Consider the following 57,671-nt stretch of genomic DNA (forward strand, 5'->3'; position numbering starts at 1 on the left):
CTCCGCCGCGTCACGAGCGTGTCGGGTTCGATTTCGTCACAGATAAAAACAAACAGGTGACGCATGACCGTTGTAAATACGCTGAACTCCTGGTGCCTGCGCTGGGGTTTGATCGGTGCCGCTTAACGCCTTTCCCAAGCAGCAACGTCTACTGAACATCATCAAACCTTGCGTGAGACCCTTTTCATGAGTGGACAAAACTCGCATTCGGGCGAGCTGAAACGCGGCCTGAAAAATCGCCACATTCAATTGATCGCCCTCGGTGGCGCGATTGGTACCGGTTTGTTCCTCGGCTCGGCCGGGGTACTGAAATCCGCCGGCCCGTCGATGATCCTCGGCTACGCCATCTGCGGCTTCATCGCCTTCATGATCATGCGCCAACTGGGCGAAATGATCGTCGAAGATCCGGTGGCCGGCTCCTTCAGCCATTTCGCGCACAAGTACTGGGGCGGTTTTGCCGGCTTCCTGTCGGGATGGAACTGCTGGATCCTGTACATTCTGGTAGGCATGTCGGAGCTGACGGCGGTCGGCAAATATATCCACTACTGGGCACCGGACATCCCGACCTGGGTCTCCGCGGCTGCGTTCTTTGTGCTGATCAACGCCATCAACCTGGCCAACGTCAAAGTCTTTGGCGAGGCCGAGTTCTGGTTCGCGATCATCAAGGTCGTGGCGATCGTCGGCATGATTGCCCTGGGCAGCTACCTGCTGGTCAGCGGCAATGGCGGCCCGCAAGCGGCGGTCAGTAACCTGTGGTCCCACGGGGGCTTCTTCCCGAACGGTATCAGCGGCCTGGTGATGGCCATGGCGTTCATCATGTTTTCCTTCGGTGGCCTGGAAATGCTCGGTTTCACTGCTGCCGAAGCCGACAAGCCGAAAACTGTGATCCCGAAAGCGATTAACCAGGTGATCTACCGGATCCTGATTTTCTACATCGGCGCGCTGGTCATCCTGCTGTCGCTGACACCTTGGGATAGCCTGCTGACCACGTTGAACGCGTCCGGTGATTCCTACAGCGGTAGCCCATTCGTGCAAGTGTTCTCTATGCTGGGCAGCAACACCGCCGCGCACATCCTCAACTTCGTGGTCCTGACCGCGGCGCTGTCGGTGTACAACAGCGGCACCTACTGCAACAGCCGCATGCTATTGGGCATGGCCGAGCAGGGCGATGCACCGAAGGCTTTGGCGAAGATCGACAAGCGCGGCGTGCCGGTGCGTTCGATCCTGGCTTCGGCTGCCGTGACGCTGATTGCGGTGCTGCTGAACTACCTGATCCCGCAGAACGCGCTGGAACTGTTGATGTCGCTGGTGGTGGCCACCCTGGTGATCAACTGGGCGATGATCAGCTACTCGCACTTCAAGTTCCGTCAGCACATGAACAAGACCAAACAAACGCCGCTGTTCAAGGCCTTGTGGTATCCGTACGGCAACTACATCTGCCTGGCGTTCGTGTTGTTCATTCTCGGTGTGATGTTGTTGATTCCGGGGATCCAGACATCGGTGTACGCGATTCCGGTGTGGGTCGTATTCATGTGGGTCTGCTACGGCATCAAGAACAAGCGCCGTGATGCCGGTGCTGCTGTGGTGGGTTCCGTCACCCGATAGGAATATCGGCTGGCCGGCTAAAGAAAATGCCCGTGTCGCGAGATACGGGCATTTTTTATGATCTTTGGTGCGCACATCTGATCTGTAGGAGCCGGCTTGCTGGCGAAGGCGGTGTGTCCGGCGAGGTCGATGTTGGATGTGCAGGCCTCTTCGCAGGAAAGCCGGCTCCTACAGGTTCACGTTGGCAAAAAAATGCCCCGACAAGTCGGGGCATTCTTTGTTGTGGCGTTCGGCTTACATGTTCGGGTAAGTCGGGCCGCCGGCACCTTCCGGGGTGACCCAGGTGATGTTCTGCGCAGGATCCTTGATGTCGCAGGTCTTGCAGTGAACACAGTTCTGGGCGTTGATCTGGAAGCGTTTCTCGCCGTCTTCCTTGGTCACCACTTCATACACGCCGGCCGGGCAGTAGCGCTGGGCAGGTTCGTCGTACAGCGGCAGGTTCTTGGTGATCGGGATGCTCGCATCAGCCAGCTTCAGGTGGCACGGCTGCTCTTCTTCGTGGTTGGTACCGGAGATGAACACCGAGCTCAATTTGTCGAAGCTGATCTTGCCGTCCGGTTTCGGGTAGTCGATCTTCTTGCAGTCGGCCGCCAGTTTCAGGCAAGCGTAATCTGGCTTGGTGTCGTGCAGGGTGAACGGCAGTTTGCCGCCGAAGATGTTCTGGTCCAGCCAGTTGAAACCACCGCCGATGATGGCGCCGAACTTGTGGATCGCCGGGCCGAAGTTACGGCTGGCGAACAGTTCGTCGTAGAGCCAGCTCTTCTTGAACGCGTCCACGTAGGTGGTCAGTTCTGCAGTGCCGTCCAGGTCGGCGAACAGCGCGTCAGCCACGGACTCGGCAGCGAGCATGCCGGACTTCATCGCGGTATGGCTGCCTTTGATCTTGGCGAAGTTCAGGGTGCCGAGGTCGCAGCCGATCAGCGCGCCGCCCTTGAACACCATTTTCGGCAGCGAGTTCAGGCCGCCCTTGCAGATGGCGCGGGCGCCATAGCTGATGCGCTTGCCGCCTTCGAGGTACTGCTTGAGCACCGGGTGGTGCTTGAGGCGCTGGAACTCGTCGAACGGCGACAGGAAGGTGTTGCTGTAGGACAGGTCGACGATCAGGCCGACGACGACCTGGTTGTTTTCCAGGTGATAGAGGAACGAGCCGCCGGTGTTCTCGGTGCCCATGATGTCCATCGGCCAGCCGGCGGTATGTACCACCAGGCCTGGCTGGTGTTTGGCCGGGTCAACTTCCCAGATTTCTTTCAGGCCGATGCCGTAATGCTGGGCGTCGGCATCGCTGTCGAGGTTGAAGCGCTTGATCAGTTGCTTGCCGATGTGGCCACGGCAACCTTCGGCGAACAGCGTGTACTTGCCACGCAGTTCCATACCCGGGGTGTACAGGCCTTCCTTCGGATGACCTTCGCGATCAACGCCCAGATCACCGGTGATGATCCCGCGGACCACACCATTTTCGTCGAACAGCGCTTCCTGGGCGGCGAAGCCCGGGTAGATTTCCACGCCCAGGTTCTCGGCCTGCTGGGCCAGCCAGCGGCACAGGTTGCCCAGGGAGATGATGTAGTTGCCTTCGTTGTGCATGGTCTTGGGCACAAAGAAGTCTGGAACTTTTTGCGCGCTTTCGGCGTTTTTCAGCACGAAAATGTCATCGCGGGTGACCGGCGTGTTCAGCGGTGCGCCGAGTTCTTTCCAGTTCGGGAACAATTCGTTCAGGGCCCGAGGCTCGAACACCGCACCGGACAGGATGTGAGCACCGACTTCGGAGCCTTTTTCAACCACGCAGACGCTGATTTCCTTACCGGCTTCGGCGGCCTTCTGCTTCAATCGGCAGGCGGCGGAAAGACCAGCGGGGCCGGCACCGACGATGACCACGTCGAATTCCATGTATTCGCGTTCCACAGGTTATCTCCTACTCAAGGCTCAACAGTTTTTTTTCTAATTGGAAGTTTGGTGTCGCATCCATGAATCCCTGCACAATGCGGGAAGAGGACAATCGATGAACCACCTTTCTCTCTGGGTGGCGCATTATATCTACACCACTCCTAGCGTCCAATACAAACGTTTGTTTGAATTGCCGCAAAGCCAGAGAAATCAAAGTCACGCGGGTTATGAACGGCTATTTTGCCGTATTGACCGGAATAGGTGTTCCGGTCAAGATACGGGCGGTTTTGCGCTCGCCGTAGGCTGACTGTTGGTTTCAAGAGCACCTCTAAAGACAGGGCGATGGCAGTACAAGGTGACGCGCCATTTGGGTTTGCGCGCAGTTTACACGCCGCGATATTGAATGACTCGTCGGTCACCACTGACGAACGGTCATGAACATCGTGAGCGATGGTCACTTGACACGAATGCCGGCGTTTTTAGAGGTGCCCTTGCGCCCCATGAGCATCAACCGCCAGGTTCGCCTAGGCGACTTTCTTTTCACCGGAGAGTAACGAGGAATCCATGAAGGTTCTTGTAGCTGTCAAACGCGTTGTGGATTACAACGTCAAGGTCCGCGTCAAGGCGGACAATTCCGGCGTCGATCTTGCCAACGTCAAGATGTCGATGAACCCGTTCTGCGAAATCGCAGTGGAAGAAGCCGTACGTCTGAAAGAGAAAGGCGTTGCGACTGAAATCGTCGTCGTCTCCGTCGGCCCGTCCACCGCTCAAGAGCAACTGCGCACCGCGCTGGCTCTGGGTGCCGACCGCGCCATCCTCGTCGAATCCGCCGAAGATCTGACTTCCCTGGCCGTTGCCAAGCTGTTGAAAGCTGTTGTCGACAAGGAACAGCCTCAGCTGGTGATCCTTGGCAAACAAGCCATCGACAGCGACAACAACCAGACTGGCCAGATGCTCGCTGCATTGAGCGGCTATGGTCAGGGCACATTCGCCTCCAAAGTCGAAATCAGCGGCGACAGCGTGGCTGTCACCCGTGAAATCGACGGCGGCGCGCAGACCGTTTCCCTGAAACTGCCAGCCATCGTCACCACCGACCTGCGTTTGAACGAGCCGCGCTACGCGTCCCTGCCAAACATCATGAAAGCCAAGAAGAAGCCTCTCGAAGTGCTGACTCCGGACGCTTTGGGCGTTTCCACCGCCTCCACCAACAAGACCGTGAAAGTCGAAGCGCCTGCTGCACGCAGCGCGGGTATCAAGGTCAAGTCGGTGGCTGAACTGGTCGAGAAACTGAAAAACGAAGCGAAGGTAATCTAAATGACTATCTTGGTTATTGCTGAACACGACAACAAAGTGCTGGCCCCGGCCACGCTGAACACCGTTGCTGCCGCTGCCAAAATCGGCGGCGACATCCACGTGCTGGTTGCAGGTCAGGGCGCTGGCGCCGTGGCTGAAGCGGCAGCGAAAATCGCGGGCGTGAGCAAAGTCCTGAACGCTGATAATGCTGCTTACGCGCATCAGCTGCCGGAAAACGTTGCGCCATTGGTTGCCGAGCTGGGCAAGGGTTACAGCCACATCCTGGCTGCCGCCACTTCCAACGGCAAAAACATCCTGCCGCGCGTTGCCGCTGCACTGGACGTTGACCAGATCTCCGAGATCATCTCGGTCGAAAGCGCTGACACTTTCAAGCGTCCGATCTACGCCGGTAACGCCATCGCTACCGTTCAGTCGAACGCTGCGGTCAAGGTGATCACCGTGCGTGCCACCGGTTTCGACCCGGTAGCTGCTGAAGGTGGTTCGGCTTCGGTTGAATCCGTTGCTGCTGCTCACGATGCTGCAATCTCCAGCTTCGTCGGCGAAGAGCTGGCCAAGTCCGATCGTCCGGAACTGACCGCTGCCAAGATCGTCGTTTCCGGCGGCCGCGGCATGCAGAACGGCGACAACTTCAAACACCTGTACGCCCTGGCCGACAAGCTGGGCGCTGCCGTCGGTGCTTCCCGCGCCGCGGTCGACGCAGGTTTCGTACCCAACGACATGCAGGTCGGTCAGACCGGCAAGATCGTTGCTCCTCAGCTGTACATCGCGGTCGGTATCTCCGGCGCGATCCAGCACCTGGCCGGCATGAAAGACTCCAAAGTGATCGTAGCGATCAACAAGGACGAAGAAGCGCCGATCTTCCAGGTGGCCGATTACGGCCTGGTGGCGGACCTGTTCGAAGCCATCCCTGAGCTGGAGAAGCTGGTCTAATCCGGCTGCTTCACTTATAAAGAGCCCGACCTTTTGGTCGGGCTTTTTTTTGCCCTTTCTGTAGGAGCCGGCTTGCTGGCGATGGCGATCTCAATCACGCCATCGCCGTCAAGCCGGCTCCTACAGGGGGAGATCTAACCAGGTTTGAGTGGAGCGTAATGCCATGGACCCGCGTCGAATGTGTGGCTGGTCATTGCTGCTGAGTTTGACAATGTTGCCGGTATTGTCGAATGCGGCCGGCAAATGCGAGCGCCTGGTGGTCACCGGCAGCCCGGATGCGCCACCCTACCTGTGGCAAGACCCGCAGAACCCCAGGCACCTGATTGGCGCCAGTGCCGATCTGTTGCAGCAAGTGGCGCAAGAGTTGGGCATCAAGGTTGAACTGCTTTACGCCGGCAAACGCTCCCAGGCTCTGGATGAAGTGCGCAGTGGTCGCATGGACATGTTGGCCGATGCACCGTTGACGGTCGGCGAGCTGGAGTCTCTGGACTACATCCATCCACCTTTGCTGGAAAACGATTATCTGGTCTGGACCCGCAAGGATTCGCCGCTGGTCTACAACGACGTGCAGGACCTGCACGGTCATACCGGCGCGTTGTCGGAAAAATCTCGATTGACCTCTGCATTTGGTACTTACGCCGAGCAGCACCTGAACCTTGTCCGTACACCCAACTTGACTGAGGCCTTTCAGAAGTTGCTGCTCAGTGAGGTGGAATTCGTCCTGGCCGGGCGCTATTCCGGCATGGCAATGGCGCAGACACTTGGCATGGCCAACGACCTGATCGCCCGCGCGCAACCGGTCGACAAACCGGGACTGTATCTGGCGGTTTCCCATAACTCGGCCTGCAACGATCCGTGGTTGCGCGGACAGTTGGCCAAAAAGATGACAGAATTGCCCGCGTCCGGACTGACCGAGGCCGTGCTGCAGCGCAATATCGAGCGTTGGAACGCGCAGCAGAAACAATCTGTCAGTACCCCAAAACAGTAGGGATTTTTAGTGAGTATTCGACCTCTTTTCGCTGCCCTGGCCGTTCTGGCTCTGGCGGGTTGTGCAGCCGATCCGGCGCCGAATGAACAAATGCGCCTGACCGCACAGGCACTCGAACAGGCCAAGGCCGTTGGCGCCACGGCCGATGAAGTGCCGGAAATGAAACTGGCCGAAGACAAGTACAATCGCGCCAAGGGCAGCATGGCCGATCAATCCTACAAAAATGCGCGCATGCGCTCCGAGCAGGCCGAGCTTGACGCGCGCCTGGCCGAGGCTCGGGTCCTGACCCTCAAGAGCGAGGAGCAGTTGAACGTACTCAATACCCGCATCACCCGCCTGCGCAAGCAATTGGGGGATACCCAATGAGCCTCGGGTCCAAGATGTTCGGCGGTTTTATCCTGGCAGGTTGCGCGAGTCTTTACGGCTGCGCCGGTCAGCACAGCGAGGCGGTGTTGCAGCAGGCTGGTGCTGACTTCCAGAAGGTCAAGGAAGATGCCAACGTATTGCGAATCGCGCCCAAGGATGTGATTCGCGCCGGTGAGTCCCTGGCGCGCGCCGACCGGTTATCCAGCTATTGGGGCAGCGGTTCGGATGTCGCGCATTACGCCTACCTGAGTCAACGCTACAGCGAAATCGCCCGCGAGCACACCAATCAGGTGCTCAACGAAGAGCGCGCCGCGAAGCTGGAACTGGAGCGTCAACGCCTGCAACTGGCCTTGCGCGAATCCAAGCTGGTCAACGTACAGCAGCAGGGGAAATGGCTCGAAGAACAGATTGTGGCGCTGGCCACCACCCAGACCGATCGGGGCCTGGTGATGACCCTGGGTGATGTGCTGTTCGACACCGGAGAGGCGGAGCTAAATAACTCGGCCAACCGTGTGGTGTTGAAGATTGTGCAGTTCCTGCAGCTCAACCCCAAGCGCGTGGTGCGCATCGAAGGTTATGCCGACAGTACTGGCGGCAAGCAGGAAAACCTCAAGCTGTCCCGTGACCGTGCGCAATCGGTGGCGGATGTGCTGATGGACCTGGGTATCGAAGACAAGCGTATTCAGGTCGAAGGTTATGGCGATGAGTACCCGGTGGACGCCAACGCTTCCGAGCGGGGGCGTGCACAGAACCGTCGGGTGGAAATTGTGTTCTCCGACGAAAAAGGCCAGCTCGGCGCCGCCCGCTGATAACGGCTTCCCATTGAAACCTCAATCTCTGTAGGAGCCGGCTTGCTGGCGATCACATCACCGCGGTGTTTCAGAGGAGCCGAAGTGATGCCATCGCCAGCAAGCCGGCTCCTACAAGCCCGGCCTGCCAGTCAGTGCCGGGTTTTTTTGTGCCTGCCAAACAGTCGAGCTTTCCGATAAAAGCAGTACAGATTTTGCTGACACTGCACTGTACGGTCGACTATTGTGGCAACTGTCCCCGTACACTTCTAAACTGTTCCGGTATCGTTTCCTACAAGAATAAAATGCCTGTGAAATCGAGTGCTGCGTCATGACCAATCTCTTGCTCTACCAACGTATTGCTCAGCAACTGGCTGAAGACATCCGCCGCGGTGTGTATCAACCTGGAGAGCGCGTGCCTTCGGTACGCAAGATGAGCTCGCAGCTCAATGTCAGCCATGCCACCGTGTTACAGGCCTATGCCAACCTCGAAGACCAGGGGTTGATCCGTGCCCGGCCGCAGTCGGGTTATTACGTGCACCAGACGCCGGCCCTGACCGCACCGACGCCGGACATTGCCCGGGTCGAGCGTCCAGGCCTGGTCACCCGCAGCAGCATCATCCAGCAGGTACTGGTCGAATCCCGCCGCGAAGGTGTGTTCCCGTTGGGCGCCGCGGTGCCGAGCGTCGACTATCTGCCGGTACGGGCGCTGCATCAGCAACTGGCCAAGGTCACCCGTTTCCATAGTCCCCGTGCATTCAGCTACATGTTCAGCCCCGGTTTCGAGCCGCTGCGCCGACAAGTGGCCATCCGCATGCGCGATGCCGGGGTGGTGGTCGACCCGTCGGAAGTGGTGATCACCCACGGCTGCGTCGATGCCTTGCAAATGTCCTTGCGAGTGCTGACCCGGCCGGGCGATCTCATCGCTGCCGAATCGCCGACCTACTACGGTTTGTTGCAACTGGCGGATCTGCTGGGGCTCAAGGTCATCGAGATCCCCAGCGATCCCTCCACCGGCATGAGCCTCGAAGCCCTGCAACTGGCCGCCAACCAATGGTCGATCAAGGCGCTGGTGCTGACCACGCGCCTGAGCAATCCGTTGGGCGGCACCATGCCCGAAGAGCGGCAGAAACAATTGTTGCGCCTGGCATCGGATTTCGACATTCAGGTGGTCGAGGACGACATCTACGGCGAACTGATGTTCGAGCAGGGGCGCACCAAGGCGCTCAAGGCCTACGACCGGCTGGATCGGGTGATCTATTGCTCGAGCTTCTCCAAAACCCTGTCGCCCGGTGTGCGGATCGGCTGGATGATTGCCGGCAAGTATCAACAGGAAATTCAGCGCTTGCAGACCTTCAGCACCCATTCGGCCTGCAGCGTCACGCAGATGGGCATTGCCGCTTATCTGGAGAATGGCGGTTACGACCGGCATTTGCGTTATATCCGTCAGGAATACCGCAAGAACCTCAGTGCCTTCCAATTGGCAGTGCAGCAGTATTTCCCGGAAGGCACGCAAATGACGCGGCCGACCGGCGGTTTCATTTTGTGGGTGAGCCTGCCGGGGCGAGTCAATACCCAGGAGCTGCACGTGCGTGCGTTGCAGCAGGGCATCAGTATTGCGCCGGGGCTGATTTTCAGTAACACCGAGCAGTTCAATCACTGTATTCGACTGAACTGTGGCATTCCCTGGAATCGGGAAGCCGAACGCGCATTGATGACCTTGGGCATGCTGGCCACTCAACTCTGCCAGGAGATGGCCGGCGGCTTTTGATCGGGCGGGCGGGTTATTGCTGCCCGTGCTTGTCATGGCGTCTGCAACAGGCGAGCATATGGCCCCTCTGTCGTTTGCGCGATGTGCGCCGTTGGATCCATGAAACCGATTTTTACTGCCGCCTGGTTGTTGATCTGTCTGTTAGTCAGCGCTCAGCCGGTATCCGTTATGGCCGCTTCCGATCAGGAGAAGCCGGCGGCAAACACACCTTCAAAGAAAAATACGCCCATCCAGAAAACTGCACCGGTCAAAAAGAAAGCGGCTGCGGAAAAAAAACGCCCACCGATCGTCTCCAAGTCGAAACCGGCCAGTGAAGTGGTGAAGACCCAACTCCCTCCCGCCGACCTTGATTTGAGCCTGCCCAAGGACATGGTCGATGAGTTGAAACCGATCGGCACCGTGCCATTACCCAAGCGCGAACCGGTGTTGCCGCAAATGTTCGGTGACAAGAGCAGTCAGTTCCAGCTCAACGGTCGCTTGATCAGCAACGAAATGCAGTTGCAAATGCGCAACGAAGAGCGCCGTGAAGTCGAAGGCGCAGCGTTGGAATTCGAATTCAAGCGGTAAATCCAGACAGTTCGTAACCCGCCGGGTAGACGCTTTGTCGGAGACTGCCCGGTCACACCCCTTTGCGTGGAAAAACCCGCGGCCCGGTAATTTAAAACAACTGTTTTAGCGGTTACTCTGTGCCCCGTCCGTTTACACATTGCCCGTCGCGAGGAGCTCGTCGTCATGAAATGCCGTGAAGGCTGTGGCGCCTGTTGTATTGCCCCATCCATCAGTTCACCCATTCCCGGTATGCCCAACGGCAAAGCCGCCGGGGAACGTTGCCTGCAACTGTCTGCCGAGAATCTGTGCAATATTTTCGGTCAACCGGAGCGTCCGGCGGTGTGCTCGGCCTTTGAAGCTGATCCCGAGGTGTGCGGGAGCAGTAGTGAAGAAGCGATCCGGCTACTGGGCTGGTGGGAGCAGATGACCGCCGCGTGATGTGTCAACGAACGGAACTTCAACAATAAGGAATAAGACTATGGGTTCGCTGCATCGTATGGCTGTTCTGTGTGGGTTGTCGGCTGTATTGGCCACTTCGTTCGCCCAGGCCGAAGACTGGAAAGTCGCTAAAAACGAAGACGGCATCAAGGTGTCCCTGAGTGAAGTGGCCGGTTCCGATTACAAGGCTTATCAGGGTGTCACCCTGATGAAAACCACCGTGGCCAAACTGCGCGCATTGCAGGAAGACGCGGCTGGCGCCTGTGCCTGGATTCACGAGTGCAAAACCCAGAAGTTGCTCAAGCACGAAGGCGATCAGAGCTGGACCTACACCCAATTCAATACACCATGGCCGGTCACCCCGCGCGATTCGGTGCTGCATGTCACCACCATCGAAGGCGCCGACGGCAGCCTGACCCGCAAGCTCGAAGGCGTGCCCAAGTACCTCCCTGAAGAAAAAGGCTTTGTGCGGGTTGCCAAGGTCGACGGCTTTTGGAAGTTCGTTCCCAAGGGCGATCAGGTTGAAGTGACCTATCAGGTACACACCGAGCCGGGCGGCAGCGTGCCGTCGATGGTTGCTAATAAATTCGTGGTCGATGCGCCGTTCGATACCTTGAAAAACCTCAAGGCTCGCGCTGAGAAATAAGTGCGATATCGATTTGCCCTCTGTAGGAGCGAGCCTGCTCGCGATGGACGTCAACGATAACGCGCGCGGTCTGAATGATCGCGTTGTTCGGGCGTTTTTCGCGAGCAGGCTCGCTCCCACAGGTATGAAGTGGCCGCACGCCCCCCTGTAATCCAACACCCCATCAAAGCCTTTATTGTGTTTCCAGATATGCGTTGCACAAAATTTTCACAAAGGCTCCAAGACAATTCGCGCGCGCCGGCATGACCTGTCAGTAATCAATGGCAATGCCGCGATCGATCGTGCACCATTTGCGCACCGCGCAAACCCCGGGGCCAAGTAGTGGCCAACAGAGGGCAGGGCGCAGCTGAATTTTTGAAACTTCAACTTCCAATGGGTCCTAAAACGACATGGCAATTCCGGACGCCCTGAATCAGCAGCGAGCTTCTAGTCGCCTGCTGCAACCGACCGTCAAATCGCATCTGGCCTACACGTTGTTGTGCGCGCTGGTCATGATGGTGATGTTTTCCGCGCTGCGCCTCGCGCTGCTGGTCTACAACCGCGAAATGATCCTCAACACACCGGCCTCGACCTTTGTCGAAGCGTTTGCCAACGGCCTGCGTTTCGACCTGCGTCTGGTGGTGTACCTGAGCGTTCCGTTACTGCTGGCGCTGTTCAGCGCGCGGGCCATGGCGGCGCGCGGGTTCTTCCGTTTTTGGCTGACGGTGGCCTCCAGCATCGCGCTGTTCCTGGGCCTGATGGAGATGGACTTCTACCGTGAATTCCACCAGCGCCTGAACGGCCTGGTCTTCCAGTATGTGAAGGAAGACCCGAAAACCGTGATGAGCATGCTCTGGTACGGTTTCCCTGTGGTCCGCTACCTGCTGGCCTGGGCCGTCGGCACCTGGATCCTCAGCCTGGCATTCAAGGGCGCCGACCGTGCCACCCGTCCCCGTGGCCCCTTCAGTGGCGGCAGCATCAGCACACGCCAGGTCGCTCCCTGGTATGTACGCATCATGGTGTTCGCGGTTTGCCTGCTGATCTGCGTGGTCGCGGCCCGTGGCACCTTGCGTCAAGGCCCGCCAATGCGTTGGGGGGACGCCTACACCACCGATTCCAACTTTGCCAACCAGTTGGGCCTCAACGGCACGCTTTCCCTGGCGGCGGCGGCGAAGGACCGGATGTCCCAGGATCGCGACAACATCTGGAAAGCCACGTTGCCACAACCGATGGCGCAGCAGACCGTGCGTGACATGCTGCTGATGAAAGACGACAAACTGGTGGATGGCGAGACCGCCGCGGTGCGTCGCGACTACACGCCACCGGCCGACAAGACCCTGCCGATCAAGAACGTCGTTGTGATCCTGATGGAAAGCATGGCCGGTCACTCGGTGGGCGCACTGGGCGCACCGGGTAATATCACGCCATACATGGACAAACTGGCGAAGGAAGGCCTGCTGTTTGACCGCTTCTTCTCCAACGGTACCCATACCCATCAGGGCATGTTCGCCACCATGGCGTGCTTCCCGAACCTGCCGGGTTTTGAATACCTGATGCAGACCCCGGAAGGCAGCCACAAACTGTCCGGCCTGCCGCAGTTGCTCAGCGCCCGCAAATACGACGACGTATACGTCTACAACGGTGACTTCGCCTGGGACAATCAGTCGGGTTTCTTCAGCAACCAGGGCATGACCAACTTCATCGGGCGTAACGACTTCGTCAACCCGGTGTTCTCGGATCCGACCTGGGGCGTGTCCGACCAGGACATGTTCAACCGTGGCCTGGAAGAGCTGAAAGCCCGCGACGGCAAAGATAAGAAACCGTTCTATGCCTTGCTGCAAACCCTGTCCAACCACACTCCGTACGCCTTGCCGACGCCATTGCCGGTCGAGCGCGTGACCGATCGCGGCAGCCTGAACGAACATTTGACCGCCATGCGATACGCCGACTGGGCGCTGGGTCAGTTCTTCGAACAGGCTCGCAAGGAGCCGTACTTCAAGGAAACCCTGTTTGTCGTTGTCGGCGACCACGGTTTTGGCAACGAGCGTCAAATCACCGAAATGGACCTGGGTCGTTTCAATGTGCCGATGCTGATGATCGCACCGGGCATCCAGGAAAAGTTTGGCAAGCTGGATCACACCGTCGGTACTCAAGTCGACATCGTGCCGACCATCATGGGCCGGATCGGCGGGGAAGTGCGCCATCAGTGCTGGGGCCGCGACCTGCTGAACCTGCCTGAAGGCGATACCGGTTTTGGCGTGATCAAGCCATCGGGGAGCGAGCAGACCACGGCCATCGTGACGGCTGACCAGATTCTGGTGCTGCCGAAGGACAAGGACATGGCGCCGAAGATGTACCAGTACGAACTGGGCGCCAACCCGCACGCCGAAGTGATACCGGATGCACCGCGTACCGCCGAGATGAAAACCAAGCTGGAAGCGTTCCTGCAAACGGCGACCAAGAGCCTGCTGGATAACACCGCCGGTGTTGTCGATGGCAAGCCGGATTAAGTAGCAACGCAATAAAAAGAGGCCCCTTCAAAAGGGCCTCTTTTTTTTGCCGGTCAGTTCTTCATATCTTGCCGAGTAACAACAGGATCAGTATCACCACCAACACCACACCGATGATACCGGACGGGCCATAACCCCAACTTCTGGAGTGCGGGAAGACCGGCAGACCACCGATCAGTAACAGGATCAGAATGATGAGTAGAATTGTGCCCATGTCTATTTCCTTGCTGTAAGAGTTCAGGAATGACCTAGTCGTTAATGGTCAGCGGGAATGCAATTAATTCGAGCTGCTTAAAAAATCCGACTGTTGCGCATCGAAGAAAATTCCAAGTTTTTTTATGTTTTTCGAGCAATGGACTATTTCGTCTCCACTGGCGTTAGTTGTGGGCGACGCGTCCAGGGTTTGCTCGGGCCATTCAGCAATCTGATGGAGCGTGGGTCGGCCGGTATCCTTCGCTACACTCGACGCATCTTCCCCGGAACAACAAGGCTGTTTGCTATGCAAAATCGCATGATGATCACTGGTGCGGGCTCTGGCCTGGGTCGCGAAATCGCGCTGCGCTGGGCGCGCGAAGGCTGGCAGCTGGCCTTGTCCGACGTCAGCGAGCCCGGCCTGCAGGAAACCCTGAAGCAGGTGCGCGAAGCTGGCGGTGACGGTTTCATCCAGCGTTGCGACGTGCGCGATTACAGCCAGCTGACCGCCTTCGCACAGGCTTGCGAAGTGAAACTCGGCGGCATCGATGTGATCGTCAACAATGCGGGCGTGGCCTCCGGCGGGTTCTTCAATGAACTGTCCCTGGAAGACTGGGACTGGCAGATCGCGATCAACCTGATGGGGGTGGTCAAGGGTTGCAAGGCCTTCCTGCCGCTCCTGGAAAAGAGCAAAGGCAAGATCATCAACATCGCGTCGATGGCTGCGTTGATGCAAGGCCCGGCCATGAGCAACTACAACGTGGCCAAGGCCGGCGTGGTGGCGTTGTCCGAAAGCCTGCTGATCGAACTGGCGCACCAGGAAGTCGGCGTGCATGTGGTTTGCCCGTCATTCTTCCAGACTAACCTGCTGGATTCATTCCGTGGCCCGACCCCGGCCATGAAGGCCCAGGTCGGCAAGTTGCTGGAAAGTTCGCCCATCAGTGCTGCCGACATCGCCGACTACATCTACCGTCAGGTCGCCGCTGGCGAGTTCATGATCCTGCCTCACGAACAGGGCCGCATGGCCTGGGCGCTCAAGCAGAAGAACCCGCAACTGCTGTACAACGAAATGACGCTGATGGCCGACAAAATGCGCGCCAAGGCCAAACAAACCACAGGCTGAACTTGCCCGCAGGCCGCAGCCTCGTCAGGATGGCCGCCATCGGTCATCCTCGCGAGACAGTTACATGCTCAATTACCTGTGGTTTTTTCTTGCCGCGTTGTTTGAAATCGCCGGTTGCTTCGCGTTCTGGATGTGGCTGCGCCAGGGTAAAAGTTTCTGGTGGGTACTCCCGGCGTTGCTCAGCCTGACCCTGTTCGCCCTGTTGTTGACCCGCATCGAAGCCACCTACGCCGGTCGCGCCTATGCCGCTTACGGCGGTATCTACATCATTGCTTCGATTGGCTGGCTGGCGGTGGTCGAGCGGATCCGTCCGCTGGGCTCGGACTGGATCGGTGTGGCGCTGTGTGTGATCGGAGCGAGCGTCATCCTGTTCGGCCCGCGCTTTTCCGCCTCCTGACGTATCACGCCTTCAACCCAACGACCTGTCAGACGTTTCCGTCAGGGGAGTGGGCCGGCGGCTGTCAGTTCGGTCTGGATTACCGCCGCTGCCTTGTAGGCCAGTCCTGCGCCGGGCATCTTCAAGGTCCGGTAACCCTGAAGGACGAAGGCCATGCTTGTACTCAGTCGCGTTGTAGGCGAATTGATTTCCATCGGTGACACCATTTCCATACGTGTCGTGGCCGTCAACGGGAACACCGTACGTTTCGGCGTCGAGGCGCCGCGCAGTGTCAATGTGCACCGGTCCGAGATCCACGAGCGGATCCAGCGCAAGGAGCCCCGAAAGAAAAAATCAGTCGAATAGATGCTTGGGCACATCGTGCTTGAGCATCAACTGGCATTGCTCGCTTTCCGGGTCGAAGACGATCAATGCCTGGCCCTTGGTCAAAGCCTGGCGCACACGCAGGACACGGGTTTCCAGCGGCGTGTCATCGCCGTTGTCAGTGCCGTCGCGCGTGACGAAATCTTCGATCAGGCGGGTCAGGGTGTCGACTTCAAGTTGGTCGTGGGGAATCAGCATAGGCACCTCGGGTAAACAATGACGGGATGCTACGGCGAATGGGAGGACGCCGCTAGCCTCCAGGCTTTGTGTCGTTTGATCCGGCCCCTTCGCGAGCAGGCTCGCTCCCACAGTGAACCGCGTACTCCTGTGGGAGCGAGCCTGCTCGCGAGGGCGTCAGACCAGACGCTAAAAATCCCGGATCAGCTATCGGATCGCTGCCCCACCAGACTGTCCACCGAAGGCACCCGCGTATCGCTCTCCATCTGCGTGTCATGTTCGAGCTGATGACTGAACCGGTCCAGCGAGCCCTTGGCCGGTTGCGCATCGCTGGCGAACACCGGCGGGCTGAGGATGTAGGCACCGAGCAGGCGGCTGAGGGCGGCCAGGCTGTCGATATGGGTACGTTCGTAGCCATGAGTGGCATCGCAGCCGAAGGCGAGGAGGGCGGTGCGGATGTCGTGGCCGGCCGTCACCGCCGAATGGGCGTCGCTGAAGTAGTAGCGGAACAGGTCGCGGCGTACCGGCAACTCGTTATCGCTGGCCAGGCGCAGCAGGTGTCGTGACAGGTGATAGTCATAGGGGCCACCGGAGTCCTGCATTGCGATACTCACGGCGTGTTCGCTGGAGTGCTGGCCGGGTGCGACGGGTGCGATGTCGATGCCGACGAATTCGCTGACATCCCATGGCAACGCCGCCGCAGCGCCGCTGCCGGTTTCCTCGGTGATGGTGAACAGCGGGTGACAGTCGATCAGCAGTTCTTCGCCGCTGTCGACGATGGCTTTCAGCGCCGCCAGCAGCGCCGCGACACCGGCCTTGTCGTCGAGGTGACGGGCGCTGATATGGCCGCTTTCGGTGAACTCCGGCAAGGGATCGAAGGCCACGAAGTCACCGACGCTGATTCCCAGGGAATCGCAATCGGCACGCGTCGCGCAGTAAGCGTCCAGGCGCAATTCGACGTGGTCCCAACTGATCGGCATTTCATCCACGGCAGTGTTGAACGCGTGCCCGGACGCCATCAGCGGCAACACGCTGCCACGGATCACGCCATTGTCGGTGAACAGGCTCACCCGGCTGCCCTCGGCAAAACGGCTGGACCAGCAGCCGACCGGTGCGAGGGTCAGGCGGCCGTTGTCCTTGATCGCACGCACGGCCGCGCCGATGGTATCCAGGTGTGCCGACACGGCGCGGTCGGGGCTGTTTTTCTTGCCCTTGAGGGTGGCGCGGATGGTGCCGCGACGGGTCATCTCGAACGCAATGTCCAACTCTTCAAGGCGTTCGGCGACATAGCGCACGATGGTATCGGTGAACCCGGTGGGGCTGGGAATGGCGAGCATTTCCAGCAGGACTTTTTGCAGGTAGGCCAGGTCCGGTTCGGGAATTTTGCGGGTCATGGAAACTCCTGATGAGTTGAGGCCATCGATGGTTTCGATGAAGTGAGATCTCTGTTGCCCGTCAAGCCGTCTTCGCGAGCAGGCTCGCTCCCACAGGGGGGCGCGGTTAACTGTGGGAGCGAGCCTGCTCGCGAAGGCAATGGCATGGGCAATACATCAATGTCAGGAAACCGACTGACTGTGCGGAAACAACAAATCCACAAACCGTTCCGCCGTCGGTTGCGGCTCATGGTTGGCCAGTCCGGCGCGTTCGTTGGCTTCGATAAACACGTACTGCGGTTGATCGGCGGCGCAGACCAACAAGTCGAGGCCGACCATGGGAATATCCAGCGCCCGCGCCGCTCGCACGGCGGCATCAAGCAAGGTCGGGTGGAGGATCGCGGTGACATCCTCCAGCACCCCGCCGGTATGCAGATTCGCCGTACGCCGGACGAACAGATGCTCGCCGGCCGGCAGAATGCTGCTGTAGTCGTAGCCGGCTGCATGCAAGGTGCGTTGGGTTTCCGGGTCCAGCGGGATTTTGCTTTCGCCGCCTGTGGCCGCCTGTCGTCGACGACTCTGGGCTTCGATCAGCGCGCCGATGGAGTGTTGACCATCACCCACCACTTCAGCCGGTCGGCGAATTGCAGCGGCCACCACTTCAAAACCAATCACCAGAATCCGCAGGTCGAGGCCCTCGTGGAAACTTTCCAGCAGCACGCGACTGTCGAATCGGCGGGCAGCGTCAATGGCTTGCTGGACGTCTTCGATGGTCTGTAAATCCACCGCCACGCCGTCTCCCTGTTCACCGTCCAGCGGCTTGACCACCACCCTGTGGTGCTCGTCGAGAAACGCCAGGTTGTCATCGGCGTTGCCTGCCAATTGCTGCGCGGGCAGGTTCAATCCCGCACCCTTGAGCACTTTGTGGGTCAGGCTCTTGTCCTGGCACAGCGTCATGCTGATAGCGCTGGTCAGGTCGCTGAGGGACTCGCGGCAGCGCACCCGGCGTCCACCATGGCTGAGGGTGAACATCCCGGCATCGGCGTCATCCACTTGCACATCGATGCCGCGCCGGTGTGCTTCCTCGACGATGATCCGTGCGTACGGGTTGAAGGCGGCTTCGGGGCCGGGGCCGAGAAACAAGGATTGATTGATGCCGTTCTTGCGCTTGATGGCGAAGGTCGAGAGGTTGCGAAAACCGAGCTTGGCGTACAGGTTCTTCGCCTGACGGTTGTCATGCAGCACGGACAGGTCGAGGTAACTCAGCCCGCGGCTCATGAAGTGTTCGATCAAATGCCGCACCAGCACTTCACCGACCCCTGGCCGCGAACAGTGTGGATCGACCGCCAGGCACCACAGGCTGCTGCCGTTTTCCGGATCGTTGAAGGCCTTGTGATGATTGAGGCCCATGACACTGCCGATCACCGCGCCGCTGTCCTCGTCTTCGGCCAGCCAGTACACCGGACCACCCAAGTGGCGCGACGTAAGCAAAGTGGTGTCGATCGGCAACATGCCGCGTGCGTGGTATAGCTGATTGATCGCGCTCCAGTCGGCGTCGCTCTGGGCACGACGGATACGAAACCCGCGAAACACCCGGGTGGCCTGGCGGTAATCGCTGAACCACAGGCGCAAGGTATCGGACGGGTCGAGGAACAGCTGGGTCGGCTCCAGCCCCAGCACCTGTTGGGGGGCGGCGACGTACAACGCAATGTCGCGTTCACCGGGCTGCTCGTTGAGCAGCTCCCGGGCGAGGCTGGCTGCATCGGCAAAGGTGTGACCGATCAACAACCGGCCCCAGCCGCAATGCACCGCGATGGGGGCCGCGCCCAGTTCGCTGCCGTCTTCGGCCAGGCGCGCCTGCAAACGTTCGTAAGAGGGCGCCTGACCGCGCAACAGGCGTTGGTTGATTGCAGTGGAGTGGGGTTTCATCGCTCAGATTCCTTGTTCGCTGAGCCACAGGTTCAGCGCCGCCAGTTGCCACAGTTTGGAACCGCGCAACGGGGTCAATTGGCCTTGCGGGTCGGTCAGCAGGCGGTCGAGCATCGCCGGGTTGAACAGGCCGCGATCCTGACTCGGATCGAGCAGCAGTTCACGCACCCAGTTCAGCGTATCGCCCTGCAAATGCTTGAGACCCGGCACCGGGAAGTAGCCTTTTTTGCGGTCGATCACCTCGCTCGGAATCACCAGCCGTGCCGCCTCCTTGAGCACCTGCTTGCCACCGTCCGGCAGCTTGTACTTGCCCGGTACCCGGGCCGACAGCTCCACCAGGCGGTAGTCGAGAAACGGTGTGCGCGCTTCCAGGCCCCAGGCCATGGTCATGTTGTCGACGCGTTTGACGGGGTCGTCCACCAGCATCACCGTGCTGTCCAGGCGCAGGGCTTTGTCTACCGCGGCGTCGGCCCCCGGTTGTGCGAAATGTTCTTTGACGAAGTCACCGGCGGCGTCGTTCGCTGTCAGCCATTTCGGTTGCACGGTGGCGGCGTAGTCCTCGTAGCTGCGGTCGAAAAAAGCCTCGCGATAAGCCGCGTATGGATCGTCGGCGCCGTCGACCTGCGGATACCAGTGGTAGCCGGCAAACAATTCGTCGGCACCCTGACCGCTCTGCACCACTTTGCAGTGCCTGGCCACTTCCCGCGATAGCAGGTAGAAGGCGATGCAGTCATGGCTGACCATCGGCTCGCTCATCGCGCGGAACGCGGCGGGCAGTTGTTCGATGATCTCTTTTTCGTCGATGCGCAGTTGGTGATGCTGCGTACCGTAGTGTCGGGCGATCAGGTCCGAGTATTGAAACTCGTCGCCGCGTTCGCCGCCGGCATCCTGAAACCCAATGGAAAAGGTCGAGAGATTGTCCACGCCGACTTCGCGCAACAGGCCGACGAGCATGCTCGAGTCGACACCGCCGGACAGCAGCACGCCGACGTCTACCGCCGCCCGCTGACGAATCGCCACCGCGTCACGGGTACTGTCGAGCACCCGGTCGCGCCAGTCTTCGAGGGTCAGGTTCATCTCGTCGGCGTGTGGTCCGTAGGGCAGGGTCCACCAGGTTTTCTGCTCGGTGGTGCCATCCGCTTCAATGCGCATCCAGGTGGCCGGCGCCAGTTTTTCGATACCCGCCAGCAAGGTACGTGGCGCGGGGACCACGGCGTGGAAGTTCAAGTAGTGATTGAGCGCGACCGGATCGAGGATCGGGTTGATGTCGCCGCCCTTGAGCAATGCCGGCAGCGACGAGGCGAAGCGCAGGCGCTGGCCGGTGCGCGACAGATACAGCGGCTTCACGCCGAGGCGGTCGCGAGCAATGAACAGACGTTTGGCATCGCGATCCCAGATGGCGAACGCGAACATGCCATTGAGCTTGGGCAGCAGCGCTTCACCCCAGGCGTGAAAGCCCTTGAGCAGCACTTCGGTATCACCGCCGGAATAGAAGGCATACCCCAGGCTTTCCAGCTCGGTGCGAAGTTCGGGGAAGTTGTAGATTGCGCCGTTGAAGGCCAGGGAAAGTCCCAGTTGATGGTCGATCATCGGCTGCGCCGAGCGGTTCGACAGGTCCATGATTTTCAGGCGTCGATGGCCCAGGGCAATCGGCCCCTGGCTGTGAAAACCCCAGGCGTCAGGACCGCGTGGCGCCAGGTGATGGGTGATTCGCTCAATGGCTGCAAGGTCTGCAGGTTGATCGTCAAAACGTAACTCGCCAGCTAATCCGCACATAATTTCCTTACCGGTTTTTCCGTTGGGGAGGGCAATCGATACCGCGCCAAATCAGCGGGTACTCAGAAACTGACCCGCCTCGGTAGTGGGAGTTTTAGACCGATCGGTTATAAGCAGGCGTTGTCGGACAGGCACAGGCGCGCAGGGCAGTGGCGGTAATTTATGATGTGATGCATGGGAATAGTTGCTTGGATGGGCTCCGATTCGACCCGGTATTGGAATTATCAATCGGCGGCCGAGCTTCATAAACTGAACGGCCCTCAACGCAATAAGGACATTGCTCATGGAGTCCACAACACCCAAGGCTGCCCCTGCGGCGGTACCAATGACACCCGGACAACGTTTGGAAGCGTTGTTGGAACACACAGGCGATCTGGACAAGGCCGAGGTGCTGCAAGCGTCCATTCCGGAATGGCTGGCGAATGCGGATCTGAACGGGGTGCAGGCGCTGAAATCCGCGTTTGAGCAGTCTTTCTGGCTCAAGCCAGGGCCAGGACGGCGCTCGAAAAGCTCAAGCCGCTGGACGAGTTCTGCAAGGAGCAACTGACCGCTTTCCTCAACGGGACTGTTCCCTATCGGCTACTTGAACAACGCAGGCACTCTCTCACGCAGCTTGCTCCACGCGGCCATGGAAAACTTCACTTCCGGGGAAGCGAAGATCGGTGGGATGGCGGCGGGATCAGTGATACGAATCGATGCCAAGTCTCAATCAGACACTGTGATTACCCCTGAAAAATTCGCGACGCTCTGTCGCGAACTCGACCTGGGTGCCCGTTATCAGCGCCATATCGACGAGGCCCTGGCGTTGCCGGCCAAACCGGTAAAAGGCGCACCTGTCGATGATCGAGCTTCCGCCGCTGACATCCGGCGTTTGAAGGTGCTGGACATGCAAGTCGCCCTTCACATGGCCTACCTGAAAAAGCACATCACCCAGGCTGCCTGCACGATGCTGCTGAGCGCAATCGAACAGGACGCCCCTGCGCTGCAGAAGCATCTGCTGAACTATCGACTTACATCAGTGGCCGCACGTTCTGGAGCGAATTCTTGCGACAGCACCATGGCAAACAGTTCAACGACCTGACTGCGCCTTTTCACGTGCGGATGGAGACAGCCGCTGAAAACGACCCGACGTTTGGCGTGGACTACCTAACAGAAGTGGGCAGTATTGCAGCCGAACAAAACAGGACTGAGAACGCCTTGTTGAAGCGTCTGACCGAGGCAGCCATGCAGGCTGACGCGTCGAAGACCTGCTTTGCGCTGGATTGAACGTCTCAGGCCTTGCCTCGAATCAAGCGGCGCAAGGCAAAGCGGTTCGGATGACAGGCCTCTGCCACGGTCCTGGGCAATGGCAGCGGTTCGTTATCCAGCCACGCAGCGATCAATTCGCCTGACAACGGCGCGGTGATCAGTCCTCTGGAACCATGGCCGCTGTTGACGTACAAGCCGTCCAGCCATGGGCAAGGGATGTCCGGGGTTTGCCGGGCATCCTTGCTCAAGACGCTGTAGGCGTCGACGAATGCCGAGCTGTCGGCCAAGGGGCCGACAATCGGCAAGTAATCCGGGCTGGTGCAGCGAAACGCTGCGCGACCTTCAAGTGCTTCAGGCTGCAAGGTGTCCGCGCCGAGCCGGGCGACCAGATCCAGCGAGATTTCTTCGAGCATCTGCAAGTTGCCGGCATGCTCGGCCGCTGTAGGTGTCAGGTCGTCATTGTTGAAATCGAAACTGGCACCCAGCGTATGTTCACCCAATCGTGCCGGAGCAACATAACCTTCGGCGCAGACCACGGTACTCAGGCTTTGGCTTTCATGTGTCTGGTGCAAACGAGTGATCTGCCCGCGAATGCGTTTGAGCGGCAACTCGCTGCTGTACGGGAAGCGCTTGATCTCGGCAGCACCGGCCAATACCACCACAGGAGCATCGGCCAGTAACCTGTCGCCATCCCACGCTTGCCACCGCCCGTCCAAACGGCGCAGTTCCAGCACTTCGTGATGCGTCTGCAACTGAATGTTCGATTGCGCCGCCTGCCATTGGCACAAGGCAGGCGGATTTACCCAACCGCCTTCGGGGTAAAACAGGCCACCTGATGGCAGCGCGATACCGGCGCGAGCCTCGGCCTGCGATTGATCGAGCCTGTGCAGCAAGCCTTCGGGAAAGGCTGCCGCCAATTGCGCCTGACGTTCGGCTTCCTTTTCGTTGAACGCCAGTTGCAAGACACCGCAATCGTCCCAATCCACGCCCCGTTGCAACTGCTCGAGCAAGCGTCGGGTGTAACCGAATCCACTGACAATCAGTTGCGACAACGCCGTGCCATGGGCCGATAGCTTGAGGTAAAGCACGCCCTGAGGGTTGCCCGAGGCTTCCTGCGCCAGTGCATCGTGACGCTCCAGCAGATTCACTTGCCAACCCCGTGCAGCCAGACTGGCCGCTGTCGCACAGCCGGCCAGGCCGGCTCCGATCACCAGTGCTCGACGTTTACCGGCCAGCGCCGCCGGGCGCGCAAACCACGGTTTGGCCACGGCAGGTGCCGGGATTTCTGCAGGCCAGCCGATGAACGTGCCCCGCAGGATTTCCCATTTGTGGCCAATGCCCGGCGTACGTTTCATCTTGAAACCGGCGGCGTTGAGCAAGCGCCGTACCCAACCGGTGCTGGTGAAGGTGCTGATGGTCGATTCGGGCGCCGCCAGCCTTGCCAGTTCGGCAAACAGTTCGGCGGTCCACATGTCCGGGTTTTTCGCCGGGGCGAAGCCATCGAGAAACCAGGCGTCGATTTGCGCATCCAGTTGTGGCAACTGCTCCAGTGCATCGCCGATCAGCAGGGTGAGGGTGACGCGACCGCCATCGAGCACCAGCCGCTGAAAGCCTTGATGAATGGCTACGTACTGCGCCAGCAGCTGGTCGGCAAACACCTTGAGTTCCGGCCACAACGCCAGCGCCCGTTGCAGGTCAGGCAGGCTCAACGGGTACTTTTCGACGCTGACAAAATGCAGTCGCGCATCGGTCGCCGCATGTTGTTCGAACACTTGCCAGGCGCACAGAAAATTCAGCCCCGTCCCGAAACCGGTCTCGCCGATGACCAGGCGACCGCCTTGCGGCAAGGCGGCAAAGCGCTCGGCCAAACGGTTCTGTTCGATGAACACGTAGCGGGTTTCGTCCAGCCCCGATTGATCGGAGAAGTACACATCATCGAACACTCGCGAATACGGGCGTCCCTGGTCGTCCCAGTCGAGCTGGGCGTGGGGCATTACAGGTTTCATGGCAGGCTCGGCAACGGCAAGGTGGCCATTCTAGCCGATCGCGGGCCAGGTGCCTGATCCCGTAGGAGCAAGCTTGCTCGCGATGGACGTTAACGATGACGCGTGCTTACTGAATAAACGCACCGCTCTTGAGTTCATCGCGAGCAAGCTCGCTCCTACAGGGTCTATCCGCTAGTCTTCTCACATCTGGAAGGGAGCCATCCATGTTCGAATCCGCCGAAATCGATCACGCCATCGACAAAGAAACCTACGAGGCCGAAGAGCCGGCCCTGCGCGAAGCCTTGCTCGAAGCACAGTTCGAACTTCAGCAGCAGAAACGCTTCCCGGTGATCATCCTGATCAACGGCATCGAAGGTGCCGGCAAGGGCGAGACGGTCAAGTTGCTCAATGAATGGATGGACCCGCGTCTGATCGAGGTCCGCACCTTCGATCAGCAAACCGACGAAGAGCTGGCGCGGCCACCGGCCTGGCGCTATTGGCGAATGCTCCCGGCCAAGGGCCGCATGGGGATTTTCTTCGGCAACTGGTACAGCCAGATGTTGCAGGGGCGGGTCCATGGGGAGTTCAAGGACCCTCGGCTGGATCAGGCGATCAATGCCGCCGAACGCCTGGAAAAAATGTTGTGCGATGAAGGCGCACTGATTTTCAAGTTCTGGTTCCACCTGTCAAAGAAACAGATGAAAGCGCGCCTCAAGGCGCTGGCCGATGATCCGCTGCACAGCTGGCGTATCAGCCCGCTGGACTGGCAGCAGTCGCAAACCTATGACCGGTTTGTGAAGTTCGGCGAACGGGTACTGCGTCGCACCAGCCGGGACTATGCCCCCTGGCATGTGATCGCCGGAATGGATGCGCACTATCGCAGCCTGGTGGTGGGGAAACTTTTGCTCGAAGGCCTGCAAGCCGCATTGCAACGTCCGAAAATCCACCCGGAAAAAGTCAGCGCCGCACCGGTGCTCCCCAGCGTTGACCAAGTGAACCTGCTCGACAGCCTCGACCTGGCCTCGTGTCTCACCAAGGACGATTATGAAGAACAGTTGATCACCGAGCAGGCGCGGTTTTCCGGGTTGATGCGCGACAAGCGCATGCGCCGCCACGCACTGATGGCGGTGTTCGAAGGCAATGACGCGGCGGGCAAGGGCGGAGCGATTCGCCGGGTGGCGGCGGCACTGGATCCGCGCCAGTACAACATCGTGCCGATTGCCGCGCCGACCGAAGAGGAACGGGCTCAACCGTACCTCTGGCGTTTCTGGCGGCATATTCCGGCGCGGGGCAAATTTACCGTGTTCGATCGCTCCTGGTATGGCCGGGTGTTGGTCGAGCGCGTCGAAGGCTTTTGCAGCCCGGCGGACTGGTTGCGCGCCTACAGTGAAATCAACGACTTCGAAGAACAGGTCACCGACGCCGGGGTGATCGTGGTCAAGTTCTGGCTGGCCATCGACAAGCAGACGCAACTGGAGCGCTTCCAGGAGCGCGAGGAAATACCCTTCAAGCGCTTCAAGATCACCGAGGACGATTGGCGCAATCGCGACAAATGGGATGACTATCGCACCGCCGTCGGCGACATGGTCGACCGCACCAGCACCGAGATCGCGCCGTGGACCCTGGTGGAAGCCAATGACAAGCGCTGGGCACGGGTCAAGGTCCTGCGCACGATCAACCGTGCGCTGGAAGAAGCCTTCGAAAAGTCCGACAAACAAGCACGCAAGGGTAAGAAGTGAGGCGATGGTTGCGCATACGCGGGGTGAATGATTGTCGCGGTCGGTAATTGGGTGGGCTTATGCTCGGTTCACTCTAAACCGACAACAACAATGAGGTATGCCATGCGTGAAGTGGTGATCGTCGACAGCGTGCGGACCGGCCTGGCCAAATCCTTTCGCGGAAAATTCAATCAGACCCGCCCGGACGACATGGCCGCGCACTGCGTCAATGCATTGCTGGCGCGCACCGGCATCGATCCGGCCAGCGTCGAGGACTGCATCGTCGGTGCCGGCTCCAACGAAGGGGCACAGGGCTTCAACATCGGTCGCAATGTCGCCGTATTGTCGCGACTGGGTATCGGCACCGCCGGCATGACGCTCAACCGTTTCTGCTCGTCGGGCTTGCAGGCGATTGCTATCGCCGCCAATCAGATCGCCTCGGGTTGCAGCGACATCATCGTCGCCGGCGGCGTCGAGTCGATCAGCCTGACCATGAAAAGCGTCAACACCGACCATCTGATCAACCCGCTGCTCAAGGAGCAGGTGCCGGGTATCTACTTCCCGATGGGGCAGACGGCCGAAGTCGTCGCGCGCCGCTACAACGTCAGCCGCGAAGAACAGGATCTGTACGCCCTGCAAAGCCAGCAGCGCACCGCCCAGGCGCAGGCCGCGGGATTGTTCGACGATGAAATCGTGCCGATGGCGGTGAAATACCGTGTCGAAGACAAGGCTACCGGCCAGGTGCAGATCCTCGACGGTATCGTTGATCGCGATGACTGCAACCGCCCCGACACCACGCTGGAAAGCCTGGCCGGGTTGAAGCCGGTATTCGCCGAAGACGGTTCGGTCACCGCCGGCAACTCTTCGCAGCTGTCTGACGGTGCTTCCATGACGCTGGTGATGAGCCTGGAAAAAGCCCTGGCGCTGGGCTTGAAACCCAAGGCGTTCTTCCGCGGGTTCACCGTGGCGGGTTGTGAGCCGGATGAAATGGGCATCGGTCCGGTTTTTTCCGTGCCGAAGCTGCTCAAGGCCAAAGGCTTGCAGATCAGCGATATCGACTTGTGGGAACTCAACGAAGCGTTCGCTTCGCAGTGCCTGTACGCACGCAATCGATTGGAGATCGATAACGACAAGTACAACGTCAATGGCGGCTCGATTTCCATTGGCCACCCGTTCGGCATGACCGGTTCGCGTCAGGTCGGGCACATCGTTCGTGAATTGCAGCGGCGCAATCTGCGGTACGGCATCGTGACCATGTGCGTGGGCGGTGGGATGGGGGCTACGGGGTTGTTTGAGGCAGTGCGGTAACACCTTGAGCTTTTGCAGCGACTGACAAATAGCTTTCGCGAGCAGGCTCGCTCCCACAGGGATCTGTAGTGCGACAGAGATCCACTGTGGGAGCGAGCCTGCTCGCGAATGCAGACGCCGCGATCTACCTGTTCATACTCAAAGACTGCATCCGCGCGATATAAGCCTGGACTTCCCGCTCGGCTATCTCGGCATTCACAAACGGCCCCTCCAGCGTGTTTTCCCGGGTGCTGAAGTACAACTCCCCATTCACCCGACATAACCGGTCACTGCGAAAACGCGTGGCGGGGGCGTCGTCCTGGGCGCGCTTGCCGTACATGGCGATCTCCTGCTGGAGGTTGCGGTGAGTGGATCCAATGAGCTTATGCATGAACCGCTTGCGATGCCTGGTTATCGGATCGACGGCGTGTCGCCAATTTTATGTTGCGACCTGCACAGTTTCATTCGCGGCGAGGCGCGAACTGTCCCTGTGTGCCACGCGGCAGTGCGCCTAGAATGACGGTTCTTGACACTTGGCTATGGGGTTCGCATGCACATTTCATCCGGTCGCTGGGTTTACGGTCTGTTCCTGGCCTTGCTGACCGCGCTGCTGTGGGGAATCCTGCCGATCAAACTCAAACAGGTGTTGTTGGTGATGGACCCGGTCACCGTGACCTGGTTTCGCCTGATGGTCTCCGGTGGCTGCCTGTTCATTTACCTGGCCGCGACCAGGCGCTTGCCGAGCCGCAAAGTGCTCGGGCCGCGCGGCGGCTGGCTGGTGTTGATGGCGGTGCTCGGCCTTGTGGGCAACTACGTGCTGTATTTGATGGGGCTGAACCTGCTCAGCCCCGGTACCGCGCAACTGGTGGTGCAGATGGGACCGATCATGCTGCTGATCGCCAGCGTGTTTGTGTTCAAGGAGCGTTTCAGCCTGGGGCAGGGGATTGGCTTACTGGTTTTGCTGATCGGTTTCGCGCTGTTTTTCAATCAGCGTCTGAGTGAGCTGCTCACCTCGTTGACCGATTACACCGCCGGTGTGTTGCTGGTGCTGTTGGCGTCCACGGTCTGGACCTTTTATGCGCTTGGGCAAAAGCAATTGCTGACGGTGTGGAATTCACTGCAGGTGATGATGGTGATCTACCTGTTCTGCGGGTTGTTGCTGACGCCGTGGGTGCATCCGCTGCAAGCGCTGCAACTGAATCCGCTGCAAGGCTGGCTGCTGTTGGCGTGCTGCCTGAATACCCTGATTGCCTACGGCGCCTTTGCCGAAGCCCTGGCCCACTGGGAAGCGTCCCGGGTCAGCGCGACACTGGCGATTACACCGCTGGTGACCTTCGGCGCCGTCGCCCTGGCCGCGTGGTGGTGGCCGGATTTTGTACATGCCGAGACGATCAATGGCCTGGGGTATGGCGGGGCCATACTGGTGGTGCTGGGGTCGGCGCTGGTGGCGTTGGGGCCGTCATTGATTGCGGGGCTCAAGGCCCGGCGGATGCGGATGGCAATAGGTCGCTAGACCGCGTCATCGTTCATCGCGGGCAAGCCACGCTCCCACAGGTTTTGTGTCGTTCACTGACTTGTGACCGGCACAAAACCTGTGGGAGCGGGCTTGCCCGCGAAGACTGACTCTCAGACGCTACAAAAACTCAGCCTTTGGCCCCAGCGTCCAGCATATTCTCCGGTCTCACCCAGGCATCAAACTGCTCATCGGTCAGATATCCTAACTGCAACGCCGCCACACGCAACGTCAGCCCTTCGCTATAAGCCTTCTTGGCAATTTCCGCTGATTTGTCATAGCCAATATGTGGGTTCAGTGCCGTCACCAGCATCAAGCCGCGTTCCAGATGTTCAGCCATTTGCCCGGCGTCCGGCTCCAGGCCGGCGATGCAATGCTGCTGGAAGTTGCTGCAACCATCGCCCAGCAGGCGAATCGATTGCAGCAGGTTGTGGATGATCACCGGTTTGAACACGTTCAGTTGCAAGTGCCCCTGGCTCGCGGCGAAACCGATGGTGACGTCGTTGCCCAGGACCTGACAGGCCAGCATCGACAGCGCTTCGCACTGGGTCGGGTTGACCTTGCCCGGCATGATCGAGCTGCCCGGTTCGTTGGCTGGCAGCTTCACTTCGGCGAAACCGGCACGTGGGCCTGAACCGAGCAGGCGCAAATCGTTGGCAATTTTCATCAGGGCCACGGCGAGGGTTTTCAGCGCACCGGAGAGGGTGGTCAGCGGCTCATGGCCCGCCAGCGCGGCAAACTTGTTCGGTGCGGTGATGAAGGGCAGGCCGGAAAGCGCCGCCAGCTCGGCAGCGATCGCCTCACCAAAGCCGTGGGGCGAGTTCAGTCCGGTACCCACCGCCGTGCCGCCCTGGGCCAGTTCGCAGACCGCCGGCAGCGCCGCGCGGATTGCCCGTTCGGCGTAGTCCAGTTGCGCGATGAACCCGGATACTTCCTGGCCGAAGGTGATCGGTGTCGCGTCCATCATGTGGGTGCGCCCGGTTTTCACCAGTTTCATGTGCCGCGCCGACAGCTCGGCAAGACCCCCGGACAGCTCGGCGATGGCCGGCAGCAAGTGTTGCTGCACGGCCTGGGCCGCGGCGATGTGCATGGCGGTGGGGAAGCAGTCGTTGGAGCTCTGGGAGCGATTGACGTGATCGTTGGGGTGTACCGGGGACTTGCCGCCACGCAGGTTGCCGGCCAGTTCGTTGGCGCGCCCGGCGATCACTTCATTGACGTTCATGTTGCTCTGGGTGCCGCTGCCGGTCTGCCAGACCACCAGCGGAAACTGGTTGTCGTGGTTGCCGTCGAGCACTTCGTCGGCAGCCTGTTCGATCAGGCGGGCGATATCGGCGGGCAGGTCGCCATTGCGGTCGTTGACCCGTGCCGCGGCTTTCTTGATCAGCGCCAGGCCATGCAGCACCGCCAGCGGCATGCGTTCGCTGCCGATGGCAAAGTTGACCAGCGAGCGTTGCGTCTGAGCGCCCCAGTAGGCTTCATCCGGGACTTCAACCTGGCCAAGGCTGTCGGTTTCGATACGGCTCATCGGTCACACTCCTGTAGGTCTGAATGCGCAGTTTAGGCCGTGATCGACGGCCGGGGTTCCATCAGTCTCGATTCTGTCCATTGAACCCCTCTAAATCAGGCCCGACAAGGCTTGGGGTTGAGCGACACACTTTTTTAGGCGCAGAATGGTCGCCCTTGGGGTTTTACCTCGCCTGCTAGAAAAGGAAACTCGATGACTCGTCTTCGTGCCATCTGTACCGCGGTTGCATTGGTTTGTGCCAGCGGCCAGGTTTTTGCCGATACCGCCAGCCACAACGCCAGTGCCGAGGCTTTCCTGACCCTGGCACATGCTGACAAACTGGGCACTCCGGTGTACATGCAAGTCCAGCAGATGTTTGCTCAGCGCTTCCAGCAAACCAAAGCGCCGGACTCGAAAAAAGCCGTACTGGAAACCTACCAGGCCAAGGCCAATGCCGCCCTGGACCAGGCCATCGGCTGGAACAAGCTGAAACCGGACATGGTCAAGCTCTACACCACCAACTTCACCGAATCCGAGCTCAAGGACCTGGTGGCGTTCTACCAGTCGCCACTGGGCAAGAAAGTCCTGGAAAAAATGCCGCAGCTGACTCAGCAATCGGCCCAGATGACTCAGGCTAAGCTGGAAAGCGCGGTGCCTGTGGTCAACAAACTGCTGGCTGACATGACTGCCGAGCTGACGCCGAAAGACGCAGCGGCTCCAGCCAAGAAAAAGCCTTAAGCGGAGTCCGGTATGACCATGCAACAACGCATCGAATCGACGCTGGGCCTGCTTCAGCCCCAGCATCTGGAGGTGCTGGATGAAAGCCACATGCACAGCCGCGGGTTGCAGACCCATTTCAAGGCCGTGGTGGTCAGCCAGCAGTTCGAAGGGCTCAATCGCGTCAAGCGTCACCAGAAAGTCTACGGCACGCTTGGCGAGCTGATGGGCGAATTCCATGCGTTGGCGCTGCATACCTATACGCCTGAAGAGTGGGCGCAGGTCGACGCGGCTCCGGCCTCGCCGACCTGTGCCGGCGGCAGCAAGCACTGACACGCCGCACCGCTTGCTCCTACAGAGAAGCGTTTAATTTTGTTAGACTATGAAACGCGCCGCTAACCCGGCGCGTTTTTTTTCGCATCCGGTTCACCCCTTACGAGGGTAGCCACCTGGAGATTTACCCATGACACAACAGATTGTCGTGGCGGCACTGTATAAGTTCGTCACCCTGGAAGATTACGTCGCCCTGCGCGAGCCACTGCTGCAAGCGATGGTCGACAATGGCATCAAAGGCACGCTGCTGATTGCCGAAGAAGGCATCAACGGCACCGTGTCCGGCAGCCGTGAAGGTATCGACGGGCTATTGGCCTGGCTCAAGAACGACCCGCGCATGGACGACATCGACCACAAAGAGTCGTACTGCGATGAGCAGCCGTTCTACCGCACCAAGGTCAAGCTCAAGAAAGAAATCGTGACCCTCGGCGTTGACGGCGTGGACCCGAACAAAAAGGTCGGTACCTACGTTGATCCGCAGGATTGGAACGCGCTGATCAGCGATCCGGAAGTGCTGCTGATCGATACCCGCAACGATTATGAAGTGTCGATTGGCACCTTCGAAGGCGCGATCGATCCGAAAACCACCAGTTTTCGCGAATTTCCCGACTACATTAAAGCCAACTTCGACCCGGCCGTGCACAAGAAGGTTGCGATGTTCTGCACCGGCGGCATTCGTTGCGAAAAAGCGTCGAGCTACATGCTCAGCGAAGGCTTCGATGAGGTCTACCACCTCAAGGGCGGTATCCTGAAGTATCTCGAAGAAGTACCTCAGGAAGAAACCAAGTGGCAGGGCGACTGCTTCGTGTTCGATAACCGCGTGACGGTTCGCCACGACCTGAGCGAAGGCGACTACGATCAATGTCATGCCTGCCGCACACCGGTCAGCGTCGAAGATCGCGCATCTGAACATTATGTAGCCGGTATCAGTTGCCCGCATTGCTGGAACTCGCTGAGCGAGAAAACCCGCCGCAGCGCCATCGATCGGCAAAAACAGATCGAATTGGCCAAGGCTCGCAACATGCCTCACCCGATCGGCTACAACTACAAACAAGCATCCTCCGAGGCCTGAACCATGAACGCTGCGCGCCTGCTCTATGTGATGGACCCGATGTGTTCCTGGTGCTGGGGCTTTGCGCCGGTGGCCAATGCATTGGTCGAGCAGGCGGCTGCCGCGGGTGTGGACGTGCATCTGGTGGTGGGCGGTTTGCGCACCGGCAGCGGCTCGGCGCTAGAGCCAACGACCCGACGCTATATCCTTGAACACTGGCAGGCGGTCACCGAAGCCACCGGCCAGCCGTTCAAACTGGAGGGGGCCTTGCCCGAGGGATTCGTGTACGACACGGAACCTGCGTGCCGGGCACTGGTGACGGCACGTAACCTGGCGCCGGACTGTGCGTGGAAACTGCTCGGGCTTATTCAACATGCGTTTTACGCGCAAGGCCGCGATGTGACCCACGCCAGTGTTCTGGTGGAGCTGGCTGAACAGGCGGGTTTGCCGCGTATCGAATTCGCCGCCGCGTTTGACCGTGCCGATATGCATGCCGCAACGGCCGCCGACTTCACCTGGGTCCAGGATCTGGGCATTGCCGGCTTCCCTACCTTGCTGGCTGAGCGAAATGGTCAATTGGCATTGCTGACCAACGGCTATCAGCCGCTCAGTGTGCTGTCTCCACTGCTCGGCCGCTGGCTGGAGCGCGCCGCCTGTGCATGACCTGCCCGACGACGTTCCAACCGCAAAACGTGTCGACCGCTTGAGCTGGGCGGAAATCCGCCGTCTGGCCCTTCATCACAAGAAATCCCTGTGGATCGCCAACGGCGTGGCCGTGCTGGCGACCCTGTGCAGCGTACCCATCCCGTTGCTTCTGCCGCTGCTGGTGGACGAAGTGCTGTTGGGGCATGGTGACGCGGCGCTGAAAATCATGAACCTCGCACTCCCCGAGGTCTGGCAAAAAGCCGCGGGCTACATCGGCCTGATGCTGCTGGTGACCCTGGCCCTGCGATGTGCGGCATTGCTGTTCAACGTGGTGCAGGCGCGGTTGTTCGCCGCACTGGCCAAGGACATCGTGTACCGCATTCGCATCCGCCTGATCGAACGGCTCAAACGCATCTCGCTCGGTGAATACGAAAGCCTCGGCAGCGGCACGGTGACCACCCACCTGGTGACCGATCTCGACACCCTGGACAAATTCGTCGGCGAAACCCTCAGTCGCTTCCTCGTGGCGATGCTGACGCTGGTCGGCACCGCAGGGATCCTGATGTGGATGCACTGGAAGCTGGCGCTGCTGATTCTGTTGTTCAATCCGCTGGTGATCTACGCCACCGTGCAGTTGGGCAAAAAGGTCAAGCACCTGAAGAAACTCGAGAACGACAGCACCTCGCGTTTCACCCAGGCACTGACCGAAACCCTGGACGCCATCCAGGAAGTCCGCGCCGGTAACCGCCAGGGCTTCTTCCTCGGCCGACTGGGCCTGCGCGCCAGGGAAGTTCGCGATTACGCGGTCAGTTCGCAGTGGAAAACCGACGCTTCGAACCGTGCCAGTGGCTTGCTGTTCCAGTTCGGCATCGATATTTTTCGCGCCGCCGCCATGCTCACCGTGCTGTTTTCCGACCTGTCCATCGGCCAGATGCTCGCAGTGTTCAGCTACCTGTGGTTCATGATCGGTCCGGTGGAGCAATTGCTGAACCTGCAATATGCCTACTACGCAGCCGGCGGTGCGCTGTCGCGGATCAACGAGCTGTTATCCCGCGCCGATGAGCCGGAGTACCCCAGCGGCGTCGACCCATTCCACGGCCGCGAGACCGTGGGCATCGAGGTTCAAGGGTTGAGCTTCGGTTATGGCGACGAGTTGGTGTTGAATCAGATGAACCTGTCCATCGCCCCGGGTGAAAAAGTGGCGATCGTCGGTGCCAGCGGTGGCGGCAAAAGTACGCTGGTGCAGTTACTGCTGGGTCTGTACACGCCGCTGGCCGGAACCATCCGCTTCGGCGGTTCTACCCAGCAGGAAATCGGCCTGGAAACCGTGCGCGAAAATGTCGCCGTGGTCCTGCAGCACCCGGCACTGTTTAACGACACCGTACGCGCCAACCTGACCATGGGACGTTTACGCAGTGACGAGGCCTGCTGGCAGGCCCTGGAAATTGCGCAACTGCATGCCACGATTCGTGAACTGCCCAACGGTCTGGACAGTATCGTCGGGCGTTCCGGTGTGCGTTTGTCTGGTGGCCAGCGGCAACGCCTGGCCATTGCGCGGATGGTTTTGGCTGAACCGAAAGTGGTGATCCTCGATGAGGCCACTTCAGCGCTGGATGCCGCCACCGAATACAACCTGCACCAGGCGTTGTCGCGTTTCCTGAGCAACCGCACCACGTTGATCATTGCGCACCGGTTGTCAGCGGTTAAACAGGCCGATCGGGTACTGGTGTTCGATGGCGGGCAAATTGCCGAAGATGGCGACCATCAGCAACTGATTGCTGATGGAGGGCTGTACGCCAAGCTGTATGGGCATTTGCAGCAGCACTGACAGATCTCGCGCTGTCTGATTTTTTGCAATTGCCGTATCGTGCCATCGATTTTCAGGGCCGTTGTTTGCATGGTAGGCCTTCTCTTGTATTGTTTCGGGCGGTTCCCTGCGGCTCTGCAAGGGGGATCGCTACCGATTACAACGACCAGCAAGAGAATCCGTGCGGTACAGGTATATTGAGTGGGGGCTCAAGGATGGATTTTTATTCATCCCTCGGTCGCTCGCTGGTGACGACAGGTTCTTACTTGCCGGGACTTGGAACGCAACCTAGTCTCGTTGTAGCGATTTCGTCCGGAAGACGATCAGGCAGTGCTAATGCAAGGGAACTCATGAATCAAACGCGGACTCTCGGAACGCCCCGGTTGTTGGGCATCGTCTGGCCATTTATCGCCGTTGTGGTGTTTCAGGCCTTGTTGGGCGGTGTCAGCCTTTATGTTCTTTCGGCTGTTCGTGGCTACGTTGCCGGCGAAAGCCTATGGTCCAAGGGCCAGAAAGACGCCATCTATTATCTCAATCTGTATGCCGACAACGGCGATGAAGCTATTTTTCATAAATACCAGAACGCCATTGCCGTGCCCCAGGGCGGTCACGAATTGCGTGTGGCGCTGGATCACCAGCCACCGAATATCGAAGCAGCACGCGCGGCGATCCTCAAGGGCGGCAACCATCCCGATGACGTTTCCAGCCTGATCTGGCTGTACCTCAATTTCCGTCACTTCAGCTACCTCGAAAAGGCCATCGATCTCTGGACCGTGGGTGACGCGTATCTGGTCAAGCTCGATGACGTTGCGCAGGACATGCATCGGCTTATCACTGCCAGCCCGGCCTCCGATTCGGACATCCAGCGCTGGAAGGCGCAGATTTTCGCAATCAACGATGAGGTGACGCCGGCAGCGAAAGCCTTCAGCGATGCGTTGGGGGAAGGGTCGCGGGTCATTCTTCGTTTGCTGCTGGTGATTAACCTTGCCACGGCCCTGGGCTTGATTGCGTTGGCCCTGATGCGCACCCGTAAACTGCTCAAGCAGCGGCATGCCTTTGCCGACGCCCTTCAGCTGGAAAAAGACCGGGCGCAGATCACTCTGCAATCGATCGGTGACGGGGTGATCACCACCAATGTGGAGGGTGCCATCGCCTACATGAACCCGGCCGCCGAGGCATTGACCCACTGGAAAGCGGAGCAGGCGACCGGTTTGCCGTTGGCGGCGTTGTTCAATCTGTTGGACGACAACGCGCAAACCGATGGTTTCACCCTGATCGAACGCATTTTGAGCGGCCAGCTCAGCGGCGGCAGCGAGCATTCCAAGCTGATTCAGCGCCTGGACGGCAGCACGGTGTCGGTGACGCTGGTTGGCGCGCCGATCCGCAATGCCGGCAAGGTCAGCGGCACGGTGCTGGTGTTGCACGACATGACTCAGGAGCGGCAATACATTGCCAATCTGTCCTGGCAAGCAACCCATGACGCCTTGACCGGCCTGGCCAACCGCCGCGAATTCGAGTATCGCCTGGAGCAGGCGCTGCACAACCTGACGCGGCAGCCGGGGCGGCATGCCTTGATGTTCCTCGATCTGGACCAGTTCAAACTGGTCAACGATACCTGCGGCCATGCGGCAGGTGACGAACTGCTGCGGCATATCTGTGCGTTGCTGCAATCAGGTCTGCGTGAGGGCGACACACTGGCGCGGCTTGGCGGCGACGAGTTCGGCATTTTGCTGGAGAACTGTGGGCCGGAGGCGGCGGAGAAAATTGCCGAGGGGCTGCGTCAGACCGTGCAGAACCTGCACTTTGTGTGGAAGGGGCGGCCTTTCGTGACCACGGTGAGCATCGGTCTGGTCCATGTCGCGCACAATCCGACGACCCTTGAAGCTTCGTTGCGTGCTGCCGACATGGCCTGCTACATGGCCAAGGAAAAAGGTCGCAATCGGGTTCAGGTCTATCACCCCGACGATTCGGAACTGTCCCTGCGCTTCGGCGAAATGGCCTGGGTGCAGCGCCTGCACATGGCGCTGGAAGAGGATCGCTTCTGCCTGTATGCCCAGGAAATTGCGCCGTTGGGCAGCACCGAAAGAGACGGCGGGCATATCGAAATCCTGTTGCGTCTGCATGATGAAACCGGCCGCATGATTCTTCCCGACAGTTTCATCCCGGCCGCCGAACGCTATGGTTTGATGACGTCCCTTGACCGATGGGTGGTGGAGAATGTTTTCAAGATCATCGCCCAATGTCGCATCGAGAAACGGCAGGGGCCGCTGGCCATGTGTGCGATCAATCTGTCAGGCACGACCATTGGAGATGAGGCATTTCTGGACTTCCTGCGGGAGCAGTTCGTAGCTTATTCCATTCCGCCTGAAATGATTTGTTTTGAAATCACCGAAACCAGTGCAATTTCCAATCTTGGCAGCGCAATTCGTTTTATCAATGAACTCAAAGGCTTGGGATGCCATTTTTCGCTGGACGATTTTTGCGCCGGTATGTCTTCATTCGCTTACCTGAAACATTTGCCTGTAGACTTCCTGAAGATCGACGGGAGTTTCGTAAAGGATATGCTGGACGACCCGATTAACCGCGCCATGGTCGAGGTGATCAATCACATCGGCCATGTCATGGGTAAACGTACGATTGCCGAGTTTGTAGAGACGCCCCAGATCGAGCAGGCATTACTGGAGATCGGGGTGGATTACGCTCAAGGGTATGTCATTGAACGCCCGCAACTGTTTACCTGCGACAGTTTGCAAAGTCGTCCTGCCAGGCCTCAGCCTCTTTTGTTCAAGGCGCCTGGCACGTTCCGTTGAAGTCTCTTGCCGGTCAAAACAATCACAATCAAAAGGAGCTCGACAGTGATCGACACATTCAACAGAACCGGACCCCTCATGGAAGCTGCAAGTTATCCTGCCTGGGCCCAGCGCCTGATCCAGGATTGCAGCGAGAGCAAGCGCCGGGTTGTCGAACACGAACTGTATCAGCGCATGCGTGACAACAAGCTCAGCGCAAAGACCATGCGTCAGTACCTGATCGGTGGCTGGCCGGTGGTCGAACAGTTCGCGTTATATATGGCACAAAACCTGACCAAGACCCGTTTTGCCCGTCATCCGGGCGAAGACATGGCGCGTCGCTGGTTGATGCGCAACATTCGCGTCGAATTGAACCATGCCGACTACTGGGTGAATTGGAGCCGCGCTCACGGTGTCAGCCTGGAAGACCTGCAGGCGCAACAGGTGGCTCCGGAACTTCACGCCTTGAGCCACTGGTGCTGGCACACCAGCTCTGCGGATTCTCTGATCGTCGCCATTGCTGCCACCAACTATGCCATTGAGGGCGCGACCGGAGAGTGGTCGGCAGTCGTCTGTTCCAATGGTGTGTACGCGGCATCGTTCCCCGAGGAAGATCGCAAGCGCGCCATGAAGTGGCTGAAGATGCATGCGCAGTACGATGATGCCCATCCATGGGAAGCGCTGGAAATCATCTGCACGCTGGCGGGCATGAACCCGAGCAGGGCACTGCAAGTGGAATTGCGCCAGGCCGTGTGCAAGAGCTACGACTACATGTACCTGTTCCTGGAGCGCTGCATGCAACTGGAGCTCGCGGAAAAAATGCCGGTGGCCCGTGAGCGGCTGGCGCTTGCTGAAAGCTGATTCAATTACCAGGCAATAAAAACTGTGGGAGCGAGCCTGCTCGCGATGGCTGCCTGACATTCACCAAAGATGTTGAATGTTAGAAAGCTTTCGCGAGCAGGCTCGCTCCCACGTTGGTTTTGCAGTGCTGTTAAAAGCTCACCCTGCCATCGTCAACCGATTACGCCCCTCGCGTTTGGCGACGTACAGCGCGTTATCGGCCCTTCGCAACAGGCTCTCGGCGGATTCGCCGGGCAGCAAGGTCGAGCAGCCCAGGCTCACGGTCAGCAGGATCGAGCGTTCCTCGGCCACATACTCTTCGGCCTGTATCGCAAATCGCAGCCGCTCGCCGACCAGGGCCGCTGCTTCGCGGCTGGTGTTGGACAGCACGATCAGGAACTCTTCGCCACCAAAGCGAAACACCATGTCCACATTGCGCAATTGGTGCTTGATCGAGGCGGCGACCGCTTTGAGCACGTCATCGCCGACACTGTGCCCGTGGGTGTCGTTGATCTGTTTGAAGTGATCGATGTCCAGCATCAGCAGCGACAACGGTTGCAGATGACGTCGCGAGACTTCGATCTCCCGCAGCAGTGTCTGGTCCATGGCGATGCGGTTGCCAGTATCCGTGAGCGGATCGCGCAATGCGCTTTGGGTCGCGGCGCGGTAGAGCAAGGTGTTGCGCATCGGGTAGAGCAGCGCGGCCAGCAGCGATTCGAGGTTGCCCTGTTCCTGCTCGCTGAAACGCTGATTGCGGCGAAACACCAACTCTCCCAGATGCTCGCCTTCATGGCTGAGGCTGTAGCTGATCGAGTGGTGGCCGCGTTGGCCGAATTCCAGGCGCAGGTCACTGCTCTTGTGCTCATAGCTCAAGGCATCAAGCGGTATGAGGCGCTGAACCTCGCGGAAAAAAAGCCCGAGAATGCGTTGTGGCTCAAGACTGGTTTGCAGCTGCATGCTCAATTGCTGGCGCAGTTGCGCAAGACTGACTGGTCTTTCCAGAGTCGGTTGCTGCTGACCAAAGCCCAGGCGTTGCAATTTGGCGCTATCGAAGTCAATTGCGTTGGTCTGGGAAGGTGATTTCATATGGCGTGCGCCCTTGAGCAGTAAGGCTGTCTTACAAGCTGGGTGAGAGCGGCTTTGGGCTGCGCGTCATACTGGTCCGTCAGTCCCGTAGGACATTTCGTACAAGTTTAATCTGCTTTGTACAAGAATAGGTTGCTCAAATGCCGCGACGGGAAGTCGGCGCGGCACAAAAGCGACGTACGGCATTACTGGGCGTTGAATGCCTGGCCGTTGATGCCGGTGCTGTCCGGCCCCATCAGGTACAGGTAGACCGGCATGATCTCCTCGGGCGTTGGATTGTTCAGCGGGTTTTCCCCTGGATACGCCTGGGCACGCATGCTGGTGCGAGTGGCGCCCGGGTTGATGCTGTTGGAGCGCACCGGCGCCACGGTATCGACCTCGTCGGCCAGGGTCTGCATCAGGCCCTCGGTGGCGAACTTGGAAACGCCGTAAGCGCCCCAGTACGCACGCCCCTTGCGTCCGACGCTGCTGGAAGTGAATACCACCGAGGCATCCTGGGACAGTTTGAGCAGCGGTAACAGGGTGCTGGTGAGCATGAACATGGCGTTGACGTTGACTTGCATCACACGCATGAAGTTCTCGCCGGAGAGCTGCTCGATCGGCGTGCGCGGACCAATGATCGAGGCGTTGTGCAGCAAACCGTCGAGGTGGCCGAATTCGCTTTCGATCATCGCCGCCAGTTCATCGTATTGGTGGGGCAGGGCGGTTTCCAGGTTGAACGGAATCACGGCCGGTTGCGGGTGGCCGGAGGCTTCGATTTCGTCGTAGACCTGGGTCAGGTTGGCTTCGGTCTTGCCCAGGAGCAGCACGGTCGCGCCGTGGGCAGCATAGGTTTTTGCCGCGGCGGCACCGATGCCGCGACCGGCGCCGGTAACGAGAATGACCCGGCCATTGAGCAAGTCGGGGCGGGCGGAATAATCAAACATAAAAACCTCAACAAAAAATATTCAGGTCAAGCGCTATCCCTGTGGGAGCGAGCCTGCTCGCGATGGTCGTCAACGATTACACGATAAGCCTGGTGCCCTGTGGCGCTCTCAGGTTTTTCGCGAGCAGGCTCGCTCCCACAAGGGTCGGTCTCAAAAAACTCAGCAGCCGCAGAGGGCGCTGTCCAAAACCTTGCGCAACTCCAGCGGATGATCGACCACCACATCCGCCCCCCAATGCCGCGGATTATCGTCCGGGTGGATATAGCCGAAGGTGACCGCAGCGGTTTTGGTGCCGGCATCGCGACCCGATTCGATATCGCGCAGGTCATCACCCACGAACAGCACGCTGGCCGGGTCGAGGTCGAGCATCTTGCAAGCGAGGATCAGCGGCTCCGGGTCCGGTTTGCTGTTCTTCACATGATCCGGGCAAATGAGCAGCGCCGAACGTTCGGCCAGCCCAAGCTGTTGCATGATCGGCTCGGCAAAGCGCAGCGGCTTGTTGGTCACCACGCCCCAGATCAGGTTGGCCTTTTCGATGTCGGCCAGCAGTTCGCCCATGCCGTCGAACAGTTTGCTGTGGATTGCACAACCCACGAGGTAGCGCTCCAGGAATTCCAGGCGCAGCTCCTCGAACCCTGGCGATTCCGGGTCCATGGCGAAAGTCACGGCGACCATCGCCTTGGCGCCACCGGAGATTTCGTCGCGGATGTGTTTGTCGTTCATTGGCGGCAAGCCACGGTCGGCACGCATCGCCTGACAGATCGCGATAAAGTCCGGCGCGGTGTCGAGCAGAGTGCCGTCCATGTCGAAAAGAACTGCTCTGATTGGCATCGGCTTACTCCTCGCGCAGGGTCTGGATCATGTAGTTGACGTCCACGTCGGCCGCCAGTTTGTAGTGCTTGGTGAGCGGGTTGTAGGTCAGGCCGATGATGTCCTTGACGGTCAGGCCGGCCATGCGGCTCCAGGCGCCGAGTTCGGAAGGACGGATGAATTTCTTGAAGTCATGTGTGCCGCGGGGCAACAGCTTCATGATGTATTCGGCGCCGACGATGGCGAACAGGTAGGCCTTCGGGTTGCGGTTGATGGTGGAGAAGAACACCTGGCCGCCGGGCTTGACCATGCGGAAGCAGGCGCGGATCACCGAGGATGGGTCCGGCACATGCTCAAGCATTTCCAGGCAGGTGACCACGTCGAATTGCTCCGGCATTTCCTCGGCCAGGGCTTCGGCGGTGATCTGCCGGTACTCGACGTTCACGCCGGACTCCAACTGATGCAACTGCGCGACCGCCAACGGCGCTTCGCCCATGTCGATGCCCGTCACGGTGGCGCCGCGCTGAGCCATGGATTCGCTGAGGATGCCGCCGCCGCAACCGACGTCGAGGACTTTTTTGCCGGCCAGATTGACGCGCTCATCAATCCAGTTGACCCGCAGCGGGTTGATGTCGTGCAGCGGTTTGAACTCGCTTTCGCGGTCCCACCAGCGATGGGCCAGGGCTTCGAATTTGGCGATTTCGGCGTAGTCGACGTTGCTCATGGTTTAAGTCCTCGAAAAACTTGAAAAATCCTGATGTCCCGGCGTTGAATCCGGGGTGCTATCTATTCGGTGCGACCGCTGATGCGTTGGCCCCATGCCTTGGCGGTGGAGACCAGCTGTTGTTCATCCAGGCGTGTCAGGCGACGATCGTCGAGCAGTTGCTTGCCGGCGACCCAAAGGTGTTTCACGCAGTCCCGGCTCGTGGCGTATATAAGCTGCGAAACCGGGTCATAAACCGGTTGCTGGGCAAGGCCCGAGAGGTCGAACGCGACGATGTCGGCGGCTTTACCGACTTCCAGCGATCCGACTTCAGCTTCGATCCCCAGGGCGCGGGCGCCGTTGAGGGTGGCCATGCGCAGGGCGCGATGGGCATCCAGGGCGGTTGCCGAGCCAGCCACGGCCTTGGCCAGCAGGGCAGCGGTGCGGGTTTCGCCGAGCAGGTCCAGATCGTTGTTGCTGGCGGCGCCATCGGTGCCGACGGCGACATTGACACCGGCTTGCCACAAGCGCTCTACCGGGCAAAACCCGCTGGCCAGCTTGAGGTTCGACTCCGGGCAATGAATCACGCTGGTGTTGCTTTCTACCAGCAGGGCCAAGTCTTCATCGCTGATCTGGGTCATATGAACCGCCTGGAACCGCGGCCCCAGCATGCCCAGCCGAGCGAGGCGGGCCAGTGGGCGTTCGCCACGCTGCTCGACCGATTGCTGCACTTCGAAAGCGGTTTCATGCACGTGCATGTGGATTGCAACGTCCAGTTCTTCGGTGATCACCCGGATTTTTTCCAGGTTTTCATCGCCCACAGTGTAGGGTGCATGGGGGCCGAAGGTGATTTTTATGCGCTCGTGGTGCTTGAGATCGCCAAATAACTCGACGCCCTGACGAATGGCTTCGTCCGCCGTGCTGGCGCCTGGAATCGGGAAGTCGAGGATCGGAACCGCGATCTGTGCCCGAATACCGCTGTTGTGTACGCGTTCGCTGGCAACCTTCGGGAAGAAATACATGTCAGAGAAGCAGGTGATGCCACCCTTGAGTTGTTCGGCAATGGCCAGGTCCGTGCCGTCGCGAACGAAATCCTCGTCAACCCATTTGGCCTCGGCCGGCCAGATATGGTTTTCCAGCCAGGTCATCAGGGGCAAATCATCGGCCAGACCACGGAACAGGGTCATTGCCGCATGCCCGTGGGCATTGATCAGGCCGGGGCTGAGCAACATGTCCGGCAGTTCGCGGGTTTCGGTTGCGTTAAGCTTCAGTGCGGCGGAGCGTGGGCCGATGAAGACGATACGCCCGTCGCGGATGCCCAGGCCATGGTCCTTGAGGACAACGCCGGCGGGTTCGACGGGTACCAGCCAGGTCGGCAGCAATAACAGGTCGAGCGCAGCGGCGGTGTTCGGCATCGAGGGTCGGTTCCAGTGCTTTTGTAAAGGATGGCGAAGTATACCCGAGCGTCTTCGCGGGGGGATCGCTATAATCGGCGGCTTTTGTTCATGAGTGCGGGGTGTGGGATGCGCGATCGACTGTTGGCTGCGGAGAAGGTGAAGGCCATCGATTGGCGTGATGGCGCCCTGTACCTGCTGGATCAGCGTATTTTGCCGTTCGAGGAAACCTGGATTGCCTATACCAGCGCCGCTGGTGTGGCTGAGGCCATTCGTTCGATGGTGGTACGCGGTGCGCCGGCGATTGGTATCAGTGCCGCCTATGGCATCGTACTGGCAGCCCGTACCCGGATTGCTGAAGGGGGCGACTGGTACGCGGCGCTGGAAGAGGATTTCATGCTGCTTGCCGATTCACGCCCAACCGCGGTCAATCTGTTCTGGGCCCTGGGTCGCATGCACGATCGGCTGGATCGCTTGAAAGACAATGCCGATCCGCTGGCAGCGCTGGAGGCTGAAGCGATCGCTATTCACGAAAGTGATCGCGAAGCCAACCTCACCATGGCGCAACTGGGCGTCGATCTGATCCGCAAGCATCAGGGTAATGCTCAGGCGATCCTGACCCATTGCAATACGGGCGCGCTGGCCACAGGTGGCTTCGGTACGGCACTGGGGGTGATTCGCGGGGCGTTCATCGAAGGCATGGTCGAGCGTGTCTACGCCGACGAAACCCGTCCATGGCTGCAGGGCTCGCGGCTGACGGCCTGGGAACTGGCCAACGAAGGCATCCCGGTGACCCTCAATGCCGACTCCGCCGCCGCCCACATCATGAAAACCAAGGGTATTACCTGGGTGATCGTGGGTGCGGACCGGATTACCGCCAATGGCGACGTGGCGAACAAGATCGGCACTTATCAATTGGCGGTCAACGCCATGCACCACGGCGTGCGTTTCATGGTGGTGGCACCGAGTTCGACCATCGACATGAACCTGGCCAGCGGCGACGACATTCCGATTGAAGAGCGTGATGGCCGTGAGTTGCTGGAGGTCGGCGGCAAGCGGGTCGGGGCTGAAGTCGATGCGTTCAATCCTGTGTTCGACGTGACGCCCGCGGACCTGATCGATGCCATCGTCACCGAAAAAGGCATCGTCGAGCGGCCGGATACAGCGAAGATGGCGCAGTTGATGTGCCGCAAGCGTCTGCATTGACGGTTTCTCGCGTCTGAAATATCGCCTTCGCGAGCAGGCTCGCTCCCACAGTAATCGAGGTGTGACTACAGTAGTCGGCACAACGAGGCCCCCTGTGGGAGCGAGCCTGCTCGCGAAGAGGCCCTTAAAATCAGCAAATCAGCCCGAATCAGACCTGGTTTCTACATTCAATCCGGCTCTAAGCCCCTCTGATCCCCTATCAGCCTGCCATCAGTCAACTAACTACACTCCATGCGCATCTGGGGGATAGGTGCGTGGCGGCTCTTGTGATAACATCCGGCGGTTTCCAGAGTTGCCCGGCAGGGCAACCTTTACTGCGCAGATCCATGGCATAACTCGTTGATTTGTCGTAAGTCGGTGCATGGCACTCAGCCTGCAGCGGCGAGCTTCGTTCGTCCCATATGGATGTGACGAAGTTTCACCAGAAAAAGGAATCAGGCTTCTCATGGGCGAACTGGCCAAAGAAATCCTCCCGGTCAATATCGAAGACGAGCTGAAGCAGTCTTACCTCGACTACGCGATGAGCGTAATTGTCGGGCGGGCACTGCCGGATGCGCGCGATGGCTTGAAGCCCGTGCACCGGCGCGTGCTGTTCGCGATGAGCGAGCTGGGTAACGACTTCAACAAGCCGTACAAGAAATCTGCCCGTGTTGTCGGTGACGTGATCGGTAAGTATCACCCGCACGGTGATACCGCGGTGTACGACACCATCGTTCGGATGGCGCAGCCGTTCTCGCTGCGCTACCTGCTGGTAGACGGCCAGGGCAACTTCGGTTCGGTGGACGGCGACAACGCCGCGGCCATGCGATACACCGAAGTGCGCATGACCAAGCTGGCGCACGAACTGCTGGCTGACCTGCACAAGGAAACCGTGGACTGGGTGCCGAACTACGACGGCACCGAGATGATCCCGGCGGTCATGCCGACCCGTATCCCCAACCTGCTGGTCAACGGTTCCAGCGGTATCGCCGTGGGCATGGCGACCAACATTCCGCCGCACAACCTCGGTGAAGTCATCGACGGTTGCCTGGCGCTCATCGACAATCCCGAGCTGACCGTCGATGAACTGATGCAATACATCCCCGGTCCGGACTTCCCGACCGCCGCGATCATCAACGGTCGCGCCGGCATCATCGAAGCCTACCGCACCGGTCGTGGCCGCATTTACATGCGCGCCCGCTCGATCATCGAAGATATCGACAAGGTCGGTGGCCGTCAGCAGATCGTCATCACCGAACTCCCTTACCAGTTGAACAAGGCGCGTCTGATCGAGAAGATCGCCGAGCTGGTAAAAGAGAAGAAACTCGAAGGCATCACTGAACTGCGCGACGAGTCCGACAAGGACGGTATGCGCGTCGTGATCGAGCTGCGTCGTGGCGAAGTGCCGGAGGTCATCCTCAACAACCTCTATGCCCAGACCCAGTTGCAAGCGGTGTTCGGTATCAACATCGTCGCGCTGATCGACGGCCGTCCGCGGATCCTGAACCTTAAGGACCTGCTGGAAGCGTTCGTCCGTCACCGTCGCGAAGTCGTGACCCGTCGTACCGTGTTCGAACTGCGCAAGGCGCGTGAGCGCGGTCACATCCTGGAAGGTCAAGCGGTTGCCCTGTCGAATATCGATCCGGTCATTGCCCTGATCAAGGCCTCGCCAACCCCGTCGGAAGCCAAGGAAGCGCTGGTCAGCACCCCTTGGGAGTCCTCCGCGGTGGTGGCGATGGTCGAGCGTGCCGGCGCCGATTCGTGCCGTCCGGAAAACCTCGATCCGCAATACGGCCTGCGCGACGGCAAGTACTTCCTGTCGCCAGAACAGGCGCAAGCGATTCTGGAACTGCGTCTGCACCGTCTGACCGGTCTGGAGCACGAAAAGCTGCTGGCCGAGTATCAAGAGATCCTCAACCAGATCGGCGAGCTGATCCGCATCCTCAACAGCGCCACGCGCCTGATGGAAGTGATCCGCGAAGAGCTGGAAGTGATTCGCGCCGAATACGGCGACGTGCGCCGCACTGAAATCCTCGATGCCCGCCTCGACCTGACCCTGGGTGACATGATCCCGGAAGAAGAGCGCGTCGTGACCATCTCCCACGGCGGCTATGCCAAGACCCAGCCGCTGGCTGCGTACCAGGCCCAGCGTCGTGGCGGTAAAGGCAAGTCGGCTACCGGCGTCAAGGATGAGGATTACATCGCTCACCTGCTGGTTGCCAACAGCCACACCACGCTGCTGCTGTTCTCCAGCAAGGGCAAGGTGTACTGGCTGAAAACCTACGAAATCCCTGAAGCATCCCGCGCTGCCCGTGGTCGCCCACTGGTCAACCTGCTGCCACTGGATGACGGTGAATACATCACCACCATGCTGCCGGTCGAGGAGTACACCGAAGGTCACTACATCTTCATGGCGACCGCCAACGGCACCGTGAAGAAGACCCCGCTGGAATCCTTCAGCCGTCAGCGCAGCGTTGGTCTGATCGCGCTGGAGCTGGACGAAGGTGACGTGCTGATTTCCGCTGCGATCACCGATGGCGAACGTGAAGTCATGCTGTTCTCCGATGGCGGCAAAGTGACTCGCTTCAAGGAATCCGACGTTCGCGCCATGGGCCGTACCGCTCGTGGTGTGCGCGGCATGCGTCTGCCGGAAGGCCAGAAGCTGATTTCCATGCTGATCCCGGAAGAAGGCAGCCAGATCCTCACCGCTTCCGAGCGTGGCTACGGCAAGCGCACGGCGATCACCGAGTTCCCAGAGTACAAGCGTGGCGGTCAGGGCGTTATCGCCATGGTCAGCAACGAGCGTAACGGCCGTCTGGTCGGCGCGGTCCAGGTGCTCGACGGTGAGGAAATCATGCTGATTTCCGACCAGGGCACCTTGGTGCGCACCCGTGTCGACGAAGTCTCCAGCCTGGGTCGTAACACCCAGGGCGTGACCCTGATCAAACTGGCCAAGGATGAAACCCTGGTTGGCCTCGAGCGGGTTCAGGAGCCTTCGGAAGTCGAGGGTGAAGAGCTCGAAGGTGAAGGTTTTGAAGGTGAAGAGGGTGCAGGGTTCGTCGGTGAGGTCGTGATCGACGACGCCGCAGAAGACCAGCAACTCGACGCCGCTGCTGACGAAGAGCCACAAGAGTAAGTGGACATGAGGGGGCGGATGAAAATTCGCCCCCTTGTTGTTTGTCCGAACGGAAATATCGACGCCCATGAAAATCCCCTGTGGGAGCGAGCCTGCTCGCGAAGCAGGCGCCGCGGTACCTCTGAAGCACCGCGGTGATGCATTCGCGAGCAGGCTCGCTCCCACAGGTTGCCTGCTTCGGCAGGAATCCTGTGTCGATTGATATTGTGATTTATCGCGTGTTACCACCAAATCAGAGCGAGATTGGATGTGAGCAAGAGAGCCTATAACTTCTGTGCCGGTCCTGCGGCGCTTCCCGAAGCTGTCCTGCAGCGCGCCCAGGGTGAACTCCTTGATTGGCATGGCAAGGGCCTGTCGGTCATGGAAATGAGCCATCGCAGCGATGAGTTCGTGTCCATTGCCACCAAGGCCGAGCAGGATCTGCGTGATCTGCTGAATATCCCCTCGAACTATAAAGTCCTGTTTCTGCAAGGTGGCGCCAGCCAGCAATTTGCTCAGATTCCTCTGAACCTGTTGCCGGAAAACGGCACTGCCGATTATATCGACACCGGTATCTGGTCGCAGAAAGCCATCGAAGAAGCCTCGCGCTTCGGCCGCGTCAACGTAGCCGCTACCGCCAAGCCTTACGATTATTTCGCCATTCCCGGCCAGAACGAGTGGAAGCTGTCCAAGGACGCTGCCTACGTTCACTACGCACCGAACGAAACCATCGGTGGCCTGGAGTTCCAGTGGGTTCCGGAAACCGGCGATGTTCCTCTGGTCGCCGACATGTCTTCGGACATTCTCTCGCGTCCGATGGATGTCTCGCGCTTCGGCATGATCTACGCCGGCGCCCAGAAAAACATCGGCCCGAGCGGCATCGTGGTCAACATCGTGCGCGAAGACCTGTTGGGTCACGCCCGTTCTTTCTGCCCGACCATGCTCGACTATAAGGTCGCGGCCGATAACGGCTCGATGTACAACACCCCGCCGACCCTGGCCTGGTACCTGTCCGGTCTGGTGTTCGAGTGGCTGAAGGAGCAGGGCGGCGTCGAAGCCATCGGCAAGCTCAATGAAGTGAAGCAGCGCACGCTGTATGACTTCATCGATGCCAGCGGCCTCTACAGCAACCCGATCAACAAGTCGGACCGCTCGTGGATGAACGTTCCGTTCCGCCTGGCGGACGACCGTCTGGACAAGCCGTTCCTGGCGGGTGCCGACGAGCGCGGCCTGTTGAACCTCAAGGGCCACCGCTCCGTGGGCGGCATGCGCGCCTCCATCTATAACGCCGTCGACATCAACGCGATCAACGCGCTGGTGGCGTACATGGCAGAGTTCGAGAAGGAACACGGCTAATGTCTGAGCAAGAACTCAAGGCACTGCGCCTGCGCATTGATGCCCTGGACGAGAAGGTCCTGGAGCTGATCAGTGAGCGTGCGCGCTGCGCCCAGGAAGTCGCGCGAGTAAAGATGGCCTCGCTGGCCGAAGGTGAAGTGCCGGTGTTCTATCGTCCTGAGCGCGAAGCTCAGGTGCTCAAGCGTGTCATGGAGCGCAATCAGGGGCCGCTGGGCAACGAAGAGATGGCGCGGTTGTTCCGCGAAATCATGTCGTCGTGCCTGGCGCTCGAGCAGCCGCTGAAAGTGGCGTACCTCGGCCCTGAAGGCACCTTCACTCAAGCCGCTGCGATGAAGCATTTCGGTCACGCCGTGATCAGCAAGCCGATGGCGGCGATCGACGAAGTGTTCCGCGAAGTGGCGGCCGGTGCGGTGAACTTCGGTGTGGTTCCGGTGGAAAACTCCACCGAAGGCGCGGTCAACCATACTCTCGACAGTTTCCTCGAGCATGACATGGTGATCTGCGGCGAAGTCGAGCTGCGCATCCACCATCACCTGTTGGTCGGTGAAAATACCAAGACCGACAGCATCAGTCGTATCTACTCCCATGCCCAGTCCCTGGCTCAGTGCCGCAAGTGGCTGGACGCCCATTATCCGAATGTCGAGCGCGTGGCAGTGTCCAGCAACGCCGAAGCGGCCAAGCGGGTCAAGGGTGAGTGGAACTCGGCGGCGATTGCCGGCGACATGGCGGCCGGCCTGTACGGCTTGACCCGCCTGGCTGAGAAAATCGAGGACCGTCCGGATAACTCCACGCGTTTCCTCATGATCGGCAACCAGGAAGTGCCGCCGACCGGCGACGACAAGACCTCGATCATCGTTTCCATGAGCAACAAGCCAGGTGCGCTTCACGAGTTGCTGGTGCCATTCCATGACAACGGCATTGACCTGACGCGAATCGAGACCCGTCCGTCGCGCAGCGGTAAATGGACCTACGTGTTCTTCATCGACTTTGTCGGCCACCACCGCGATCCGCTGGTAAAAGGTGTGCTGGAAAAGATCAGTCAGGAAGCAGTAGCACTCAAGGTGCTGGGTTCCTACCCGAAAGCAGTTCTCTAAGGGCGGTAGCAAATGAGTGGCAATTTCCTCGCTCTGGCACAGCCGGGCGTGCAACAACTTTCTCCTTACGTTCCGGGCAAGCCTGTGGACGAGTTGGCGCGTGAACTGAACATCGATCCGGCCAGCATCGTCAAACTGGCAAGCAACGAAAACCCGCTGGGCGCGAGCCCCAAGGCCCTGGCTGCCATCCGTGAAGAGCTGGCCGAGCTGACCCGCTATCCGGACGGCAACGGTTTTGCGCTGAAGACATTGTTGGCTGACCAGTGCCGCGTCGAGCTGAATCAGGTGACATTGGGCAACGGCTCCAATGACATTCTTGAGTTGGTCGCCCGTGCCTATCTGGCGCCAGGCCTCAATGCAGTGTTCAGCGAGCACGCGTTTGCGGTCTACCCGATCGTGACCCAGGCCGTCGGCGCCCAGGCCAAGGTGATCCCGGCCAAAAATTGGGGGCATGATTTGCCGGCCATGCTGGCGGCGATTGACGCCAATACTCGCGTGGTTTTCATCGCCAACCCGAATAATCCTACCGGCACCTGGTTCGATACCGAGGCGCTGGACGAATTCCTGCAGGACGTGCCGGAGCATGTGCTGGTGGTGCTGGACGAGGCGTACATTGAGTACGCCGAGGGCAGCGACTTGCCGGACGGTCTGGATTTCCTCGCGGCCTACCCGAACCTGCTGGTTTCGCGGACGTTCTCCAAGGCCTATGGCCTGGCAGCGCTGCGGGTCGGTTACGGTTTGTCCACCGCTGTGGTCGCCGACGTCCTGAATCGTGTGCGTCAGCCCTTCAACGTCAACAGCCTGGCCCTGGCCGCTGCCTGCGCGGCCTTGCAAGACGCCGAATACCTGGCCGAAGGCCGTCGCCTGAACGAAGCCGGTATGCAGCAACTGGAAGCAGGGTTCCGCGAGCTGGGGCTGAGCTGGATTCCTTCCAAGGGCAACTTCATCTGCGTTGATGTCGGGCGTGAAGCGGCCCCTGTGTTCCAGGGCCTGCTGCGTGAAGGCGTCATCGTACGCCCGGTGGCCAACTATGGCCTGCCGAATCACTTGCGCATCACCATTGGGTTGCCGGCGGAAAACAGCCGCTTCCTCGAGGCGCTGACCAAGGTTCTGGCTCGTGGTTGATGTCACTGCGCTGCAATCTGCTGAACCTATGATCGGTCGCCTGGTGGTGGTCGGTCTGGGTTTGATCGGTGGGTCGTTTGCCAAGGGCTTGCGTGAAAGTGGCCTGTGCCGCGAAGTGGTCGGGGTCGATCTCGACCCTCAGTCGCGCAAGCTCGCGGTTGAGTTGGGCGTGGTGGATCGCTGTGAAGACGACCTGACAATGGCTTGTCAGGGGGCGGACGTCATTCAGTTGGCTGTACCGATCCTCGCCATGGAAAAACTGCTCGCTCGACTGGCGGGCATGGATCTGGGCGCAGCCATACTGACCGACGTCGGCAGTGCCAAGGGCAATGTCGTGCGTGCCGCTACCGAAGCGTTCGGCGGCATGCCGTCGCGTTTCGTGCCGGGCCATCCGATTGCCGGCTCCGAACAGAGCGGGGTGGAAGCCTCCAATGCCGAGTTGTTCCGCCGCCATAAAGTGATTCTGACGCCGCTGGATCAGACCGATCCAGAAGCCTTGGCCGTGGTCGACCGCTTGTGGCGCGAATTGGGCGCCGATGTCGAGCACATGCAGGTCGAGCGCCACGATGAAGTATTGGCTGCTACCAGTCATTTGCCGCACTTGCTGGCGTTCGGCCTGGTCGATTCGTTGGCCAAGCGCAATGAAAACCTTGAGATCTTCCGTTACGCTGCGGGCGGTTTCCGCGATTTCACAAGAATCGCCGGAAGCGACCCGGTGATGTGGCACGACATCTTCCTCGCTAACCGCGAAGCTGTCCTGCGCACACTCGATACATTTCGCAGCGACCTCGACGCCTTGCGCGACGCGGTCGATGCAGGGGATGGGCACCAATTGTTGGGCGTTTTCACTCGCGCCCGGGTTGCCCGCGAGCATTTCAGTAAAATCCTGGCCCGCAGGGCCTATGTGGACGCTATGAATTCCAACGATCTGATTTTCCTGGCTCAACCTGGTGGCCGCCTGTCCGGTCGGATTCGCGTACCAGGTGACAAATCGATTTCCCACCGTTCGATCATGCTTGGCTCCCTGGCCGAGGGCGTCACTGAAGTGGAAGGTTTCCTCGAGGGCGAAGACGCCCTGGCGACACTTCAGGCTTTCCGTGACATGGGTGTCGTGATCGAAGGTCCGCACCACGGTCGCGTGACCATTCACGGCGTCGGCCTGCATGGCCTGAAGCCTGCGCCGGGTCCGATCTATCTGGGCAACTCCGGTACTTCGATGCGTCTGCTGTCCGGTCTGTTGGCCGCGCAGAGCTTCGACAGCACCCTGACCGGCGACGCTTCGCTGTCCAAGCGCCCGATGAATCGCGTAGCCAATCCGCTGCGTGAAATGGGTGCCGTGATCGAGACCGCCGCTGATGGCCGTCCACCGATGACCATTCGTGGTGGCAACAAGCTCAAGGGCCTGACCTACACCATGCCGATGGCCAGTGCCCAGGTGAAGTCCTGCCTGCTGCTGGCGGGTCTGTACGCCGATGGCAAGACCACCGTCACCGAGCCTGCACCGACCCGTGACCATACCGAGCGCATGCTGCGCGGCTTTGGCTACCCGGTCACGGTCAACGGCGCAACCGCATCGGTCGAGTCCGGCAACAAGCTGACCGCGACCCACATTGAAGTACCGGGCGACATCTCGTCGTCGGCGTTCTTCCTGGTGGCAGCATCTATTGCCGAGGGTTCGGAGCTGGTGCTCGAGCATGTCGGCATCAACCCGACCCGTACCGGGGTGATCGACATCCTGCGTCTGATGGGCGCTGACATCACCCTGGAAAACCAGCGTGAAGTTGGCGGCGAGCCGGTGGCTGACCTGCGTGTACGTGCAGCTAAACTCAAAGGTATCGAGATTCCGGAAGAGCTGGTTCCGCTGGCTATCGACGAGTTCCCGGTGCTGTTCGTGGCTGCTGCCTGCGCTGAAGGGCGCACCGTGCTGCGTGGCGCCGAGGAATTGCGCGTCAAGGAATCGGACCGTATTCAGGTCATGGCCGATGGTTTGCTGGCGCTGGGTGTCAAATGCGAGCCGACGCCTGACGGGATCATTATCGATGGTGGTTCGATCGGTGGTGGGGAAGTGCACGGTCACGGCGATCACCGGATTGCCATGGCGTTCAGCGTTGCCTCGCTGCGTGCCACTGCGCCGATCCGCATCCATGATTGCGCCAACGTTGCGACGTCGTTCCCCAACTTCCTGGCGCTGTGTGCACAAACCGGCATTCGCGTGGCACAAGAGGCTCAGTCGTGATCAGCATTGCACCGGTCATCACTATTGATGGGCCAAGCGGCTCCGGAAAAGGCACTGTCGCCGGGATACTGGCCAAGCGCCTGGGCTGGAACTTGCTGGATTCCGGTGCGCTTTACCGGTTGCTGGCGTTCGCCGCGCATAACCACGGCGTCGACCTGACCAATGAAGAACTGTTGAAAAAACTTGCCGCTCATCTGGATGTGCAGTTCATTGCGGCGACCGACGGTCAGCTGCAGCGCATCATTCTGGAAGGCGATGAAGTCAGCGACGTGATTCGTACCGAAAGCGTCGGCTCCGGAGCCTCCCAGGTGGCTGCATTGCCGGCGGTACGTGAAGCGCTGCTCCAGCGCCAGCGCGCCTTTCAGGAAGCACCGGGCCTGGTTGCCGATGGCCGTGACATGGGTACGGTGGTTTTTCCGGATGCGCCGCTGAAGATTTTCCTCACCGCCAGTGCCGAGGAGCGTGCGCGCCGTCGATACTTGCAGTTGAAGGGCAAAGTCGATGGTGTTAGTCTGTCGAGTCTGCTAGATGAGATACGTGCACGCGATGAGCGTGACACCCAGCGAGCGGTAGCCCCGCTCAAGCCGGCGGCTGACGCCATACAGCTGGATTCCACGGAATTATCCATCGATCAGGTGCTGGAACGCATCATGAGCGAGATCGCCATTCGCGATATCGCCGGGTGACCAAGAGGGCCGCGGGGGACCAGTCATAGTCCTGCGGCGCTTCTTTTAAATGAAACTAACCCACATCGTCTGGGATGTGGAGATGGGCGTATTCTTCGCCCTCATCAACAGGAATTAAAATGAGCGAAAGCTTTGCGGAACTCTTTGAAGAAAGCCTAAAGACCCTGAACCTTCAGGCAGGCTCCATCATCACCGGTGTTATCGTTGATATCGATTACCAAGCTCGCTGGGTAACCGTTCACGCTGGCCTGAAGTCCGAAGCACTGATCCCGCTGGAGCAGTTCTACAACGACGCTGGCGAACTGAACATCAACGTCGGTGACGAAGTTCACGTTGCTCTGGACTCGGTTGAAGACGGTTTCGGTGAAACCAAGCTGTCCCGTGAAAAAGCCAAGCGCGCTGAATGCTGGATCGTTCTGGAAGCAGCCTTCGCAGCCGAAGAAGTGGTCAAGGGCGTTATCAACGGTAAGGTTAAAGGCGGCTTCACTGTCGACGTTAACGGCATCCGTGCGTTCCTGCCAGGTTCTCTGGTTGACGTCCGTCCAGTGCGCGACACCACGCACCTGGAAGGCAAAGAGCTGGAATTCAAGGTCATCAAGCTCGACCAGAAGCGCAACAACGTTGTCGTTTCCCGTCGTAGCGTCCTGGAAGCCGAGAACTCCGCCGAGCGCGAAGCTCTGCTGGAATCCCTGCAGGAAGGCCAACAAGTCAAAGGTATCGTCAAGAACCTCACCGATTACGGCGCATTCGTCGATCTGGGTGGCGTCGATGGCCTGCTGCACATTACCGACATGGCTTGGAAGCGTATCAAGCATCCTTCCGAAATCGTCAACGTTGGCGACGAGATCGATGTCAAGGTTCTGAAGTACGATCGCGAGCGCAATCGTGTTTCCCTGGGCCTGAAGCAACTGGGCGAAGATCCATGGGTTGCTATCAAAGCCCGTTACCCAGAAAGCACTCGCGTTACCGCTCGTGTAACCAACCTGACCGACTACGGCTGCTTCGCTGAGCTGGAAGAAGGCGTTGAAGGCCTGGTACACGTTTCCGAAATGGACTGGACCAACAAGAACATCCACCCTTCGAAAGTCGTACAAGTCGGCGACGAAGTGGAAGTTATGGTTCTGGACATCGACGAAGAGCGTCGTCGTATCTCCCTGGGCATCAAGCAGTGCAAGTCGAACCCATGGGAAGACTTCTCTGGCCAGTTCAACAAGGGCGACAAGATCTCCGGCACCATCAAGTCGATCACCGATTTCGGTATCTTCATTGGTCTGGACGGCGGCATCGACGGTCTGGTTCACCTGTCCGACATCTCCTGGAACGAAGTGGGCGAAGAAGCCGTACGCCGCTTCAAGAAGGGCGACGAGCTGGACACCGTTATCCTGTCGGTTGACCCAGAGCGCGAGCGCATCTCCCTGGGTATCAAGCAACTGGAAAGCGATCCGTTCTCCGAGTACGTCTCGGTTAACGACAAAGGCGCCATCGTTAAAGGCACTGTGAAAGAAGTTGACGCCAAAGGCGCCATCATCACTCTGGCCGACGATATCGAAGCAACTCTGAAAGCCTCCGAAATCAGCCGTGACCGCGTTGAAGACGCTCGTAACGTTCTGAAAGAAGGCGAAGAAGTAGAAGCCAAGATCATCAGCGTTGACCGCAAGAGCCGTGTAATCCAGCTCTCGATCAAGTCGAAAGACGTTGAAGACGAGAAAGAAGCCATCCAAAGCCTGCGCGACAAGCCAGTAGCTACGGATGCTCCAGTAGCCACCACTCTGGGTGACCTGCTGCGTGCTGCACAAGCGGAAAAACAGAACTAAGTTCTGACTTTCTGTAAAAAAGGGCGACTTCGGTCGCCCTTTTTTGTGCCTGTAATTCGGTGAAAGCTACAAAACTGTCGGGAAGGAAGGAAACCAATTCTCGTGAATGGATGTCTGTTTTTTTAGTCGGATCAATCGCTTATTTGTAGCTAGTCTATAGCCTGAAGTGAATGATAGTCGGGTGGCGCGCCTGGCATAAGGTAGTGAATGAACAAGCTCATTGTCGTAATAGCGATGCTGGCACTGACAGGCTGTACCACTAACGCCAAGACTCACGCGGTGCGTGGGGTCAGTGGTATTGAGATCGATTGTTCGGGATTGGGATCTGGATGGGAGAAGTGTCGTAAGCGAGCTGCCAGGGAGTGCAAGGCGTCAGGATACAAGGTGGTGGCAAGGTCTGATGACGCTAAGGAAGAGGATGTTTTCCCCTTTGGCTTCAATCCGGCGGGCTTCCTGACACGCACGATGCTGGTTATTTGCAGGTGAGCACGTGATGGAAGAGGTCGTTTCGATGCTCTGAAAAACAAGCACGGTGCGAGGGGGGTGGGGATGTCAAAACTCGGGCTGTTCAAATTCGCCACGGCATGCTAAAACCTTTGAAGCGATTTTCCTAGCTGCTTGAAAAAGAAGGGAAAAATATGACGAAGTCGGAGTTGATCGAACGAATTGTCACCCATCAAGGGCTACTCTCATCAAAGGATGTAGAGCTGGCCATCAAGACCATGCTTGAGCAAATGTCCCAGTGCCTGGCTACGGGTGATCGCATCGAGATCCGTGGGTTTGGCAGCTTCTCCCTGCACTACCGCGCGCCGCGGGTAGGTCGCAACCCGAAAACCGGTCAGTCCGTCAGTCTCGACGGCAAGTTCGTCCCACATTTCAAGCCAGGCAAAGAATTGCGTGATCGTGTGAACGAGGACGAGGAGGAAGGGCTTTGACAGTCGTCGCCATTCAAGGAGCTGCTGATGCGTAACCTCAAGCGTGTGTTGCTTGCGGTGTTTGTTCTGTTGCTGGTTTTGGCGATCCTCGCGTTCGTTCTTGAGAATCAGCAATCGGTTACATTACTGTTCCTTGGTTGGGCTGGGCCGCAACTACCTGTTTCGTTGGTCATGGTGCTTGCGCTGTTGATCGGCATGGTGATCGGGCCGGTTATTGGCTGGCTTTTGGGGCGTGCATCGAGAGTTTCACGCAGGCGTCTTGCTTGATTGAATGCGTGTCACTGCTAGCCCATATCCAATTACCGAGCCGACACGAAGCCATAGATACCGCTCAATAGCGGCGTGAAAGGTTCTGCGCGTCAGATTGGCGATGCAATCAGTAACTTAAGGGTGTGGATTCGCGTGAAAATTCTAGTTACTGGCGGCGCGGGCTTTATTGGTTCGGCGCTCATTCGCCATATCATTTCCGACACTGGCGACTCCGTGGTCAACGTCGATAAACTGACTTACGCCGGTAACCTTGAATCCTTGGCTGAGGCCAGCCAAAACCCGCGCTATGTTTTCGAGCGAATCGATATCTGCGATCGTGAGCAGATGGATCGCATTCTGCGTCAGTACCAGCCAGATACCATCATGCATTTGGCCGCAGAGTCTCATGTCGACCGCTCGATCTC

The 57,671-nt window shown here is 59.3% G+C and carries 53 protein-coding genes (1 of these 53 running past the window's edge); 39 read left to right on the top strand and 14 right to left on the bottom strand.

What is annotated here, in order from left to right; all coding sequences use genetic code 11:
- The first annotated feature begins 186 nt into the window (after positions 1–186).
- Positions 187–1,605, top strand: coding sequence for an amino acid permease (locus LAB08_RS07265; protein ID WP_096512853.1), 1,419 nt, complete (start codon positions 187–189; stop codon positions 1,603–1,605).
- Positions 1,606–1,839: 234 nt separating this feature from the next.
- Here the strand turns inward: LAB08_RS07265 and LAB08_RS07270 are convergent, their stop codons facing one another.
- The gene (locus LAB08_RS07270) at positions 1,840–3,504 is read right to left on the bottom strand and encodes an electron transfer flavoprotein-ubiquinone oxidoreductase (protein ID WP_096512852.1); all 1,665 of its coding nucleotides are present in this window, start codon (positions 3,502–3,504) and stop codon (positions 1,840–1,842) included.
- A 546-nt stretch (positions 3,505–4,050) separates the two neighbouring features.
- Between LAB08_RS07270 and LAB08_RS07275 the strand changes: the two genes are divergently transcribed.
- From LAB08_RS07275 to LAB08_RS07320, 10 genes are all read left to right on the top strand, one after another.
- Positions 4,051–4,800, top strand: coding sequence for an electron transfer flavoprotein subunit beta/FixA family protein (locus LAB08_RS07275; RefSeq protein WP_007987229.1), 750 nt, complete (start codon positions 4,051–4,053; stop codon positions 4,798–4,800).
- Positions 4,801–5,730, top strand: coding sequence for an electron transfer flavoprotein subunit alpha/FixB family protein (locus LAB08_RS07280; protein WP_096512851.1), 930 nt, complete (start codon positions 4,801–4,803; stop codon positions 5,728–5,730).
- Positions 5,731–5,893: 163 nt separating this feature from the next.
- A complete protein-coding gene (locus LAB08_RS07285; RefSeq protein ID WP_096512850.1) occupies positions 5,894–6,718 on the top strand; it encodes a substrate-binding periplasmic protein in 825 nt (274 codons plus the stop codon).
- Between the two features lie 9 nt (positions 6,719–6,727).
- Complete coding sequence (locus tag LAB08_RS07290; RefSeq protein ID WP_096512849.1) at positions 6,728–7,084, top strand: DUF4398 domain-containing protein; 357 nt, start codon at positions 6,728–6,730, stop codon at positions 7,082–7,084.
- The gene (locus LAB08_RS07295) at positions 7,081–7,893 is read left to right on the top strand and encodes an OmpA family protein (protein WP_096512848.1); all 813 of its coding nucleotides are present in this window, start codon (positions 7,081–7,083) and stop codon (positions 7,891–7,893) included. The genes LAB08_RS07290 and LAB08_RS07295 overlap by 4 nt, the downstream gene beginning before the upstream one ends.
- Positions 7,894–8,203: 310 nt before the next feature.
- Positions 8,204–9,643, top strand: a complete 1,440-nt coding sequence (locus LAB08_RS07300; RefSeq protein WP_096512847.1) for an aminotransferase-like domain-containing protein — start codon at positions 8,204–8,206, stop codon at positions 9,641–9,643.
- Positions 9,644–9,742: 99 nt separating this feature from the next.
- Positions 9,743–10,210 (top strand): translation initiation factor 2, encoded by a 468-nt coding sequence (locus LAB08_RS07305; protein ID WP_121103753.1) that lies wholly within the window; start codon positions 9,743–9,745, stop codon positions 10,208–10,210.
- Between the two features lie 165 nt (positions 10,211–10,375).
- Positions 10,376–10,630, top strand: a complete 255-nt coding sequence (locus tag LAB08_RS07310; RefSeq protein ID WP_096512846.1) for a YkgJ family cysteine cluster protein — start codon at positions 10,376–10,378, stop codon at positions 10,628–10,630.
- A 40-nt stretch (positions 10,631–10,670) separates the two neighbouring features.
- The gene (locus tag LAB08_RS07315; protein ID WP_096512845.1) at positions 10,671–11,276 is read left to right on the top strand and encodes an START domain-containing protein; all 606 of its coding nucleotides are present in this window, start codon (positions 10,671–10,673) and stop codon (positions 11,274–11,276) included.
- Positions 11,277–11,665: 389 nt separating this feature from the next.
- A complete protein-coding gene (locus LAB08_RS07320) occupies positions 11,666–13,765 on the top strand; it encodes an LTA synthase family protein (RefSeq protein ID WP_096512844.1) in 2,100 nt (699 codons plus the stop codon).
- A gap of 61 nt (positions 13,766–13,826) precedes the next feature.
- Here the strand turns inward: LAB08_RS07320 and LAB08_RS07325 are convergent, their stop codons facing one another.
- Complete coding sequence (locus LAB08_RS07325) at positions 13,827–13,985, bottom strand: DUF3309 family protein (RefSeq protein ID WP_170948722.1); 159 nt, start codon at positions 13,983–13,985, stop codon at positions 13,827–13,829.
- Positions 13,986–14,264: 279 nt separating this feature from the next.
- Between LAB08_RS07325 and LAB08_RS07330 the strand changes: the two genes are divergently transcribed.
- From LAB08_RS07330 to csrA, 3 genes are all read left to right on the top strand, one after another.
- A complete protein-coding gene (locus LAB08_RS07330; protein ID WP_096512843.1) occupies positions 14,265–15,080 on the top strand; it encodes an SDR family oxidoreductase in 816 nt (271 codons plus the stop codon).
- A gap of 64 nt (positions 15,081–15,144) precedes the next feature.
- Complete coding sequence (locus LAB08_RS07335) at positions 15,145–15,477, top strand: YnfA family protein (protein WP_096512842.1); 333 nt, start codon at positions 15,145–15,147, stop codon at positions 15,475–15,477.
- Positions 15,478–15,630: 153 nt separating this feature from the next.
- Positions 15,631–15,822: a carbon storage regulator CsrA gene (gene csrA, locus LAB08_RS07340; protein WP_096512841.1), complete on the top strand. Its 192-nt coding sequence runs from the start codon at positions 15,631–15,633 to the stop codon at positions 15,820–15,822.
- On the opposite strand, the gene LAB08_RS07345 is transcribed toward csrA, so the two are convergent.
- From LAB08_RS07345 to LAB08_RS07360, 4 genes are all read right to left on the bottom strand, one after another.
- Positions 15,811–16,038 carry a YheU family protein gene (locus LAB08_RS07345; RefSeq protein WP_003199186.1) on the bottom strand — a complete coding sequence of 76 codons (228 nt, stop codon included), beginning with the start codon at positions 16,036–16,038 and terminating at the stop codon, positions 15,811–15,813. The genes csrA and LAB08_RS07345 overlap by 12 nt on opposite strands.
- Before the next feature lie 182 nt (positions 16,039–16,220).
- Positions 16,221–17,411 (bottom strand): osmoprotectant NAGGN system M42 family peptidase, encoded by a 1,191-nt coding sequence (locus LAB08_RS07350; protein WP_096512840.1) that lies wholly within the window; start codon positions 17,409–17,411, stop codon positions 16,221–16,223.
- A 162-nt stretch (positions 17,412–17,573) separates the two neighbouring features.
- A complete protein-coding gene (ngg, locus tag LAB08_RS07355; protein ID WP_096512839.1) occupies positions 17,574–19,319 on the bottom strand; it encodes an N-acetylglutaminylglutamine synthetase in 1,746 nt (581 codons plus the stop codon).
- A gap of 3 nt (positions 19,320–19,322) precedes the next feature.
- The gene (locus tag LAB08_RS07360) at positions 19,323–21,095 is read right to left on the bottom strand and encodes an N-acetylglutaminylglutamine amidotransferase (RefSeq protein ID WP_096512838.1); all 1,773 of its coding nucleotides are present in this window, start codon (positions 21,093–21,095) and stop codon (positions 19,323–19,325) included.
- A 343-nt stretch (positions 21,096–21,438) separates the two neighbouring features.
- Between LAB08_RS07360 and LAB08_RS07365 the strand changes: the two genes are divergently transcribed.
- The 3 genes from LAB08_RS07365 to LAB08_RS07375 are packed head-to-tail and all read left to right on the top strand — an operon-like array spanning position 21,439 to position 22,361.
- Complete coding sequence (locus tag LAB08_RS07365) at positions 21,439–21,642, top strand: hypothetical protein (protein ID WP_177409553.1); 204 nt, start codon at positions 21,439–21,441, stop codon at positions 21,640–21,642.
- Between the two features lie 36 nt (positions 21,643–21,678).
- A complete protein-coding gene (locus LAB08_RS07370; protein WP_367115839.1) occupies positions 21,679–22,176 on the top strand; it encodes a dermonecrotic toxin domain-containing protein in 498 nt (165 codons plus the stop codon).
- The gene (locus tag LAB08_RS07375; protein ID WP_157755741.1) at positions 22,140–22,361 is read left to right on the top strand and encodes a hypothetical protein; all 222 of its coding nucleotides are present in this window, start codon (positions 22,140–22,142) and stop codon (positions 22,359–22,361) included. The genes LAB08_RS07370 and LAB08_RS07375 overlap by 37 nt, the downstream gene beginning before the upstream one ends.
- A gap of 5 nt (positions 22,362–22,366) precedes the next feature.
- On the opposite strand, the gene mnmC is transcribed toward LAB08_RS07375, so the two are convergent.
- The gene (gene mnmC / locus LAB08_RS07380) at positions 22,367–24,349 is read right to left on the bottom strand and encodes a bifunctional tRNA (5-methylaminomethyl-2-thiouridine)(34)-methyltransferase MnmC2/FAD-dependent 5-carboxymethylaminomethyl-2-thiouridine(34) oxidoreductase MnmC1 (RefSeq protein WP_096512837.1); all 1,983 of its coding nucleotides are present in this window, start codon (positions 24,347–24,349) and stop codon (positions 22,367–22,369) included.
- A gap of 203 nt (positions 24,350–24,552) precedes the next feature.
- Between mnmC and pap the strand changes: the two genes are divergently transcribed.
- Both pap and LAB08_RS07390 read left to right on the top strand, forming a co-directional pair.
- Entirely contained in the window at positions 24,553–26,067 is a 1,515-nt protein-coding gene (gene pap / locus LAB08_RS07385) for a polyphosphate:AMP phosphotransferase (RefSeq protein WP_096512836.1), read from the top strand.
- Positions 26,068–26,169: 102 nt separating this feature from the next.
- A complete protein-coding gene (locus tag LAB08_RS07390; protein ID WP_096512835.1) occupies positions 26,170–27,354 on the top strand; it encodes a thiolase family protein in 1,185 nt (394 codons plus the stop codon).
- A 124-nt stretch (positions 27,355–27,478) separates the two neighbouring features.
- Here LAB08_RS07390 and LAB08_RS07395 read toward each other — a convergent pair whose 3' ends face one another.
- Entirely contained in the window at positions 27,479–27,673 is a 195-nt protein-coding gene (locus LAB08_RS07395) for a DUF6316 family protein (RefSeq protein WP_096512834.1), read from the bottom strand.
- A gap of 210 nt (positions 27,674–27,883) precedes the next feature.
- Here LAB08_RS07395 and LAB08_RS07400 point away from each other — a divergent pair, with 210 nt between their 5' ends.
- Entirely contained in the window at positions 27,884–28,846 is a 963-nt protein-coding gene (locus LAB08_RS07400; RefSeq protein ID WP_096512833.1) for a DMT family transporter, read from the top strand.
- A 130-nt stretch (positions 28,847–28,976) separates the two neighbouring features.
- On the opposite strand, the gene LAB08_RS07405 is transcribed toward LAB08_RS07400, so the two are convergent.
- Positions 28,977–30,371 (bottom strand): class II fumarate hydratase, encoded by a 1,395-nt coding sequence (locus tag LAB08_RS07405; protein WP_096512832.1) that lies wholly within the window; start codon positions 30,369–30,371, stop codon positions 28,977–28,979.
- Between the two features lie 192 nt (positions 30,372–30,563).
- Between LAB08_RS07405 and LAB08_RS07410 the strand changes: the two genes are divergently transcribed.
- The 7 genes from LAB08_RS07410 (at position 30,564) to LAB08_RS07440 (ending at position 38,553) form a co-directional block, all read left to right on the top strand.
- The gene (locus tag LAB08_RS07410; protein WP_096512831.1) at positions 30,564–31,088 is read left to right on the top strand and encodes a DUF2059 domain-containing protein; all 525 of its coding nucleotides are present in this window, start codon (positions 30,564–30,566) and stop codon (positions 31,086–31,088) included.
- A 12-nt stretch (positions 31,089–31,100) separates the two neighbouring features.
- Positions 31,101–31,400, top strand: a complete 300-nt coding sequence (locus LAB08_RS07415) for a BolA family protein (protein ID WP_096512830.1) — start codon at positions 31,101–31,103, stop codon at positions 31,398–31,400.
- 130 nt (positions 31,401–31,530) lie between these two features.
- Positions 31,531–32,472, top strand: coding sequence for an oxygen-dependent tRNA uridine(34) hydroxylase TrhO (trhO, locus tag LAB08_RS07420; protein ID WP_096512829.1), 942 nt, complete (start codon positions 31,531–31,533; stop codon positions 32,470–32,472).
- A gap of 3 nt (positions 32,473–32,475) precedes the next feature.
- Entirely contained in the window at positions 32,476–33,114 is a 639-nt protein-coding gene (locus tag LAB08_RS07425) for a DsbA family protein (RefSeq protein WP_096512828.1), read from the top strand.
- Positions 33,107–34,924: an ABC transporter ATP-binding protein gene (locus tag LAB08_RS07430; protein ID WP_096512827.1), complete on the top strand. Its 1,818-nt coding sequence runs from the start codon at positions 33,107–33,109 to the stop codon at positions 34,922–34,924. The genes LAB08_RS07425 and LAB08_RS07430 overlap by 8 nt, the downstream gene beginning before the upstream one ends.
- Before the next feature lie 329 nt (positions 34,925–35,253).
- Positions 35,254–37,713 (top strand): EAL domain-containing protein, encoded by a 2,460-nt coding sequence (locus LAB08_RS07435; RefSeq protein ID WP_096512826.1) that lies wholly within the window; start codon positions 35,254–35,256, stop codon positions 37,711–37,713.
- A gap of 78 nt (positions 37,714–37,791) precedes the next feature.
- Positions 37,792–38,553, top strand: coding sequence for an iron-containing redox enzyme family protein (locus LAB08_RS07440; protein WP_436799344.1), 762 nt, complete (start codon positions 37,792–37,794; stop codon positions 38,551–38,553).
- 138 nt (positions 38,554–38,691) lie between these two features.
- Here the strand turns inward: LAB08_RS07440 and LAB08_RS07445 are convergent, their stop codons facing one another.
- The 5 genes from LAB08_RS07445 to LAB08_RS07465 form a co-directional block, all read right to left on the bottom strand.
- The gene (locus tag LAB08_RS07445; protein WP_096512824.1) at positions 38,692–39,618 is read right to left on the bottom strand and encodes a GGDEF domain-containing protein; all 927 of its coding nucleotides are present in this window, start codon (positions 39,616–39,618) and stop codon (positions 38,692–38,694) included.
- A 185-nt stretch (positions 39,619–39,803) separates the two neighbouring features.
- Entirely contained in the window at positions 39,804–40,544 is a 741-nt protein-coding gene (locus tag LAB08_RS07450; RefSeq protein ID WP_096512823.1) for a YciK family oxidoreductase, read from the bottom strand.
- 159 nt (positions 40,545–40,703) lie between these two features.
- Positions 40,704–41,375, bottom strand: coding sequence for an N-acetylmuramic acid 6-phosphate phosphatase MupP (gene mupP / locus LAB08_RS07455; RefSeq protein ID WP_096512822.1), 672 nt, complete (start codon positions 41,373–41,375; stop codon positions 40,704–40,706).
- Between the two features lie 4 nt (positions 41,376–41,379).
- Complete coding sequence (gene ubiG / locus LAB08_RS07460; protein ID WP_096512821.1) at positions 41,380–42,078, bottom strand: bifunctional 2-polyprenyl-6-hydroxyphenol methylase/3-demethylubiquinol 3-O-methyltransferase UbiG; 699 nt, start codon at positions 42,076–42,078, stop codon at positions 41,380–41,382.
- 62 nt (positions 42,079–42,140) lie between these two features.
- Positions 42,141–43,472 carry a TRZ/ATZ family hydrolase gene (locus tag LAB08_RS07465; RefSeq protein WP_096512820.1) on the bottom strand — a complete coding sequence of 444 codons (1,332 nt, stop codon included), beginning with the start codon at positions 43,470–43,472 and terminating at the stop codon, positions 42,141–42,143.
- A 108-nt stretch (positions 43,473–43,580) separates the two neighbouring features.
- Between LAB08_RS07465 and mtnA the strand changes: the two genes are divergently transcribed.
- From mtnA to rfbB, 12 genes are all read left to right on the top strand, one after another.
- A complete protein-coding gene (mtnA, locus tag LAB08_RS07470; protein ID WP_096512819.1) occupies positions 43,581–44,657 on the top strand; it encodes an S-methyl-5-thioribose-1-phosphate isomerase in 1,077 nt (358 codons plus the stop codon).
- A gap of 445 nt (positions 44,658–45,102) precedes the next feature.
- Complete coding sequence (gene gyrA, locus LAB08_RS07475) at positions 45,103–47,772, top strand: DNA gyrase subunit A (RefSeq protein WP_096512818.1); 2,670 nt, start codon at positions 45,103–45,105, stop codon at positions 47,770–47,772.
- Positions 47,773–48,021: 249 nt separating this feature from the next.
- Entirely contained in the window at positions 48,022–49,107 is a 1,086-nt protein-coding gene (serC, locus tag LAB08_RS07480) for a 3-phosphoserine/phosphohydroxythreonine transaminase (RefSeq protein WP_096515522.1), read from the top strand.
- Positions 49,107–50,201 (top strand): prephenate dehydratase, encoded by a 1,095-nt coding sequence (pheA, locus tag LAB08_RS07485; RefSeq protein WP_007939916.1) that lies wholly within the window; start codon positions 49,107–49,109, stop codon positions 50,199–50,201. The genes serC and pheA overlap by 1 nt, the downstream gene beginning before the upstream one ends.
- Before the next feature lie 12 nt (positions 50,202–50,213).
- The gene (gene hisC, locus LAB08_RS07490; RefSeq protein ID WP_096512817.1) at positions 50,214–51,326 is read left to right on the top strand and encodes a histidinol-phosphate transaminase; all 1,113 of its coding nucleotides are present in this window, start codon (positions 50,214–50,216) and stop codon (positions 51,324–51,326) included.
- A 28-nt stretch (positions 51,327–51,354) separates the two neighbouring features.
- A complete protein-coding gene (locus LAB08_RS07495; protein WP_254007538.1) occupies positions 51,355–53,562 on the top strand; it encodes a bifunctional prephenate dehydrogenase/3-phosphoshikimate 1-carboxyvinyltransferase in 2,208 nt (735 codons plus the stop codon).
- Positions 53,559–54,248: a (d)CMP kinase gene (gene cmk, locus LAB08_RS07500; RefSeq protein ID WP_007939921.1), complete on the top strand. Its 690-nt coding sequence runs from the start codon at positions 53,559–53,561 to the stop codon at positions 54,246–54,248. Before LAB08_RS07495 ends, cmk begins: the two co-directional genes overlap by 4 nt.
- A 119-nt stretch (positions 54,249–54,367) precedes the next feature.
- Positions 54,368–56,062: a 30S ribosomal protein S1 gene (gene rpsA, locus LAB08_RS07505; RefSeq protein ID WP_096512815.1), complete on the top strand. Its 1,695-nt coding sequence runs from the start codon at positions 54,368–54,370 to the stop codon at positions 56,060–56,062.
- A 207-nt stretch (positions 56,063–56,269) separates the two neighbouring features.
- Entirely contained in the window at positions 56,270–56,548 is a 279-nt protein-coding gene (locus tag LAB08_RS07510; protein WP_096512814.1) for a hypothetical protein, read from the top strand.
- 152 nt (positions 56,549–56,700) lie between these two features.
- A complete protein-coding gene (gene ihfB, locus LAB08_RS07515; RefSeq protein ID WP_003369729.1) occupies positions 56,701–56,997 on the top strand; it encodes an integration host factor subunit beta in 297 nt (98 codons plus the stop codon).
- Between the two features lie 27 nt (positions 56,998–57,024).
- Positions 57,025–57,264: a LapA family protein gene (locus tag LAB08_RS07520; RefSeq protein WP_096512813.1), complete on the top strand. Its 240-nt coding sequence runs from the start codon at positions 57,025–57,027 to the stop codon at positions 57,262–57,264.
- Positions 57,265–57,399: 135 nt separating this feature from the next.
- Positions 57,400–57,671, top strand: partial view of a dTDP-glucose 4,6-dehydratase gene (rfbB, locus tag LAB08_RS07525; RefSeq protein WP_096512812.1) — the 5' end (the start) only. The gene runs 805 nt beyond the window's last position; the window shows 272 of its 1,077 coding nt (coding positions 1–272); it begins with the start codon at positions 57,400–57,402; its stop codon lies beyond the right edge, outside the window.

It is taken from the genome of Pseudomonas izuensis, assembly GCF_002356535.2.
GTDB classification, from domain to species: Bacteria; Pseudomonadota; Gammaproteobacteria; order Pseudomonadales; family Pseudomonadaceae; genus Aquipseudomonas; species Aquipseudomonas izuensis.

Coding starts and splice junctions, on each gene's coding strand:
- LAB08_RS07265 (WP_096512853.1), top strand. CDS start 187: ATGAGTGGACAAAACTCGCATTCGGGCGAGCTGAAACGCGGCCTGAAA.
- LAB08_RS07275 (WP_007987229.1), top strand. CDS start 4,051: ATGAAGGTTCTTGTAGCTGTCAAACGCGTTGTGGATTACAACGTCAAG.
- LAB08_RS07280 (WP_096512851.1), top strand. CDS start 4,801: ATGACTATCTTGGTTATTGCTGAACACGACAACAAAGTGCTGGCCCCG.
- LAB08_RS07285 (WP_096512850.1), top strand. CDS start 5,894: ATGGACCCGCGTCGAATGTGTGGCTGGTCATTGCTGCTGAGTTTGACA.
- LAB08_RS07295 (WP_096512848.1), top strand. CDS start 7,081: ATGAGCCTCGGGTCCAAGATGTTCGGCGGTTTTATCCTGGCAGGTTGC.
- LAB08_RS07300 (WP_096512847.1), top strand. CDS start 8,204: ATGACCAATCTCTTGCTCTACCAACGTATTGCTCAGCAACTGGCTGAA.
- LAB08_RS07305 (WP_121103753.1), top strand. CDS start 9,743: ATGAAACCGATTTTTACTGCCGCCTGGTTGTTGATCTGTCTGTTAGTC.
- LAB08_RS07310 (WP_096512846.1), top strand. CDS start 10,376: ATGAAATGCCGTGAAGGCTGTGGCGCCTGTTGTATTGCCCCATCCATC.
- LAB08_RS07315 (WP_096512845.1), top strand. CDS start 10,671: ATGGGTTCGCTGCATCGTATGGCTGTTCTGTGTGGGTTGTCGGCTGTA.
- LAB08_RS07320 (WP_096512844.1), top strand. CDS start 11,666: ATGGCAATTCCGGACGCCCTGAATCAGCAGCGAGCTTCTAGTCGCCTG.
- LAB08_RS07330 (WP_096512843.1), top strand. CDS start 14,265: ATGCAAAATCGCATGATGATCACTGGTGCGGGCTCTGGCCTGGGTCGC.
- LAB08_RS07335 (WP_096512842.1), top strand. CDS start 15,145: ATGCTCAATTACCTGTGGTTTTTTCTTGCCGCGTTGTTTGAAATCGCC.
- csrA (WP_096512841.1), top strand. CDS start 15,631: ATGCTTGTACTCAGTCGCGTTGTAGGCGAATTGATTTCCATCGGTGAC.
- LAB08_RS07345 (WP_003199186.1), bottom strand. CDS start 16,038: ATGCTGATTCCCCACGACCAACTTGAAGTCGACACCCTGACCCGCCTG.
- LAB08_RS07350 (WP_096512840.1), bottom strand. CDS start 17,411: ATGACCCGCAAAATTCCCGAACCGGACCTGGCCTACCTGCAAAAAGTC.
- ngg (WP_096512839.1), bottom strand. CDS start 19,319: ATGAAACCCCACTCCACTGCAATCAACCAACGCCTGTTGCGCGGTCAG.
- LAB08_RS07360 (WP_096512838.1), bottom strand. CDS start 21,095: ATGTGCGGATTAGCTGGCGAGTTACGTTTTGACGATCAACCTGCAGAC.
- mnmC (WP_096512837.1), bottom strand. CDS start 24,349: ATGAAACCTGTAATGCCCCACGCCCAGCTCGACTGGGACGACCAGGGA.
- pap (WP_096512836.1), top strand. CDS start 24,553: ATGTTCGAATCCGCCGAAATCGATCACGCCATCGACAAAGAAACCTAC.
- LAB08_RS07390 (WP_096512835.1), top strand. CDS start 26,170: ATGCGTGAAGTGGTGATCGTCGACAGCGTGCGGACCGGCCTGGCCAAA.
- LAB08_RS07395 (WP_096512834.1), bottom strand. CDS start 27,673: ATGTACGGCAAGCGCGCCCAGGACGACGCCCCCGCCACGCGTTTTCGC.
- LAB08_RS07400 (WP_096512833.1), top strand. CDS start 27,884: ATGCACATTTCATCCGGTCGCTGGGTTTACGGTCTGTTCCTGGCCTTG.
- LAB08_RS07405 (WP_096512832.1), bottom strand. CDS start 30,371: ATGAGCCGTATCGAAACCGACAGCCTTGGCCAGGTTGAAGTCCCGGAT.
- LAB08_RS07410 (WP_096512831.1), top strand. CDS start 30,564: ATGACTCGTCTTCGTGCCATCTGTACCGCGGTTGCATTGGTTTGTGCC.
- LAB08_RS07415 (WP_096512830.1), top strand. CDS start 31,101: ATGACCATGCAACAACGCATCGAATCGACGCTGGGCCTGCTTCAGCCC.
- trhO (WP_096512829.1), top strand. CDS start 31,531: ATGACACAACAGATTGTCGTGGCGGCACTGTATAAGTTCGTCACCCTG.
- LAB08_RS07425 (WP_096512828.1), top strand. CDS start 32,476: ATGAACGCTGCGCGCCTGCTCTATGTGATGGACCCGATGTGTTCCTGG.
- LAB08_RS07435 (WP_096512826.1), top strand. CDS start 35,254: ATGAATCAAACGCGGACTCTCGGAACGCCCCGGTTGTTGGGCATCGTC.
- LAB08_RS07440 (WP_436799344.1), top strand. CDS start 37,792: ATGGAAGCTGCAAGTTATCCTGCCTGGGCCCAGCGCCTGATCCAGGAT.
- LAB08_RS07445 (WP_096512824.1), bottom strand. CDS start 39,618: ATGAAATCACCTTCCCAGACCAACGCAATTGACTTCGATAGCGCCAAA.
- LAB08_RS07450 (WP_096512823.1), bottom strand. CDS start 40,544: ATGTTTGATTATTCCGCCCGCCCCGACTTGCTCAATGGCCGGGTCATT.
- mupP (WP_096512822.1), bottom strand. CDS start 41,375: ATGCCAATCAGAGCAGTTCTTTTCGACATGGACGGCACTCTGCTCGAC.
- ubiG (WP_096512821.1), bottom strand. CDS start 42,078: ATGAGCAACGTCGACTACGCCGAAATCGCCAAATTCGAAGCCCTGGCC.
- LAB08_RS07465 (WP_096512820.1), bottom strand. CDS start 43,472: ATGCCGAACACCGCCGCTGCGCTCGACCTGTTATTGCTGCCGACCTGG.
- mtnA (WP_096512819.1), top strand. CDS start 43,581: ATGCGCGATCGACTGTTGGCTGCGGAGAAGGTGAAGGCCATCGATTGG.
- gyrA (WP_096512818.1), top strand. CDS start 45,103: ATGGGCGAACTGGCCAAAGAAATCCTCCCGGTCAATATCGAAGACGAG.
- pheA (WP_007939916.1), top strand. CDS start 49,107: ATGTCTGAGCAAGAACTCAAGGCACTGCGCCTGCGCATTGATGCCCTG.
- hisC (WP_096512817.1), top strand. CDS start 50,214: ATGAGTGGCAATTTCCTCGCTCTGGCACAGCCGGGCGTGCAACAACTT.
- LAB08_RS07495 (WP_254007538.1), top strand. CDS start 51,355: ATGATCGGTCGCCTGGTGGTGGTCGGTCTGGGTTTGATCGGTGGGTCG.
- rpsA (WP_096512815.1), top strand. CDS start 54,368: ATGAGCGAAAGCTTTGCGGAACTCTTTGAAGAAAGCCTAAAGACCCTG.
- LAB08_RS07510 (WP_096512814.1), top strand. CDS start 56,270: ATGAACAAGCTCATTGTCGTAATAGCGATGCTGGCACTGACAGGCTGT.
- ihfB (WP_003369729.1), top strand. CDS start 56,701: ATGACGAAGTCGGAGTTGATCGAACGAATTGTCACCCATCAAGGGCTA.
- LAB08_RS07520 (WP_096512813.1), top strand. CDS start 57,025: ATGCGTAACCTCAAGCGTGTGTTGCTTGCGGTGTTTGTTCTGTTGCTG.